Annotated in this window: 55 protein-coding genes, 1 tRNA gene and 2 riboswitches (2 of these 58 running past the window's edge); of the genes, 40 read left to right on the plus strand and 16 right to left on the minus strand. The window is 69.4% G+C overall.

Going from position 1 to position 55,734, the window contains the following annotated elements:
* The 5 genes from ACQEU1_RS36160 to ACQEU1_RS36180 form a co-directional block, all read left to right on the plus strand.
* Positions 1 to 1,382, plus strand: partial view of an ABC transporter permease gene (locus ACQEU1_RS36160; protein WP_433212213.1) — the 3' portion only. It extends 1,135 nt beyond the left edge of the window; the window shows 1,382 of its 2,517 coding nt (coding positions 1,136–2,517); its start codon lies beyond the left edge, outside the window; its stop codon occupies positions 1,380 to 1,382.
* Positions 1,383 to 1,889: 507 nt separating this feature from the next.
* Positions 1,890 to 3,152 (plus strand): ABC transporter substrate-binding protein, encoded by a 1,263-nt coding sequence (locus ACQEU1_RS36165; protein ID WP_433212216.1) that lies wholly within the window; start codon positions 1,890 to 1,892, stop codon positions 3,150 to 3,152.
* A 77-nt stretch (positions 3,153 to 3,229) separates the two neighbouring features.
* A complete protein-coding gene (locus tag ACQEU1_RS36170) occupies positions 3,230 to 4,129 on the plus strand; it encodes a carbohydrate ABC transporter permease (RefSeq protein ID WP_433216950.1) in 900 nt (299 codons plus the stop codon).
* Positions 4,130 to 4,133: 4 nt separating this feature from the next.
* Entirely contained in the window at positions 4,134 to 4,958 is an 825-nt protein-coding gene (locus tag ACQEU1_RS36175; RefSeq protein ID WP_382439932.1) for a carbohydrate ABC transporter permease, read from the plus strand.
* Complete coding sequence (locus tag ACQEU1_RS36180; RefSeq protein WP_433212221.1) at positions 4,955 to 6,373, plus strand: GH1 family beta-glucosidase; 1,419 nt, start codon at positions 4,955 to 4,957, stop codon at positions 6,371 to 6,373. The genes ACQEU1_RS36175 and ACQEU1_RS36180 overlap by 4 nt, the downstream gene beginning before the upstream one ends.
* Before the next feature lie 78 nt (positions 6,374 to 6,451).
* Here ACQEU1_RS36180 and ACQEU1_RS36185 read toward each other — a convergent pair whose 3' ends face one another.
* Positions 6,452 to 7,651, minus strand: a complete 1,200-nt coding sequence (locus tag ACQEU1_RS36185) for an esterase-like activity of phytase family protein (RefSeq protein ID WP_433212224.1) — start codon at positions 7,649 to 7,651, stop codon at positions 6,452 to 6,454.
* Between the two features lie 72 nt (positions 7,652 to 7,723).
* Between ACQEU1_RS36185 and ACQEU1_RS36190 the strand changes: the two genes are divergently transcribed.
* The 3 genes from ACQEU1_RS36190 to ACQEU1_RS36200 all read left to right on the plus strand — a co-directional run bounded on the left by ACQEU1_RS36190 (position 7,724) and on the right by ACQEU1_RS36200 (position 10,786).
* Positions 7,724 to 8,746, plus strand: a complete 1,023-nt coding sequence (locus tag ACQEU1_RS36190; RefSeq protein ID WP_433212227.1) for a GNAT family N-acetyltransferase — start codon at positions 7,724 to 7,726, stop codon at positions 8,744 to 8,746.
* Positions 8,747 to 8,820: 74 nt separating this feature from the next.
* Positions 8,821 to 9,849 (plus strand): LacI family DNA-binding transcriptional regulator, encoded by a 1,029-nt coding sequence (locus ACQEU1_RS36195; protein WP_433216953.1) that lies wholly within the window; start codon positions 8,821 to 8,823, stop codon positions 9,847 to 9,849.
* Positions 9,850 to 10,396: 547 nt separating this feature from the next.
* Positions 10,397 to 10,786, plus strand: a complete 390-nt coding sequence (locus ACQEU1_RS36200; RefSeq protein WP_433212230.1) for a hypothetical protein — start codon at positions 10,397 to 10,399, stop codon at positions 10,784 to 10,786.
* A gap of 122 nt (positions 10,787 to 10,908) precedes the next feature.
* Here the strand turns inward: ACQEU1_RS36200 and ACQEU1_RS36205 are convergent, their stop codons facing one another.
* Positions 10,909 to 11,259, minus strand: coding sequence for a hypothetical protein (locus tag ACQEU1_RS36205; RefSeq protein ID WP_382439938.1), 351 nt, complete (start codon positions 11,257 to 11,259; stop codon positions 10,909 to 10,911).
* A gap of 61 nt (positions 11,260 to 11,320) precedes the next feature.
* Between ACQEU1_RS36205 and ACQEU1_RS36210 the strand changes: the two genes are divergently transcribed.
* Positions 11,321 to 11,866 carry a DM13 domain-containing protein gene (locus ACQEU1_RS36210; RefSeq protein ID WP_433212233.1) on the plus strand — a complete coding sequence of 182 codons (546 nt, stop codon included), beginning with the start codon at positions 11,321 to 11,323 and terminating at the stop codon, positions 11,864 to 11,866.
* 213 nt (positions 11,867 to 12,079) lie between these two features.
* Positions 12,080 to 13,030, plus strand: coding sequence for an AraC family transcriptional regulator (locus tag ACQEU1_RS36215; protein ID WP_433212236.1), 951 nt, complete (start codon positions 12,080 to 12,082; stop codon positions 13,028 to 13,030).
* A 1-nt stretch (position 13,031) separates the two neighbouring features.
* Here the strand turns inward: ACQEU1_RS36215 and ACQEU1_RS36220 are convergent, their stop codons facing one another.
* From ACQEU1_RS36220 to ACQEU1_RS36235, 4 genes are read right to left on the minus strand one after another with little or no spacing between them, the layout of a single operon-like run.
* The gene (locus ACQEU1_RS36220; protein WP_433212239.1) at positions 13,032 to 13,157 is read right to left on the minus strand and encodes a hypothetical protein; all 126 of its coding nucleotides are present in this window, start codon (positions 13,155 to 13,157) and stop codon (positions 13,032 to 13,034) included.
* 59 nt (positions 13,158 to 13,216) lie between these two features.
* Positions 13,217 to 15,247: a 3-hydroxyacyl-CoA dehydrogenase NAD-binding domain-containing protein gene (locus ACQEU1_RS36225; protein ID WP_433212242.1), complete on the minus strand. Its 2,031-nt coding sequence runs from the start codon at positions 15,245 to 15,247 to the stop codon at positions 13,217 to 13,219.
* A gap of 3 nt (positions 15,248 to 15,250) precedes the next feature.
* On the minus strand, positions 15,251 to 16,453 hold the full coding sequence (locus ACQEU1_RS36230) for an acetyl-CoA C-acetyltransferase (protein ID WP_433212245.1): 1,203 nt from the start codon (positions 16,451 to 16,453) through the stop codon (positions 15,251 to 15,253).
* A 55-nt stretch (positions 16,454 to 16,508) separates the two neighbouring features.
* Entirely contained in the window at positions 16,509 to 16,943 is a 435-nt protein-coding gene (locus ACQEU1_RS36235; protein WP_433212248.1) for a GNAT family N-acetyltransferase, read from the minus strand.
* A 106-nt stretch (positions 16,944 to 17,049) separates the two neighbouring features.
* Here ACQEU1_RS36235 and ACQEU1_RS36240 point away from each other — a divergent pair, with 106 nt between their 5' ends.
* The 8 genes from ACQEU1_RS36240 (at position 17,050) to glyA (ending at position 24,148) form a co-directional block, all read left to right on the plus strand.
* The gene (locus ACQEU1_RS36240) at positions 17,050 to 18,186 is read left to right on the plus strand and encodes an acyl-CoA dehydrogenase family protein (protein WP_433212251.1); all 1,137 of its coding nucleotides are present in this window, start codon (positions 17,050 to 17,052) and stop codon (positions 18,184 to 18,186) included.
* Entirely contained in the window at positions 18,183 to 19,307 is a 1,125-nt protein-coding gene (locus ACQEU1_RS36245; RefSeq protein WP_433212254.1) for a CaiB/BaiF CoA transferase family protein, read from the plus strand. The genes ACQEU1_RS36240 and ACQEU1_RS36245 overlap by 4 nt, the downstream gene beginning before the upstream one ends.
* A gap of 337 nt (positions 19,308 to 19,644) precedes the next feature.
* Positions 19,645 to 19,824, plus strand: coding sequence for a hypothetical protein (locus ACQEU1_RS36250; RefSeq protein WP_266041674.1), 180 nt, complete (start codon positions 19,645 to 19,647; stop codon positions 19,822 to 19,824).
* A gap of 164 nt (positions 19,825 to 19,988) precedes the next feature.
* Positions 19,989 to 20,480: a transcriptional regulator gene (locus tag ACQEU1_RS36255; RefSeq protein WP_089917100.1), complete on the plus strand. Its 492-nt coding sequence runs from the start codon at positions 19,989 to 19,991 to the stop codon at positions 20,478 to 20,480.
* Positions 20,481 to 20,752: 272 nt separating this feature from the next.
* On the plus strand, positions 20,753 to 21,133 hold the full coding sequence (locus ACQEU1_RS36260; protein WP_433212259.1) for a hypothetical protein: 381 nt from the start codon (positions 20,753 to 20,755) through the stop codon (positions 21,131 to 21,133).
* Between the two features lie 14 nt (positions 21,134 to 21,147).
* Positions 21,148 to 21,450 carry a DUF3817 domain-containing protein gene (locus ACQEU1_RS36265; protein WP_363776122.1) on the plus strand — a complete coding sequence of 101 codons (303 nt, stop codon included), beginning with the start codon at positions 21,148 to 21,150 and terminating at the stop codon, positions 21,448 to 21,450.
* Between the two features lie 45 nt (positions 21,451 to 21,495).
* Positions 21,496 to 21,586: riboswitch (glycine riboswitch) on the plus strand.
* Position 21,587: 1 nt separating this feature from the next.
* A riboswitch (glycine riboswitch) is annotated at positions 21,588 to 21,675 on the plus strand.
* 99 nt (positions 21,676 to 21,774) lie between these two features.
* A complete protein-coding gene (gcvT, locus tag ACQEU1_RS36270; protein ID WP_433212262.1) occupies positions 21,775 to 22,869 on the plus strand; it encodes a glycine cleavage system aminomethyltransferase GcvT in 1,095 nt (364 codons plus the stop codon).
* Positions 22,870 to 22,882: 13 nt separating this feature from the next.
* The gene (gene glyA / locus ACQEU1_RS36275) at positions 22,883 to 24,148 is read left to right on the plus strand and encodes a serine hydroxymethyltransferase (RefSeq protein WP_433212265.1); all 1,266 of its coding nucleotides are present in this window, start codon (positions 22,883 to 22,885) and stop codon (positions 24,146 to 24,148) included.
* A gap of 167 nt (positions 24,149 to 24,315) precedes the next feature.
* On the opposite strand, the gene ACQEU1_RS36280 is transcribed toward glyA, so the two are convergent.
* Positions 24,316 to 24,984 (minus strand): COG4315 family predicted lipoprotein, encoded by a 669-nt coding sequence (locus tag ACQEU1_RS36280; protein ID WP_433212268.1) that lies wholly within the window; start codon positions 24,982 to 24,984, stop codon positions 24,316 to 24,318.
* 160 nt (positions 24,985 to 25,144) lie between these two features.
* Here ACQEU1_RS36280 and ACQEU1_RS36285 point away from each other — a divergent pair, with 160 nt between their 5' ends.
* From ACQEU1_RS36285 to ACQEU1_RS36295, 3 genes are all read left to right on the plus strand, one after another.
* Positions 25,145 to 26,371, plus strand: coding sequence for a class I SAM-dependent methyltransferase (locus ACQEU1_RS36285; protein ID WP_433216956.1), 1,227 nt, complete (start codon positions 25,145 to 25,147; stop codon positions 26,369 to 26,371).
* Positions 26,368 to 27,138: a DUF1295 domain-containing protein gene (locus ACQEU1_RS36290; protein ID WP_433212271.1), complete on the plus strand. Its 771-nt coding sequence runs from the start codon at positions 26,368 to 26,370 to the stop codon at positions 27,136 to 27,138. Before ACQEU1_RS36285 ends, ACQEU1_RS36290 begins: the two co-directional genes overlap by 4 nt.
* Positions 27,139 to 27,392: 254 nt before the next feature.
* Positions 27,393 to 29,441: a prolyl oligopeptidase family serine peptidase gene (locus ACQEU1_RS36295; RefSeq protein WP_433212274.1), complete on the plus strand. Its 2,049-nt coding sequence runs from the start codon at positions 27,393 to 27,395 to the stop codon at positions 29,439 to 29,441.
* A 49-nt stretch (positions 29,442 to 29,490) separates the two neighbouring features.
* Here ACQEU1_RS36295 and ACQEU1_RS36300 read toward each other — a convergent pair whose 3' ends face one another.
* The 4 genes from ACQEU1_RS36300 to ACQEU1_RS36315 all read right to left on the minus strand — a co-directional run bounded on the left by ACQEU1_RS36300 (position 29,491) and on the right by ACQEU1_RS36315 (position 33,224).
* Positions 29,491 to 30,306 (minus strand): spermidine synthase, encoded by an 816-nt coding sequence (locus ACQEU1_RS36300; RefSeq protein WP_433216959.1) that lies wholly within the window; start codon positions 30,304 to 30,306, stop codon positions 29,491 to 29,493.
* 29 nt (positions 30,307 to 30,335) lie between these two features.
* Entirely contained in the window at positions 30,336 to 30,731 is a 396-nt protein-coding gene (gene speD / locus ACQEU1_RS36305) for an adenosylmethionine decarboxylase (RefSeq protein ID WP_086665301.1), read from the minus strand.
* A gap of 34 nt (positions 30,732 to 30,765) precedes the next feature.
* Positions 30,766 to 31,932, minus strand: coding sequence for a type III PLP-dependent enzyme (locus ACQEU1_RS36310; RefSeq protein ID WP_433212279.1), 1,167 nt, complete (start codon positions 31,930 to 31,932; stop codon positions 30,766 to 30,768).
* A 107-nt stretch (positions 31,933 to 32,039) separates the two neighbouring features.
* A complete protein-coding gene (locus tag ACQEU1_RS36315; RefSeq protein ID WP_433212282.1) occupies positions 32,040 to 33,224 on the minus strand; it encodes a metallophosphoesterase in 1,185 nt (394 codons plus the stop codon).
* Positions 33,225 to 33,312: 88 nt separating this feature from the next.
* On the opposite strand from ACQEU1_RS36315, the gene ACQEU1_RS36320 reads away from it, so the two are divergent.
* The 3 genes from ACQEU1_RS36320 (at position 33,313) to pabB (ending at position 36,738) form a co-directional block, all read left to right on the plus strand.
* Positions 33,313 to 33,810: a SigE family RNA polymerase sigma factor gene (locus tag ACQEU1_RS36320; protein ID WP_433212285.1), complete on the plus strand. Its 498-nt coding sequence runs from the start codon at positions 33,313 to 33,315 to the stop codon at positions 33,808 to 33,810.
* Positions 33,807 to 34,658, plus strand: coding sequence for a hypothetical protein (locus ACQEU1_RS36325; RefSeq protein WP_433212288.1), 852 nt, complete (start codon positions 33,807 to 33,809; stop codon positions 34,656 to 34,658). The genes ACQEU1_RS36320 and ACQEU1_RS36325 overlap by 4 nt, the downstream gene beginning before the upstream one ends.
* A 94-nt stretch (positions 34,659 to 34,752) precedes the next feature.
* On the plus strand, positions 34,753 to 36,738 hold the full coding sequence (pabB, locus tag ACQEU1_RS36330; protein WP_433212291.1) for an aminodeoxychorismate synthase component I: 1,986 nt from the start codon (positions 34,753 to 34,755) through the stop codon (positions 36,736 to 36,738).
* Between the two features lie 111 nt (positions 36,739 to 36,849).
* Here pabB and ACQEU1_RS36335 read toward each other — a convergent pair whose 3' ends face one another.
* Positions 36,850 to 37,191, minus strand: coding sequence for a histone-like nucleoid-structuring protein Lsr2 (locus ACQEU1_RS36335; protein ID WP_053737894.1), 342 nt, complete (start codon positions 37,189 to 37,191; stop codon positions 36,850 to 36,852).
* A 325-nt stretch (positions 37,192 to 37,516) separates the two neighbouring features.
* On the opposite strand from ACQEU1_RS36335, the gene ACQEU1_RS36340 reads away from it, so the two are divergent.
* The 7 genes from ACQEU1_RS36340 to ACQEU1_RS36370 all read left to right on the plus strand — a co-directional run bounded on the left by ACQEU1_RS36340 (position 37,517) and on the right by ACQEU1_RS36370 (position 43,396).
* On the plus strand, positions 37,517 to 37,798 hold the full coding sequence (locus tag ACQEU1_RS36340) for a metal-sensitive transcriptional regulator (protein WP_090067635.1): 282 nt from the start codon (positions 37,517 to 37,519) through the stop codon (positions 37,796 to 37,798).
* A 52-nt stretch (positions 37,799 to 37,850) separates the two neighbouring features.
* Positions 37,851 to 37,924 (plus strand) — tRNA-Leu (locus ACQEU1_RS36345).
* A 272-nt stretch (positions 37,925 to 38,196) separates the two neighbouring features.
* Positions 38,197 to 39,765, plus strand: coding sequence for a LamG-like jellyroll fold domain-containing protein (locus ACQEU1_RS36350; RefSeq protein ID WP_433212296.1), 1,569 nt, complete (start codon positions 38,197 to 38,199; stop codon positions 39,763 to 39,765).
* Positions 39,766 to 39,878: 113 nt separating this feature from the next.
* Entirely contained in the window at positions 39,879 to 40,799 is a 921-nt protein-coding gene (locus ACQEU1_RS36355; RefSeq protein ID WP_433212299.1) for a cellulose binding domain-containing protein, read from the plus strand.
* Between the two features lie 76 nt (positions 40,800 to 40,875).
* The gene (locus ACQEU1_RS36360; protein WP_433212302.1) at positions 40,876 to 41,655 is read left to right on the plus strand and encodes a hypothetical protein; all 780 of its coding nucleotides are present in this window, start codon (positions 40,876 to 40,878) and stop codon (positions 41,653 to 41,655) included.
* Positions 41,652 to 42,557 carry a sugar kinase gene (locus ACQEU1_RS36365; protein WP_433212305.1) on the plus strand — a complete coding sequence of 302 codons (906 nt, stop codon included), beginning with the start codon at positions 41,652 to 41,654 and terminating at the stop codon, positions 42,555 to 42,557. Before ACQEU1_RS36360 ends, ACQEU1_RS36365 begins: the two co-directional genes overlap by 4 nt.
* Complete coding sequence (locus tag ACQEU1_RS36370) at positions 42,554 to 43,396, plus strand: SMP-30/gluconolactonase/LRE family protein (RefSeq protein WP_433212308.1); 843 nt, start codon at positions 42,554 to 42,556, stop codon at positions 43,394 to 43,396. The genes ACQEU1_RS36365 and ACQEU1_RS36370 overlap by 4 nt, the downstream gene beginning before the upstream one ends.
* Here the strand turns inward: ACQEU1_RS36370 and ACQEU1_RS36375 are convergent.
* Complete coding sequence (locus ACQEU1_RS36375) at positions 43,363 to 43,863, minus strand: hypothetical protein (protein ID WP_433212311.1); 501 nt, start codon at positions 43,861 to 43,863, stop codon at positions 43,363 to 43,365. The two genes, ACQEU1_RS36370 and ACQEU1_RS36375, sit on opposite strands and share 34 nt — an antisense overlap.
* 299 nt (positions 43,864 to 44,162) lie before the next feature.
* Entirely contained in the window at positions 44,163 to 45,371 is a 1,209-nt protein-coding gene (locus ACQEU1_RS36380) for an ROK family transcriptional regulator (RefSeq protein ID WP_433212314.1), read from the minus strand.
* 276 nt (positions 45,372 to 45,647) lie between these two features.
* On the opposite strand from ACQEU1_RS36380, the gene ACQEU1_RS36385 reads away from it, so the two are divergent.
* From ACQEU1_RS36385 to ACQEU1_RS36405, 5 genes are all read left to right on the plus strand, one after another.
* Entirely contained in the window at positions 45,648 to 45,785 is a 138-nt protein-coding gene (locus tag ACQEU1_RS36385) for a hypothetical protein (protein ID WP_433212317.1), read from the plus strand.
* Positions 45,760 to 47,418 (plus strand): asparagine synthase-related protein, encoded by a 1,659-nt coding sequence (locus tag ACQEU1_RS36390; RefSeq protein WP_433212319.1) that lies wholly within the window; start codon positions 45,760 to 45,762, stop codon positions 47,416 to 47,418. The genes ACQEU1_RS36385 and ACQEU1_RS36390 overlap by 26 nt, the downstream gene beginning before the upstream one ends.
* The gene (locus tag ACQEU1_RS36395) at positions 47,415 to 48,119 is read left to right on the plus strand and encodes a lasso peptide biosynthesis B2 protein (protein WP_433212322.1); all 705 of its coding nucleotides are present in this window, start codon (positions 47,415 to 47,417) and stop codon (positions 48,117 to 48,119) included. The genes ACQEU1_RS36390 and ACQEU1_RS36395 overlap by 4 nt, the downstream gene beginning before the upstream one ends.
* A 76-nt stretch (positions 48,120 to 48,195) precedes the next feature.
* Positions 48,196 to 48,810 (plus strand): ClpP family protease, encoded by a 615-nt coding sequence (locus ACQEU1_RS36400; RefSeq protein WP_433212325.1) that lies wholly within the window; start codon positions 48,196 to 48,198, stop codon positions 48,808 to 48,810.
* On the plus strand, positions 48,807 to 49,397 hold the full coding sequence (locus ACQEU1_RS36405; RefSeq protein ID WP_433212328.1) for a ClpP family protease: 591 nt from the start codon (positions 48,807 to 48,809) through the stop codon (positions 49,395 to 49,397). Before ACQEU1_RS36400 ends, ACQEU1_RS36405 begins: the two co-directional genes overlap by 4 nt.
* Positions 49,398 to 49,442: 45 nt before the next feature.
* Here the strand turns inward: ACQEU1_RS36405 and ACQEU1_RS36410 are convergent, their stop codons facing one another.
* Positions 49,443 to 49,808, minus strand: a complete 366-nt coding sequence (locus ACQEU1_RS36410; protein ID WP_433212331.1) for a helix-turn-helix domain-containing protein — start codon at positions 49,806 to 49,808, stop codon at positions 49,443 to 49,445.
* 141 nt (positions 49,809 to 49,949) lie between these two features.
* Between ACQEU1_RS36410 and ACQEU1_RS36415 the strand changes: the two genes are divergently transcribed.
* A complete protein-coding gene (locus ACQEU1_RS36415; protein WP_433212334.1) occupies positions 49,950 to 50,753 on the plus strand; it encodes a calcium-binding protein in 804 nt (267 codons plus the stop codon).
* A gap of 90 nt (positions 50,754 to 50,843) precedes the next feature.
* Positions 50,844 to 51,560, plus strand: a complete 717-nt coding sequence (locus ACQEU1_RS36420) for a hypothetical protein (protein WP_433212337.1) — start codon at positions 50,844 to 50,846, stop codon at positions 51,558 to 51,560.
* On the opposite strand, the gene ACQEU1_RS36425 is transcribed toward ACQEU1_RS36420, so the two are convergent.
* On the minus strand, positions 51,532 to 54,516 hold the full coding sequence (locus ACQEU1_RS36425; RefSeq protein WP_433212340.1) for a BTAD domain-containing putative transcriptional regulator: 2,985 nt from the start codon (positions 54,514 to 54,516) through the stop codon (positions 51,532 to 51,534). The two genes, ACQEU1_RS36420 and ACQEU1_RS36425, sit on opposite strands and share 29 nt — an antisense overlap.
* A 110-nt stretch (positions 54,517 to 54,626) precedes the next feature.
* Between ACQEU1_RS36425 and ACQEU1_RS36430 the strand changes: the two genes are divergently transcribed.
* Positions 54,627 to 55,415, plus strand: a complete 789-nt coding sequence (locus ACQEU1_RS36430; RefSeq protein ID WP_433212343.1) for an SDR family NAD(P)-dependent oxidoreductase — start codon at positions 54,627 to 54,629, stop codon at positions 55,413 to 55,415.
* Between the two features lie 10 nt (positions 55,416 to 55,425).
* A protein-coding gene (locus tag ACQEU1_RS36435) for a TetR/AcrR family transcriptional regulator (protein WP_433212346.1) crosses the window boundary here: on the plus strand, positions 55,426 to 55,734 show its 5' portion. 282 nt of this gene lie beyond the right edge of the window; only the first 309 of its 591 coding nucleotides appear in the window; its start codon is at positions 55,426 to 55,428; the stop codon falls past the right edge of the window.

Here is a 55,734-nt window from a genome sequence, read left to right on the forward strand (position 1 = left end):
GGGCCACGAAGGTCGCCCCGGTGGCCGCGCTGCGCTCGCAGCCGGACAGCTCGGACGACGTCGCCCGCACCGGCAAGATCCGGATCGCCGTCGCCGCGGTCATCGCGCTGCTCGGTGGCGCGGGTGTCTACTTCGGACTCCAGCAGGAGAAGGAAGAGCCCGCGATGTTCATCACCGGCGGTGCCGTGATGGTGTTGCTGCTCGCGGTCCTGCTGCTCGGCCCGCTCTACGTGCCGCTGGTGAACCGCCTGTTCGGCAAGGTCCTGCGGGGCGTGCCCGCCAAGCTGGCCTCGGCCAACGCGGGCCGCAACCCCAAACGCACGGCGGCGACCACGGCGGCGTTGATGATCGGCGTGACCATCGTCGCGATGGTGACCGTGGTGGCCGGCAGCGGCCGCGAGACCATGAGCAAGAAGGTCGACGAGCGGTTCCCGACCGACTACACGGTCAAGTCGAACGTCTACAGCCAGCCGTTGCCGAAGTCGTTCGTCGGCGAACTGGCCAAGGTGCGCAACGTCGAGAAGGTCGCGCCGCAGCTCAGCGCCTACGGCGAGTCGCCGAAGCTGCAGTACGCCGACGTCACCGGCTACCCGTCCGACGCGATCGGCTCGCTGGTGCGCCCGCAGACGTCCGAAGGCTCGTTGACCGGCATGAAGGACAACGAGATCGCCATGCGCGACAAGGAGGCCAAGGAAGCGGGCCTCGCCGTCGGCTCGGTCATCCCGATCAGCGGCAAGGACCTCAAGGTCGTCGCGCTGATCAAGGACAACAGCTACGGCACCGGCATCGTCACGCTGGCCACCGCCGAGTCGCTGCTGAAGGAGCCCGCGAAGGGCTACCAGAACATGCTGATCAAGCTGGCGCCCGGCACGGACATCACGCAGGCCCGCGCCGACCTCGAACGGGTCATCGCGACCTCGCCGGTGGCGGTGCTGAACTCCGCGGCCGAGATGAAGGCGGAGCTGAACGGCCAGATCGACCAGATCCTGCTCTTCATCTGGGCCCTGGTCGGCCTGGCGCTGATCATCGCCCTGTTCGGCATCGCGAACACGCTGACGCTGTCGGTGCTGGAACGCACCCGCGAGTCCGCACTGCTGCGGGCACTGGGCCTGACCAGGGGCCAGCTGCGGCAGATGCTGGTGGTCGAGTCGATCCTGATGGCCCTGATCGGCGCGGTCGTGGGCGTGCTGCTCGGCGCCGGGTTCGGGTGGCTGCTGGTCGAGGCGATCTCCAACCCGGAGTTCCAGATCAGCTTCTCCATCCCGTTCGGGCAGATCGGCATCATGCTCGGCCTGGCCGTGGTGGCCGCGATCGTCGCGGCGGCCCTGCCCGCCCGGCGCGCGGCGCGGAACTCCGTGGTCGCGGGCATGGCGGAGGCCTAGGGACACCCCGCCCGCCCCAGCCGTCGGGGGCCGCGGGCAGGCGGGTTCGGGAGTGCGGGAAACAGGGGCCCGCACGACCGGGGGATCGGTGGAGGTCCGGTGCTGTCGGGGCACCGGGCCTCCGCTGCGTTCGTGCCGGGCCGCGGTTCACAGGGGTGAACCACGAGCCCTACCCGGCTGCGAGCGGGCCCAATCGGGAGTTCGCGAAAAAACTTGGGGAGCGCGCGTCACTTTTGGCCCGCGACCCCCTCTACCTGGTGTGGAGGGACGACCGGAGCGAGGGCCCGGTCGTCCCTCCTCTTCGTGCCGGCGTCTCCGCCGCCGCTCCGAGCGCGCCACGAGTTCACCCATCCGAGACGCTCAGGAAATTTGGCAAAGGTTTTTGTTGCCTGCCTCCACAAAGTTACGGAACGATGTCGACCGCTTGACACCCGCGCATCTCCCGTCGAGTGTGAGAGCGCTCTCATCACAGTTAAGCGCCGCTCACGGCGTCGTCGAGGAGGACGGATGAGCAAGAGGCTGGTCGGCAGCGCTGCTGCGGCCATGGTGATGGTCATGGTCGCCGGTTGCGGCGGGGGTTCCCAGGCTGACGGCAAGATCGAGCTGTCGCTGGGCCTCTTCTCGGACTTCGGGTACGACAAGCTCATCGAGGAGTACCAGGCCTCGCACTCGAACATCAAGATCGAGCAGCGCAAGGTCAAGATGGAGCAGCACAACACCCAGCTCGCGACGCAGCTCGCGGGTGGCCGTGGTGCCGCGGACATCGTCGCCCTCGAGGAAGGCGTGGTCTCGCAGTTCCGCGCCTCCAAGGACAAGTTCGTGAACCTGGCGGAGTACGGCGCCAAGGACCTGAAGGACCAGTGGGCCGGGTGGAAGTGGAACCAGGGCACCGCCGACAACGGTGAGTTCGTGCTGGGGCTGGGCACGGACATGGGCAGCCTGGGTCTCTGCTACCGCCGCGACCTGTTCGAGGCGGCCAAGCTGCCGACGGACCGCGCCGAGGTCGCCAAGCTGTGGCCGACCTGGGCCGACTACGCGAAGGTCGCCGACCAGTTCTCGGCCGCGACGCCGAACGTGAAGTTCGTCGACACCGGCCGCAACGTCTACAAGGCGATCCTCGACCAGACCGAGGAGGGCTACTTCGCCAAGGACGACTCGTACATCGCGGAGAAGAACGACAAGGTCAAGACGGCGTTCGACACGGCCGCGGCGCTCGGCACCAAGCAGCAGACCGGTGCCCTGGAGCCGTTCAGCCAGGACTGGAACGTCGCGCTGAAGCAGGGTTCGTTCGCCACCACCACCTGCCCGGCCTGGGCGCTCGCGCTGATCAAGGCGGGTGCCGGCGACGCGGCGGCCGGGAAGTGGGACGTGACGACGGCGCCCGGCGGCGGCGGCAACTGGGGCGGCTCGTTCCTGGCCGTCCCGAAGCAGGGCAAGCACCCGAAGGAGGCCTACGAGCTCGCCAAGTGGCTCACGGCCCCCGAGCAGCAGAAGCGGATCTTCAAGGAGACGGGCAACCTGCCGTCGCAGCCGAAGGTCTACCAGGACGCCGAGGTGCAGGCGACCGTCAACGAGTACTTCAACAAGGCTCCGGTGGGCCAGATCTTCGCGACCTCGGCGGAGTCGCTGAAGCCGACCTACCGCGGCACCAAGGACTCGAAGGTCGGCCCGGTGTTCGGCACCGCGCTGACCCGCGTGGAGCAGGGCAAGCAGTCCGCGGCTGAGGCGTGGACGCAGGCCCTGAAGGAAGCGACGGACGCCGCCAAGTGACGGTGACACGTCCCGAGACCGAGGTGGCTCCGGCCGCCTCGGTCTCGCCTTCCACCGGGGAGCCGAAGCGCTTCCGGCTGAGCAACTGGGACGCCAAGTACACGCCGTACCTGATCATCGCGCCGTTCTTCCTGGTGTTCGGCGTCTTCGGGCTCTACCCGCTGATCTACACGGCGTGGGTGTCGCTGCACGACTGGCAGCTGATCGACGGCAACCTGGGGTTCGTCGGCCTGGACAACTACGTCACGTTGTTCGGCGACGCCAAGTTCTGGAACGCGCTGTTCAACACGCTCAGCCTGTTCGTGCTCTCCACGGTCCCGCAGCTGCTGGCCGCGCTCGGCCTCGCCGCGCTGCTGGACCGCGGCCTGCGCGGCAGTGCGTTCTGGCGTGCGGGCGTGCTGCTGCCCAACGTCATCTCGGTCGCCGCGGTGGCGCTGGTGTTCGCGCAGTTCTTCGGCCGCGACTTCGGCATCGTGAACTTCCTGCTGGGCCTCGTCGGCGTCGACCCGATCGACTGGCGCGCCGAGACGTGGGCCTCGCACCTCGCGGTGTCGACGATGGTCATGTGGCGCTGGACGGGCTACAACGCGCTGCTGTACCTGGCGGCCATGCAGTCCGTGCCGAAGGACATGTACGAGTCGGCCACTTTGGACGGTGCCGGGCGCTGGCGGATGTTCTGGTCGATCACCGTGCCGTCGATCCGGCCGACGATCCTGTTCACCGTCGTCACCTCGACGATCGGCGGTCTGCAGCTCTTCGCCGAACCGGCGCTGTTCGACCCCGGCTTCGCCGCCAACAACTCGACCGGCGGTTCCGACCGGCAGTTCCAGACGCTGGTGCTCTACATGTACGAGAAGGGCTTCCGGTTGTTCGACGCAGGCTACGCGGCCACCATCGCGTGGATGCTGTTCGTGGTCGTCCTGCTGGTCGCGATCGTCAACTTCACGCTGACGCGGCGCATCGCGGGCAAGGAGTGACCGCATGAAGAACGCCAAGGCAGGGCCTCTGCTCTACGGGTTCCTGGTCGCCGTGCTCGCCGCGTCGGTCTTCCCGCTGTACTACTCGTTCATCGTCGCGTCGAAGGACAACTCGGTCCTCGGCGAGAAGGTCCCGCCGCTGATCCCCGGCGGCAACCTGGTCGAGAACATCACCCGCGTCTTCGACACCGTCGACTTCTGGCTCGCCATGCAGAACTCGTTCATCGTGGCGGCGACGGTGGCGATCTCGAACGTCGTGCTGGGCACGCTCGCCGGGTTCGCGTTCGCGCGGCTGCGGTTCAAGGGCCGCGACTCGCTGTTCCTGGTCGTGCTCGGCACCGCGATGGTCCCGACGCAGCTCGGCGTGATCCCGCTGTACATGCTGATGTCCGACCTCGACTGGTACGGGACGCTGCAGGCGGTCATCGTGCCGGTGCTGATCGGGTCGTTCGCGGTGTTCTGGATGCGCCAGGCGTGCGAGGAAACCGTGCCGTACGAGCTGATCGAGGCCGCGCGCGTGGACGGCTGCTCGGTGCTGCGGACGTTCTGGCACGTCGGGTTCCCCGCCGTCCGGCCGCAGGCGGCCGTGCTCGGCATGTTCACGTTCATGACGGCGTGGAACGACTTCTTCTGGCCGTTGATCGTGCTGGACCCCAACGACAGCCCGACGGTGCAGGTCGCCCTGTCGACGCTCGCCAGCGGCTACTACACGGACTACTCGCTGATGCTCGCCGGCGCCTCCATCGCGGTGCTGCCGGTGATCGCGATCTTCGTCCTGTTGTCCCGTCAGATCGTGGGCGGGATCATGCAGGGCGCGGTGAAGGGATGACGGAATTGACGACCGACTCGGACGTCGAGGTCGGGCGCGAGGTGCTGACCTTCCCGCCGGACTTCCTGTGGGGGGCGGCCACCGCGGCGTTCCAGATCGAGGGCTCGACCACCGCGGACGGTCGCGGCGCCTCGATCTGGGACACGTTCGCGGCGACGCCCGGCAAGGTGCTCGCGGGCGACACGGGAGACCCGGCCTGCGACCACTACCGGCGGTACCAGTCCGATGTGGACCTGATGAAGTCGCTCGGGCTCGCCTCGTACCGGTTCTCCGTCGCGTGGCCACGGATCCAGCCGAGCGGCAGCGGCCGCGTCGAGGAGCGCGGGCTCGCGTTCTACGACCGGCTGGTGGACTCGTTGCTGGAGAAGGACATCCAGCCGCTCGCCACGCTCTACCACTGGGACCTGCCGCAGGTGCTGGAGGACTTCGGCGGCTGGCGCAACCGCGACACCGCCTACCGGTTCGCCGAGTACGCGGCGATCGTGCACGAACGGCTCGGCGACCGGGTGCAGGCCTGGACGACGCTGAACGAGCCGTGGGTGTCGGCGTTCCTGGGCTACGGCAACGGGATCCACGCGCCGGGCGTCACCGACGCGATGGCGTCCCTGGAGGCGGCGCACCACCTGCTGCTGGCCCACGGGCTCGCGACGCAGGCGTTGCGCGCGCAGGCACCCGAGTCGCACCGGCTGTCGATCGTGCTCAACTTCAGCACCGTCTGGGGTGACGACGCGGAGGCCGTCCGCAAGGTCGACGGCCTGCAGAACCGCATCCTGCTCGACCCGGTGCTCGGCCGCGGCTACCCGCTGGACGTCCTCCAGGACACCACCTGGCTGGGCGACTGGACGAACGTGGTGCGCGACGGGGACATGGAGACCATCGCGACCCCGATCGACTGGATCGGCGTCAACTACTACAACCCGACCCGGGTCGCGCCGACCGCGGACCCGGACTTCGTGCCGGCCGGGCCGCACGCGGGCCTGCGCGGGGTCGAGCTGCAGCCGCCCCAAGGCGAGCTGACCGGCTTCGGGTGGGAGCAGAACGCCGACGCGTTCACCGAGCTGCTGGTGCGCCTGTCGCGGGACACCGCCGGCGTGCCGCTGGTCGTGACGGAGAACGGCTCCGCGTTCCCGGACGTGATCGACCCCGCCGGGCGGGTGAACGACGTGCAGCGGACGAAGTACCTGGTGGACCACGTGCGCGCGGTGCACCGGGCGATCTCCGAGGGCGCCGACATCCGCGGCTACCTGGCGTGGTCGCTGCTCGACAACTTCGAGTGGGCGGCCGGGTACTCGCAGCGGTTCGGGATCGTGCACGTCGACTTCGAGACGCAGGAGCGGACGATCAAGGAGAGCGCGGTCGCCCTGTCCCGGATCATCGGGCAGAACGGGCTTCCCGCGCACGGCTACACCGTTTAGCCGACAGGACGGGCCGAGGGGGCCTTAAGCGCTCTCACCTGCGGATACTTCTGTCCACAGGTGAGAGCGCTCTCTTGTCTAGCGGCGGCCGAGCACGCGCGGGTCGGCGTGCAGGTTCTCGGCGAGCTTGATGGTGATGAACTCGTTGTTGTCCGGCTTGCCGGGGGTGCGGCCCGACGACGACGGGAAGTTGTTGTCGTTGAGGATCGCGATCGTGCGGTCGTCGAGGATGGTGACGTCCTCGATCGTGGTGAACGGGAAGCGGAACGGGTCGGCCTGACCACCGACGTGCCTGGGGTTGGCCAGGTTCAGCAGGTCCGCGACCAGCGTCTTGTCGAGCTTGCCGTCGCGGTTCCGGTCGCGCTTGTCGGCCAGGTACACGCGCTTGACCAGCGCGTCGGCACCCTGGGCGCCGTCGCGTTCGATGATCAGCAGGCGGTTGGCGTCGACCGCGATCGCGTCACCGATGGCGAAGTTCGGGTTCTCCAGCTGGTAGAGCCACTTCTTGCCGGTGTAGCGGTTCGAGGCGATGTCGAACTCGTTGAGGCGCAGCGTGCCCGGCTCGTCGCCGGCGACCGTGCCCTCCAGCAGGGTGTTGATCGTCTTGCCGTCCGGGGACAGCGTCATGCCCTCGAAACCCTTGCTGCTGCCGATGTTCGGGTTGCCCTCGGGGTTCTCCGGGGCGCGTACGCCGGGCAGCGCGACCGGCGCGGAGAGGAGACGACCCGCGCGGTCGAAGTGCAGCAGGTACGGGCCGAACTCGTCACCGATCCAGTAGGTGCCGTCCTTGCCGCGGGTGAACGACTCGACGTCGAGGTCCGCGCCCGTGAGCACGCGGTCGGCGCGCGTGAGCGGGGTCGTGATGTGGCCCCTGGGGTCGGTCAGCGTGATGCCGCCGAGCACGTCGACCTGGTTGGTGCCGAAGTCCGGCGCGACGCGGTGGATGCGCAGGTTGAAGTCGGCGCTGTTGGCCTTGGTGCCGTAGCCGTTGTCGGACAGCACGTCGAAGGTGCCGTCGCTGTTGCGCAGGACTCCGCTGAAACCCTGGACGGGCTGGTCGGCGAACGGCGGCGTGACGCCGTTGACCGGCGTGGTGCCGAGTGCCGCGCCGCTGGGCTCGCTGCCGGGGACGTAGGTCTCGGCGGGCAGCGACGCGAAGTTGGTCAGGGAGGCCTGCTTCTGCCCACCGTGACGGGCCGCTTCGGGAGCGGCGGCGGTCGGCGTGGCCAGCGCGGTGACGGTCAGCAGGGTGAGGCCTGCGGCCAGAGTTCTCCTCATGGCGAGACCCTATGTCGATCGTTTTACCCGTGGTTCCCGTCGTGGCAACAACTTGCGTGAACTCTTGACGTCATGACGACGACATGGCGCATGCGCTTCGAACTCAGCGACAGCCCCGGCGCGCTCGCGCGCGTCACCGTCCGCCTCGCCGCGGCCGACTGCAACGTGCTCGCGCTGCACGTGATGCCCGTGCCCGGTGGCGTGCTGGACGAGATCGTCGTGAGCGCGGGCGAGGGAGTGCTGCCCGCGGACCTCGTAGAGGCCGTGCGTGCCGAGGGCGCGCGCCGCGTCGGGATCACGCCCGCCGACGTGCGGGACCTGGTGGACGAGCCGACCGCTCTGCTGCGTGCGGCCCGGCTGGCGCTGACCGATCCGGGCTCCGTGTCGTCGGCGTTGCGGTCGGTGCTGCGCGCCGACTCGGTCGTCGCCGGTGAGGCGGGCGACGGTCAGGTCCAGTTGGGAGAGTGGGTCGTGCGGCGCGGCTGGGCGTCGTTCACGGATGTGGAACTCACGCGCGCGCAGGCGTTGATCGACCTCGTGACGTCGTCGGGGCCGGCGATGCGCCCGGTGCTGAGCGACGACGGTTTCGCTCTGGTGCTGCGCCCCGGTTCCGCCTCGGACGAGGACGCCGTCGCCTCGCTGCACTCCCGCTGTTCGATGAGGACGATGTTCAACCGCTACCACTCGGGCATGCGCACGGTTCCGCGCCGCTGGCTGCACCGCCTGCTGAGCCCGCCGCGCGGCACGACCGTGCTGGCGCAGTGCGGCGACCAGGTCGTGGCGCTGGGCCAACTCATCCACACCGGAACACCGGAGTGCGCCGAGATCTCCTTGTTGGTCGAGGACGCCTGGCAACGCCGTGGCGTGGGCGCGGCCCTGCTCAGCGCGTTGGCCTCGGACGCTCTGGCGGCCGGATTTTCGGAGCTCGTGGCGTGGTGCCTGCCCTCTGAGACGGCTCTGGTCCGCACCGCCGCCCGAGCCGGACTTCCAGCCACGACACGCCGGGAGGACGGTCTGCTCCGCGTTTCGATCAAGCCCCGCGGACAGGCCCGAACGGCACCGATCACCGCGGCCGCCGTGGAAAAATCACGATGAACAGCGCGGAAACCCTCCTCGGAGATCGCTTGGGGCTAAGCTCTTAGCGACTCAAAGGTTTTCATCGAGGAGTGGTGGTGCTCGTGTCCAACCACGCGCGTCCGACGTTGGAAGACGTTGCCGCGAGGGCAGGGGTCTCCCGAGCCACGGCGTCACGAGTGCTGAACGCGTCCCCGCGCGTGAGCCCGGAAGCGCTGGAGGCCGTCAACGCGGCCGTCACGGCCCTGGGCTACCAGCCGAACCGAGCAGCCAGGGCCCTGGTCACCCGCAGGACAGGCGCCGTGGCCGTGCTGTTCTCCGAGCCGGAGCCCAAGATCTTCGATGACCCGCACTTCGCGCGCCTGATCCGAGCCGGCGCCCGCGCGCTGGCCGACGTCGACGTGCAGATGGTGCTGATGCTCGTCCACTCGCCAGACGACCAGGCCCGCGCACACCGGTTCCTCGCCGGCGGCCACGTCGACGGTGCCCTGGTGTTCGCGCCGCACCGCAACGACGAGCTCGTGTCGATCGTGAAGAAGCTGCCGCTGCCCGTGGTGTACGCCGGCAAGCCGTGGGGCTCGCTGCGGGGCATGCACCTCGTGGACAACGACAACGAGGGCGGCGCGGTTCTGGCCACCGAGCACCTGAAGTCGCTCGGGCGCAAGAAGATCGTCCACGTTTCGGGTCCGTTGGACGAGTTGTCCGCTATCGACCGGTTGAACGGGTTCCGGTCCGCGTTGTCGTTGGACGACAAGGCCGTCGCCCGGGTCACCGAGGACGGCGGGTTCACCCGGGAGGGTGGGCGGAAGGCCATGTCGGCGTTGCTGTCGCGGGTGCCTGCGCTGGACGCGGTGTTCGTGGCCTCGGACCTGATGGCCGCCGGGGCGTTGGAGACGCTGGCCGAGGCCGGGCGGCGGGTGCCCCAGGACGTCGCCGTGGTCGGGTTCGACGATCACGTGGCCATCGCGGAGCACACCTCGCCGCCGTTGACCTCGGTGCGGCAGGACTCGGACGAGCAGGTCAAGGTGATGGTCGAGCACCTGATGAAGGTGCTGCGGGATGAGAACGTGAAGAAGAAGCAGCAGATGCTGCCTACCGTCCTGGTGCCGCGCGAGTCCGCCTGAGGTTTGCCCGGTTGCCCGGTTTGCGGTTGCTGAGGACGGTTCCTGTTCCAGCGGGGTTGGTCGCGTTCGGTTGGTCGGGCTGCGGTTGCGAGGGTGTTTGCGTGGGTCCTGCCGAAGTGCGAGGTGGCGATGGGGGCTTGACCTTGAGCCTCTGGCGGGATGCATTCGCGGCCTCAAAGCCGGGGATGAATGCGCCCCGGCCGGACCGGACAGGCGCCACGCCAGGTTTCACAGGTGGTCGGCTTGCGTTGACGGCTGTCCGGTTGGGAGCGCGCGCCTGGTTTGCGTGCGTGGTTGGGCTGCGTTGACGACTGCGGTTGACACCGCCTTGCGTCTCTCGCTGCCACCCGCCTTGCCTCGGCGTCCGCTCTCGCGGCCGCGTCGCCGTCCGCTCCGCCAGCAGTCCGCTCACTCCGCCGGTCTCGCGCGCTCCGGACTGTCGGATCCTCTCGGTACGTTGGGTCGCGGGGGAGCCGAAACCCGAGGGGACCCCTGCGTTCGCCTGCCTTGCGGCGCTAAGCCGCGCGGCTAGCCCAGGTTCTTGCAGGTGGGAGGCGGCAGCGGGTTCAGCGGGCTGCACGGCCAGCCGGACGACGACGGCGCGGTCGTCGTGGTCTGGGCCGGCGGGGGTGGCGGGGCCTCCGGGTTCGTGGCCGCCGGGGGTGGGGTGGTCTTCTTCGGCTGTTGCTGGGTGCTGGCCGGGGTGCTGCTCTCGCTCGACGACGAGGGAGCGCTGCTGCTCGGGGTGGAGCTGGTGGTGCTGCTCGGCTTGCTGTTCGCCGTCGAGCTCGTCCAGGTCGATGCCGGGGTTCTGCTTTGCGGGTCTTCGCCTGCCGCTCCGTGGATCGCCATGCCTACCAGCACACCGAGCAACGCTGACCCGAGCACAGCGGAACCACCTGCGGCCCACAGTGCGCGCACAGCGGTCCTCCTCTAAATGCTCACGGTTCGAAGTCGGGCGATCACGCTCCCGGCACAGTACCGGGTAGACCGGATGCAGGAGAACGCTCGCCCTGATGCCTTATCGGTTCCTTGATGGCCCCGGTTGAGTGATCGCTGTCACTGAACTGTTATCCGGGCCAGTACCAAACTGGCCCCGGAAAGGCCTGCCACCAGCACGGTTCCGGTCAGATGCCACGTCGGAGCGTCACCCGAGCAGGTGAACACCTCGGTGAAGCGTTCCGTGGAGCAGGTGACGAACGGGACCGATGACAAGGCGATGGACGCTGCCGCCACGCCGCCCAGCAGGGCGGAGCCGAACGTGCGCATGAGCGGGAACGCGGCGTTGACGGTGCCCACGGCCGCGATGGCGAAGAGGAGTGGGACGGGTCTGGGGAAGAGGCCGGTCAGCGCGCAGCCGACCATGAGGACGCCGAGCACGGCCTGGCCGATCCTCGCCTGTGTCGCCACGGCGAGGACCCTAACAACTCCGTAAGCTCTTTTCGGTCCGGTTTGGGCCAGTATTTTCGGTATGCGCCAGCGTCGTTTCCTGATTCCCGTCTCAGTTCTCGTGGTCGTCGCACTCGGGGTGGGGTTGTACCTCTTCCAGCCGTGGCGGCTGCTCACGGTTCGCGAAACGCACGAAGCGTTGCTCGTGCCGCCGGCGGCGACTCAGACCACTTCGCAAGCCGCTTCCCAAGCCTCCGCTCCGCCCTTCAGCGCACCCGCCGAAACGCCCGAGGAGGTCGCCGTGGGCGAGTGGCGTTCGCTCGAACACGCCACCACGGGTAAGGCGAGCCTCATCGCACTGCCGGGCGGCACGCATTCGGTCCAGTTCGCCGGACTCAACACCAGCGACGGCCCTGACCTGTACGTTTACCTGTCGCCGCACGCGTCGAGCTCGGCGGAGAAAACGTTCGGTCAGGGATTCACCAGCCTGGGCAAGCTGAAGGGAAATCGTGGCGACCAGGTGTACGAAATTCCCGCCGGAGTGGACGTGTCCACCATTCGGAGTGTCGTCATCTGGTGTCAGCGGTTCAGTGCCGGGTTCGCCGTCGCACCGTTGGAACAAGCCTGAAACATCGATACGAGATGCTGGTGAACAGGTATTGACTTTCCTGGTCTAGACCACATAGCGTCTGCGCCTACAACACAACATCGTCCCTTGCCGATGGGCGTGCGGAAGCCCCGTTGGCGAGGAGTACGGCTCACTGGTGGGCCACACCTGGCGGTGACGCGACTCCAACTCTCCCCGGAGCCGCGCCACCGCCGGTGGCGTTTACTGTGGGTCGTGCACTCCAGGACGGTGGCGATCCACTACGTGCGCGCGGCGCTGCGCGCGTGCCCGGAACCGTCCGCCGTGCTGCTCGGCGCGGGGATCCCGGCCAGCCTCCTCGCGGACGACCGGGCGCGCGTCACGCCCGCCCAGTACACGAAGTTCGTCCAGACGCTCTGGGAAGTCCTCGACGACGAGTTCATGGGCTTCGGGCCGCGACCGTCCAAACGGGGCACGTTCGCGATGATGTGCCTGCTCGCCGTGCACTGCCCCGACCTCGAGTCGGCGCTGCGCAGGGGACTCCAGTTCTACGCGCTCTTCGACCAGCCGCTGGACCTGGAGCTCGACGGCGGCCGCTTCACGCTCGACGTGCCCGGCGACCCCGACCACTTCCTCACCGAATCGCTGCTCGTGCTGTGGCACCGCTTCTCGTCGTGGCTCATCGGCCGCCGCATCCCGTTGCGCGGCGCGGAGTTCGGGTACGCCGAACCCGCGCACGCCGCCGAGTACCACCTGATCTTCGGCTGCCCGCTGCGGTTCGGGAGCACGCGGACCACCATCGAGTTCGACCCGAAGTTCCTGCGCATGCCGGTGGTGCAGGACGAGGCGGCGCTGCGGCGGTTCCTGCGGCACTCGCCCGCGGAACTGTTGTCGCGCAGGGACCACGGCGCGGACACGGCTGGCCACGTGCGCAGGCTGCTGGGCCGCGGCGTCACGGGGCTGGAGGCGGTGGCGCAGCAGCTGGGCGTCTCGGCGCCCACGCTCAGAAGAAGACTCGCCACCGAGGGGACGTCGTTCCGCGAGGTGCGCGAGCAGTTGCTGCGCGACCAGGCGGTCGCGTCGCTGGTGCGCGGCGGGGAGTCGGTGGAGGAACTGGCGCTGCGCCTCGGGTTCTCCGAGGCGAGCGCCTTCCACCGGGCCTTCAAGCGGTGGACCGGTTCGTCACCGGGCTCCTACCGGGCCTGACTCACCAGTCCCACGAGTCGGAGGCGATCGTGTCGGTGGTGGGCAGCAACGTGTCGATCGAGGCCGGGCCGGCCAACGCGAGCATCGCGGCCGCGGCGGACACCAGTGCGGTGAACAACTTCTTCATGCGACGAGCATGCGGCCGCCCGGAGGACGGCCGCAAGCACTTCAAAACGTCCCAAAACCTCAGAACTCGTCGCGCTCCCGCAGTGAAGCCGGCGGGCGGAACCGTTCGCCGTAGGTGTCGGCGAGGTAGTCCGCGCGCTCCACGAACGCCTGCACGCCGCAGGAGTTGATGAACTGCAACGTGCCCCCGCTCCACGGCGCGAACCCGAACCCGAAGATCGAGCCGATGTTCGCGTCCGCCACGGACGTCAGCACGCCCTCGTCCAGGCACCGCACGGTCTCCAGCGACTGCACGAACAGCAGCCGGTCCCGCACGTCCTGCTCGGACACACCGGCGTCGGCCTTCACGAACCGGGTCGTGAGCTCGGGCCACAGGAACTTCTTCGAGCCGTCCGAGGGGTACTCGTAGAACCCGGCGCCCGTCGACTTCCCGCTGCGCCCCAACGACACCAGCTCGCGGATCAGGTCGTACGCTGGGCTGTCGCCCACCAGCGACGGGTCGTCGGCCAGCGTCTGGTCGTGGATCTTCAGCTGCAACGACAGCGTCACCTCGTCCGAGACGGCCAGCGGGCCGACCGCCATGCCGGACTTCTTGGCGACGTTCTCGATCAACGCCGGCGCCACGCCCTCGGCCAGCATCGTGATCGCCTCGATCACGTACGTGCCGAACGTCCGCGAGGTGTAGAAGCCGCGCGAGTCGTTGACCACGATCGGCGTCTTCCCGATCTGCCGCACGTAGTCCAGCGCGCGCTGGAGGGTCTCCTCTGACGTCTTCTCACCGCGGATGATCTCCACGAGCCGCATCTTCGGCACCGGCGAGAAGAAGTGCAGGCCGATGAACCGCTCCGGCGCCGTCACCGCCGACGCCAGGCCGGTGATCGGCAGCGTCGAGGTGTTGGACGCGATCACGGCGTCTCCCAACGCCTTCGCCTCGGCGGCCGGCAGCACCTTGTTCTTCAGCTCGCGGTTCTCGAAGACGGCCTCGATGATCAGGTCGCAGCCCTCGAGGTCGTCGTCGGAGTCGGTCGGCGTGATGCCTTCCAGGCCCTGAGCGCCCTTCTGCGCGCCTTCGAGGCTGACGTCCTTCAGCACCACCTCGATGCCCGCCTTCGCGGACACCTCGGCGATTCCGGCGCCCATCATGCCCGCGCCCAGCACACCGAGCTTGGCAACGCGACGGCCTGTGGCCGACGCACGGCCGTTGACCTCGTTGAGGTTGAACCAGAACGCCGTGATCATGTTCTTGGAGACCTGACCGGAGGCCAGTTCCACGAAGTACCGGCCCTCGATCTTCAGCGCCGTGTCGAAGTCCACGTAGGCGCCCTCGACGGCCGTCGCCATGATCTTCTCCGGCGCCGGGTACACGCCGTGCGACTTCTTGCTCAGCACGGCCGGGGCGGCGGCGAGCAGCCCGTAGCTGTTGGGGTCACCGAACTTCAGGTCCGGCACGCCCGCGCCCTGCACGTCCCACGGCTGCTGCGGCGCCGGGTTCGCCTTGATCCACGCGACGGCCTCGGAGAGCAGCTCCTCGCGCGTCTCGACGACCTGGTGCACGATTCCGGCCTGCAGCGCGCGTTCCGGGCGGAGCTGCTTGCCCTCCATGAGCAACGGCAACGCCTTCTGCACGCCGAGCAGCCGCACCATGCGCGTGACGCCACCGCCGCCGGGCAGCAGGCCGAGTGTGGCCTCGGGCAGACCGACGCGGATGCCGTTGTCGTTCAGGACGATCCGGCGGTGCGAGGCCAGCGCGATCTCGAACCCGCCACCCAGCGCGGAGCCGTTGATCGCGGCCACGACCGGCTTGCCGAGCTTCTCCAGCCGGCGCAGCTGCGACTTGAGCTCCTCCACGCCCTCCAACGCCTGCGCGGCGTTCTCCGGCGTGATCGCGATGAGCACGTTCAGGTCGCCACCGGCGAAGAAGGTCTTCTTGGCGGACGTGATGATCACGCCGGTGATCTCGTCGCCCTCGAGCTTGGAGACCGCGTCGCCCATCAGGTCGCGGTACTCGTCGTTCATGACGTTGGCGGAGCCGGACATGTCCATCGTCAGCGTGACGATGCCGTCGGCGTCCTTGTCGTAGTGGAAAGGCATCCGTCAGACCCTCTCGATGATCGTCGCGATACCCATGCCGCCGCCCACGCACAACGTCGCGAGCCCGCGGCGCAGGTCCCGGCGCTCCAGCTCGTCGAGCAGCGTGCCGAGGATCATGCAGCCGGTGGCGCCGAGCGGGTGCCCCAGCGCGATCGCGCCGCCGTTGACGTTGACCTTGTCCTCCGGGATGTCCATGTCCCGCAGGAACTTCAGCACGACCGACGAGAACGCCTCGTTGACCTCGAACAGGTCGATGTCCTCGACCGAGAGCCCCGCCTTGTCCAGCGCCTTGCGGGCGGACGGCGCCGGGCCGGTCAGCATGATCGTCGGCTCGGTGCCCACGACCGCGACGGACACGATCCGGGCGCGCGGGGTCAGGCCGAGCGCCTTGCCCGCCGCCGCGGACCCGATCAGCATCGCGGCGGAGCCGTCGACGATCTGCGACGAGTTGCCCGGCGTGTGGACGTGCGAGATGCGTTCGACGGTGGGGTAGCGGTCGATCGCGACGGTGTCGTAGCCGAGGTCGCCGTGGAACTGGAAGCTCGGCTTGAGCCTGCCGAGGGACTCCACGGTGGACTCGGGACGGATCGTCTCGTCCTCCTTGAGCACCACCGTGCCGTTCTGGTCGACGACCGGCACGACGGACCGTTCGAACCAGCCGTTCTTCTGCGCCTCGAACGCGCGGGCGTGCGACCGGGCGGCCCACTCGTCGACGTCGGTGCGGGAGAAGCCCTCCAGCGTCGCGATCAGGTCGGCCGAGACGCCCTGCGGCACGAACGACAGGTCGAAGTTCGTGGCGGGGTCGATCGCCCACGCGCCACCGTCGGACCCCATCGGCACGCGCGACATCGACTCGACGCCGCCCGCGACCACCAGGTCCTCGAACCCGGACGCGACCTTGGCCGCGGCGAGGTTCACCGACTCGAGGCCGGACGCGCAGAAGCGGTTGAGCTGCACCCCGGCCGGGCGCTGGTCCCAGCCGGCGGCCAGCACGGCCGTGCGGGCGATGTCACCGCCCTGCTCACCGAGCGGAGACACCACGCCGAACACGACGTCGTCCACCGCGGAGGTGTCGAGGGAGTTTCGTTCGGACAGCGCGCGCAGCACACCGGCGGCCAGATCGACGGGCTTGACGCTGTGCAGCGACCCGCGCTTCCCCTTGCCGCGCGGCGTGCGCACCGCGTCGAAGATCAAGGCTTCGCTCATGACACCACGCTAGGCCCGGCCGGCAGAGCTGGCCATGACCGTGGAGGGTGACCGATTAGCTCACCCGGAACTCCATGTGCTCGGGCTCGTCGACGTCCACGAACCCCAGCCGCCGGTAGAGCCGCCGCGCGGGCAGGTTGTCGTCCCAGACGCGCAGCCGCACGACCTTCCAGCCCTCCTCGGCCGCCCACGTCAGCACGGTCCTGACCAGCGCTTCCCCGACGCCCCGGCCGCGGTGGGAGTCGCGCACCCACATCGAGTAGAGGTAGAGGCCCTCCGGCTTCGCGGTCGCGGCGACCAGGGCCACCGGCGCGGGGTCGAGCGCGACGAGCTTCAGGCCCTCCGCGGCCCGCTCCCGCCACTCGTCCTCGGTGTAGACCTGCTCACGGGCCAGCGTCGACCCGAACTCCTCGGGGTCGCTCGCCAGCGCGTCGAGGCGGATGTCACGCCAGAGCGCCCACTCGTCCGGCTCGACCTGGTGGATGTGCATACCGGTCAGTCTGGACGACCGGGGTGGGAATTTCGCTCAGTTTTCGGCGGCCGCACTGGCGCGGCGGTCATGGCGTGGACCACCGCCCGGTGGTTTCGTGGACCGCATGGCAGAGCGTCGATCGCGGTGGATGGACAGCGACCTGGACCAGTTGCGCCAGCTCGCGCGCACGTTCTTCGAGAAGGAGGTCACGCCGAACCTCGAACGCTTCGCCGAGCAGAAGCAGGTCGACCGCGACCTGTGGCGCAAGGCCGGCGACCTCGGGCTGCTGTGCCTGAGCATCCCCGAGGAGTACGGCGGTGGCGGCGGCACGTTCGCACACGAGGCCGTGTTGTTGGAGGAGCAGGCACGGGCGGGCGACAGCGCGTGGGGCAACAGCGTCCACAGCGGCATCGTCGCGCACTACCTCAACTCCTACGGCACCGAAGAGCAGAAGCTGCGCTGGTTGCCGAAGCTCGCCTCCGGCGAGTACGTCGGGGCGATCGCGATGACCGAACCCGGCGCGGGGTCGGACCTCCAGGGCATCCGGACGAAGGCGATCCGCGAGGGCGACGAGTACGTCATCAACGGCTCGAAGACTTTCATCACCAACGGCGTGCACGCGGACCTCGTCATCGTCGTCGCCAAGACCGACCCGGCGCAGGGCGCCACGGGCATCTCGCTGCTCGTCGTCGAGAACGACATCCGGCGCGGCCGCGTGCTCGACAAGGTCGGCATGAAGGGCCAGGACACCGCCGAGCTGTTCTTCGACGACGTGCGCGTGCCCGCTTCGAACCTCCTCGGCGGGCAGGAGGGCCTCGGGTTCGTCCAGCTCATGCAGCAGCTGCCGCAGGAACGGCTGATCATCGGCGTCTGCTGCATCGCGGGCATCGAGGCGGCCACCGAGCTGACGCTCAAGTACGTGAAGGAGCGCCAGGCGTTCGGCAAGGAGCTGATCAAGTTCCAGAACACCAGGTTCAAGCTCGCCGAGTGCGCCACCGAGGCGGCCGTGACCAGGGCGTTCATCGACGAGTGCATCGAGAAGCACCTGCGCGGCGAGCTCGACGTGCCGACCGCGGCGATGGCGAAGTGGTGGGCGAGCGACCGGCTGAGCAAGGTCGTCGACGAGTGCGTGCAGCTCTTCGGCGGCTACGGCTACATGAACGAATACCCGATCGCACGGGCGTGGTCCGACGCACGGGTGCAGCGCATCTACGGCGGGACGAACGAGATCATGAAGGAAATCATCGCGAGGTCCCTGTGAGCGGGCCTTTGGCAGGACTGCGGGTCGTCGAGCTGGCCGGGCTCGCGCCCGCGCCGTTCGGTGCCATGGTGCTCGCCGACCTGGGCGCGGACGTGGTCCAGGTGCACAAGCCGGGGAGCGTGCCGACGATCCCCGGCGACTTCCTCACCCGCTCGCGGCGTTCGATCGCCGTGGACACCCGCAAGCCCGAAGGGGCCGAGCTGGTGTTGCAGCTGGTCGAGCGCTCGGACGTGCTGATCGAGGGCTTCCGGCCGGGTGTGACCGAACGGCTGGGCATCGGGCCCGCGCAGGCCCTGGCCCGCAACCCGCGCCTTATATATGGACGCATGACCGGCTGGGGGCAGGACGGGCCCCTGGCCGACCGCGCCGGCCACGACATCAACTACATCGCCGTGGCGGGCGCGCTGGAGCCGCTGGGACGGGCAGGCGGGCCGCCGTCGTTCCCCGTCAACCTCCTCGGCGACTTCGGCGGGGGAGGGCTGCTGCTCGCGCTCGGCGTGCTGGCGGCGCTGTACGAGAGGGAACGCTCCGGGCGCGGCCAGGTCGTCGACGCGGCGATGGTCGACGGGGCCGCGCTGCTGACGACGTTCCTGCACGGCATGCGGGCAGCGGGCATGTGGAGCGGTGGCCGCGGCGAGAACATGCTCGACGGTGGAGTGCCGTTCTACGACGTCTACGAGGCCGCGGACGGGCGGTACGTGGCCATCGGCGCGCTGGAGGAGAAGTTCTACGCCGACCTGGTGCGCGTGCTGGGCCTGGAGGACGCTCCGTCGCGCAACGACCCGGCCAACTGGCCTGAGCTGCGGGAACGCATCGCGGCGGCGGTGAAGACCCGGCCGCGGGACGAGTGGGCGGACCTCGCGCGGCACACGGACGCGTGCCTGGCGCCGGTGCTCACCCCGGCCGAGGCGGTGCATCACCCGTACAACGCAGCCCGCGACACTTTCGTGGACGTGTCCGGTTCGTCGCATCCGGCGCCCGCGCCCCGGTTCGACCGCACTCCGGCGTCGGTTCCGACGGCACCTGTTTCTACCGGAACGAACACCGATGAAGTGCTTGCCGACATGGGTGTGGCGGCCGACCGAATTATGGAACTGCGGCGGTCTGGAGTAATTGGATGAATACTCGGGTGCGCATTAAAGACGCCACGAAGGCGTGACGGTGCGTGATGGGTCGTGTTCGGCATCCGGGTGAGGCCCGGTGCAACAGTCTCGCTTCCAAGCTGTGGGATCCGAGGGAGTCCGTGTTCACCTCGTGCCCAGGACATCGGCGCAGCTGAAGCCTGTCTTTAGCCGCCATTCGGGTGACGTTGGCCGCCGTGCAGGCGTGTGCCGCTGGCAGAACCAGGGGAGAGTTTGGCGTGGTCGTTGTTCATCGGCCGGGTGAATGAGGGACCATGACGGGTGACACGGGCGGTCCGCCGCCTGACCGGTGAACCACACGGACGGAGAGGTACCTGTGAACCTCAAGAAGGTGCTAGTGCTGGCGGGCGTCGCGCTGGTGCTGTTCCTCCTGATCACCCAGCCCGAGCAGTCCGCTTCTGCGGTCCAGCAGGTTCTCGGCTGGCTGCGTCAGGGCGCGGAGTCGATCATCACCTTCGTCAGGAGCCTCTTCGGGACGGCCACCCCGCTCAGCTAGTGACGGTCGGTGATCCTCGACCGTCAGCGTTGAGCCGGACGGGTGGAATGCGGCCAATCACGCACTGGTAACGGGTGTTCTGGGGATTCAGGGTCTGGCGATTGTCAGACCTACCGAATACCTTCCGCTGCAATGGCCGATCCCCGACCGACGAGGAGGCATTGATGGTCGAGGACTCCGGGGTCCACGAGCTGTTGCAGCAGTGGGCGGCTGAACGGTCTGATGACGCAGAGATGCAGGAGGTGAACCGGATCAAGAACGCGTGGCTCGCGGAGGCTCCCCCCTCGGCGCCCGGCATCCCCGTCCAGCGGGGCGGCAGGAGTGGGTCGCGTGGCTTGGTCAAGGTCGACTCGGCGGATCCGGCCTACGTGGCCGCGATGCGCAAGCGGGCGCCGGAGGCACCCGAGGCACTGCTCGCCGCCGCGGCGAGCTACTGGCAGCTCGTGGGCGACGTCGCCGAGGCCGAGCAGTGGTGGGACGCGGGCATCAGCCCGTTGGACCAGCGCGCGCTCGACTACCGCGCCGCCGGCCTCACGCCTGCCGACCTCGGAAGGCGCCTGGGACCGATGACGGTTCTCCAGCACCTCCGTCGTGGCTCCGCCGCGGCCTGGTGCGTTGCTCGTCTGCAGAGGCAGCGCCGGGACGGCGTGGCGTAAGTAGGAACGGGCTGTCGGAGGCGGCAGCCCTGTATCCACTTCGTCGAACTGGCACGCGGCTCGTGCGGGGCGCGCTCGCCGAACGTTCGTTCGCCATGTTTCTCAGCTGAGGGCCGAGGTCCTCACACCCCACGGGGTGGCCTCCTCTTCGCGGAGGCCTCGTCAGCGGTGTCGCGCGCTCGCGGAGCGCGCTCGCCGGAGCTGACATCGGAGTGTTTTCGCAGGGGGCGGCCCCCTGACCCCCGGAAGTGCTCCCAAGTAGTGTGGAGGTCGTGCGCGGCCTCCTTACTCCCCAGCGTGTGCTGATCGCGTTCGCCTGTCTGGCGGCGCTGATCGTCTGTTGCGGGCTCGCGTACTGGCAGTGGCAGCGCTTCGAGTCCGCCAGCGGCACGTTCCAGAACCTCGGGTACGTGCTCCAGTGGCCGCTGTTCGGCCTCTTCCCCCTCTTCATGGTCTGGCGGTTCCGCAAGCTCGCCCGCGAACGCCGTGACGAGGCTCTCTCACCCGAGCCGGTTGCACCCGCTCCGCGGCCGGAAAGTACGGTTGTCGCCGTCAAACCCGCGCCTGTCGAGCACTTCGACGATGACGAAGACGCGGAGCTCGCGGCCTACAACCGCATGCTCGCGGACCTCAACGCGCGGGACGGTCGTTGAGCGAAGGCGGGCAGATGAAGGGTGCGTTGACCCGGTTCAGGGTCATGGCTTACGTGGTCGGAGTCTTCCTGCTGCTCCTGGTCGTGGCGATGGTGCTCAAGTACGCCGCGGACATGGGTGGCGCGATGAAGGTCGTCGGCCCCGTGCACGGTTTCCTCTACGCCATCTACCTGGTGATTTCCGTCGACCTGGCGCTGAAGCTGCGCTGGTCCATCAAGGGCACGGCGCTGGTGCTGCTCGCCGGCACGATCCCGTTCCTGTCGTTCTGGGCGGAGCGCAAGGTGGTCGAGAAGACGGCGCAGGGCGTGCCGCTGTGACGTTTGGCCTGCTAGCGTCTGGGGCTACCAACTGAACACGGCCGTCGATGTCGCGCGGGAGAGCTCCCTTCGGTGGGAGCACCGTAGGAGCAACTCCTCCCCGGAATCTCTCAGGTACAGGTACCGCGCGACGCAGGCAACTCTGGAAAGCAGGCTCCCCGGGAGCCTCGCCCACGGTGCAAGCCACTCCGGTGGTGAAGCTCTCAGGCTCATGACAGAGGGGGAGGCTCGCTCAAGTGAGGAGTCTCCGATGGACCGTGTCATTCTTCTGATGCCTCAGCCGGCCGCGTCCGGCTCTTCGGCGCACCCTGGAGGAGCGTTCTGATGTCCCGCCTCACGCCTCTGAACGCCGAGCACGAGCAGCTCGGCGCGATGTTCACCGACTTCGCGGGCTGGCGGATGCCGCTGCGCTACTCGTCCGAGCTCGCGGAGCACCACGCCGTGCGCCAGACCGCCGGACTGTTCGACCTCACGCACATGGGTGAGATCGTGCTGACCGGACCGCAGGCCGGCGAGGCCCTCGACCACGCGCTGGTCGGGCACATCTCGGCGCTGGCCGTCGGCAAGGCCCGCTACACGATGATCACCCAGGCCGACGGCGGCGTGATCGACGACCTAATCGTCTACCGCCTCGGCGACGAGGAGTTCATGGTCGTCGCGAACGCCTCCAACGCTTCAGTGGTGGCTGAAGCACTGGTCGAGCGCGCGTCCGGGTTCGACACGGTCGTGACCGACAAGTCGACGGACTACGCGTTGATCGCGATCCAGGGCCCGAAGTCGGTCGAGATCCTGTCGGGCCTGACCGAGACGGACCTGTCGACCGTCAAGTACTACGCCTCCTACCCGTCGCAGGTCGCCGGCGTCGACGCGCTGCTCGCCCGCACCGGCTACACCGGCGAGGAGGGCTTCGAGCTGTTCGTCGCCCCCGCCGACGCTGGCGCCGTCTGGGCGGCGTTGCTGGAGGCCGGCGAGGCGCACGAGCTCAAGCCGTGCGGTCTCGGCTGCCGCGACACGCTGCGCCTCGAAGCCGGGATGCCGTTGTACGGCAACGAGCTCACCACGTCGCTGACGCCGTACCACGCCGGTCTCGGCCGCGTCGTGAAGCTCGACAAGCCCGGCGACTTCGTGGGCCGCGACGCGCTGACGAAGGTGTCGGAGTCCGATGTGGACTCGGTCCTGGTCGGGCTGAAGACCCCCGAGCGCCGGGCGCCTCGGCACGGCTACGCGGTCCTGAACGGCGACGACGTCGTGGGCGAAGTGACGTCGGGCGCGCTGTCCCCGACCCTCGGCTACTCCGTCGCCATGGCCTACGTGAACAAGGCCAGTGCCGAGCCCGGCACCCCACTGCTGGTCGACGTCCGCGGCAAGAAGCAGCCGGTCGAGGTCGTCGCACTTCCGTTCTACAAGCGCGCCAAGTAGGGAGATCTGCCAGATGTCCGACCAGTTCAACGCTTCCCTCGCGGAGTACGACCCCGAGGTGGCGCAGGCCGTGGCGGCCGAGCTGGCGCGCCAGCAGGGCACGCTCGAGATGATCGCCTCGGAGAACTTCACGCCCGTGTCGGTCCTGCAGGCCCAGGGCTCGGTGCTCACCAACAAGTACGCCGAGGGCTACCCCGGCCGTCGCTACTACGGCGGCTGCGAGCACGTGGACGTCGTCGAGCGCCTCGCCATCGAGCGGATCAAGTCGCTCTTCGGCGCGGGCTTCGCGAACGTCCAGCCGCACTCCGGCGCGCAGGCCAACGCGGCCGCCATGTTCGCGCTGCTCCAGCCCGGCGACACGATCCTGGGCCTCGACCTCGCGCACGGCGGCCACCTGACGCACGGCATGCGCATCAACTTCTCCGGCAAGCTCTACAACGTCGTGCCGTACCACGTCTCCGACGGTGACGGCCGCGTCGACATGGCCGAGGTCGAGCGCCTCGCCACCGAGCACCGCCCGAAGCTGATCGTCGCCGGCTGGTCCGCCTACCCGCGGCAGCTGGACTTCGCCGAGTTCCGCCGCATCGCGGACTCGGTCGAGGCCTACCTGATGGTCGACATGGCGCACTTCGCGGGCCTCGTCGCCGCTGGCCTGCACCCGTCGCCCGTGCCGCACGCGCACGTCACGACGACCACGACCCACAAGACCCTCGGCGGCCCGCGCGGTGGCGTGATCCTCTCCAACGAGGCCGACATCGCCAAGAAGATCAACTCGGCGGTGTTCCCCGGCCAGCAGGGCGGTCCGCTGGAGCACGTGATCGCGGCCAAGGCCGTGGCGTTCAAGCACGCCGCCTCGCCCGAGTTCGCCGACCGCCAGCGCCGCACGCTGGAGGGCGCGCGCATCCTGGCCGACCGCCTGTCCCAGGCCGACGTGGCCGCGGCGGGCGTGAAGGTCCTCACCGGCGGCACGGACGTCCACCTGGTCCTGGTCGACCTGGTGAACTCCGAGCTCGACGGCAAGCAGGCAGAGGACGTGCTGCACCAGATCGGCATCACGGTCAACCGCAACGCCGTGCCGAACGACCCGCGTCCGCCGATGGTGACGTCCGGTCTGCGGATCGGCACGCCGGCGCTCGCGACCCGCGGGTTCGGCGAGGTGGACTTCACCGAGGTCGCCGACGTGATCGCGGAGGCCCTCAAGCCGGGCGCCGCTATCGACGAGCTGCGTGCGCGCGTCGAGGTGCTGGCGGCGAAGCACCCGCTGTACTCCACGCTCTGATCTCGTCCACGAAGAAGGGGCGCCACCCGCGGTTCGGGTGGCGCCCCTTCTTCTTTTACCCCGGAGCGAAAACGACGGGAACCCCGGCCCCTTCCCCAGGGCCGGGGTATCACCGTGTCAGGGTGTGTGGTGTCTCAGATGGACCGTCCTAACGGGATGCTGTGGGGTTACGCCGCAGGTGCCGTCACGCCGGGCGGGAGGCACTCGACGTTGCGCTTGCCGTCGGGCTGGATCACGAACCACGTACCGCCGATGCCCTGGCCGGCCCACTTACCGGGAGCCGGGTCCTTCGAGTAGGTGTAGAGGGCCCAGCCGTCGATCGCGACCTGCTTCTTGCCGTCAGCGCGGGTGATCAGCGACACCAGCTTCGAGTCGACGCCTTCGAGCTGCGGAACGGTGTCCGACAGCACCGGCGGCCACGTCACGGCGCACTGGTCGTTGCAGTTGGACTTGCCTTCGGGCTTCGGGACGTCCTTGTCGAAGCGGTAGAGGGTCCGGCCGTCGCCGTCCTGGACCACGTTGCCCATCTTCTCGACGGCCTTGCCGACCAGCTTGATCGAGCTCACCGGCGGCGCTGCCGGGGGCTGCGCCTGTTGCTGCGCGGGAGCTTCCGGGGCCTGCTGCTGCACCTGAGTCTCGGGGGCCTGCGCGGGCTCCTGGAGTACCGGGGGCTGACCCACGTCGCCGTAGTCACCGAGGACGCCCAGGTCGGTTTCGGTCTGTGCCACCGGCTTGGAGTTGCTCGAGCCACTGCCCGTGGCGCTCCAGACACCCAGACCCAGCACAACTGCCAGTCCCGCGGCGAGCCCGATGGCGATGCGGTTACGTCGGATCACACTCATGTCCTCCTTGTCCATCTGTTCGCTCTATCGAGGCCATACGGCCGGGGTTGCGTCTCGGTTCAGAAACGAACCGAACCTCTTGCTGTCTCGAACGTCTGGCGGAGCCGGGTCACGCAGGAGGTGCAAGGTGGTCGTCGCTGGTCAGCTGGCGGGAATGGCCGAAAAGGTGCTGGGCGCGCCGTTGCCGATCGGAATTCGGGCGTGGGACGGGAGCGTGGCGGGCCCGCAGGACGGGACGGTCCTCGTGATCCGCTCCCGCGACGCGCTGCGGCGGCTCGTGTGGAGTCCGAACGAGCTGGGCCTCGCGCGCGCGTACGTGAGCGGGGAGCTCGACGTGGAGGGCGACCTCGCGGTCGGCCTCTCGCAGATCTGGGGTCTCGTGCGCCGGGGCGTGACGCGCCGTCCTCGGCTGTCGGAGGTCGCGAAGCTCGCGCTGCGGCTGAAGGTGCTCGGGCCCAACCCGGACGCGCCCCGCGAGGAGGCACGGCTGCGCGGCGCGTTGCACTCGAAGGGTCGTGACCGTGATGCCATTTCGCATCACTACGACCTGAGCAACGACTTCTACCAACTCGTGCTCGACCCGAGCATGGCGTACTCGTGCGCGTACTTCACGTCCGAGGACGAGTCGGTCGCCGACGCGCAGCACAACAAGCTCGACCTCGTCTGCCGCAAGCTCGGCCTGGAGCCGGGCATGCGCCTGCTCGACGTCGGCTGCGGCTGGGGTTCGATGATCATCCACGCGGCGAAGCACTACGGCGTGCACGCGACCGGCGTGACGATCTCCGCGCAGCAGCGCGCGCACATCCTGAAGCGCATCGAGGCCGAGGGCCTGACCGGCCGGGTCGAGGTGCGCCTGCAGGACTACCGCGAGGTGAGCGACGAGCCGTTCGACGCGATCTCCACCATCGAGATGGGCGAGCACGTCGGCGAGAGCAACTACCCGACGTACGCCGCGACCCTCTTCCGCTTGCTGAAGCCAGAGGGACGCCTGCTGCTGCAACAGATGTCGCGCGGCCACAACGCACCCGGCGGCGGCGCGTTCATCGAGTCGTACGTCGCCCCGGACATGCACATGCGCCCGGTGAGTGCCACGACGGGCTTCCTGGAGGCCGCCGGGCTGGAGATCCGTGATGTGCACGCACTGCGCGAGCACTACGTTTGGACCGTGCGCGCATGGGCTCAGACCTTGGAAGACCGCTGGGACGACGTCGTCGCGCTCGTGGGCGAGGGCCAGGCACGGGTCTGGCGCCTGTACCTCGCGGGCGGCGCGCTGACGTTCGAGGAGGGACGGATGGGCGTGGACCAGATCCTCGCGGTGCGGCGCAGCGAGAACGGCCGCAGCGGCATGCCGCGCGTCCGCCGTGAGCTGGTGGCCCGATGACCTACCTGATCACGCTGCTCGTCGTTCTCGTCCTGCTGAGCGGCCTGTTCCTCTACGCCGACGCCCGCAAGCGCTACGACCTCATCGACTCGGTGTGGGGCCCGGGCTTCGCCGTGATCGCCGTCGTGACGCTGCTGCTCGCGGACGGCGACCTGACCCGGCAGCTCGTCGTCACCGCGCTCACCGTCGTGTGGGGCGTGCGCCTGGGCGTGCACATCCACTCCCGCAACCGCGGCAAGGACGAGGACCCGCGCTACCAGGACATCCTGAGGCGTGCCAAGGGAAACCCGCGCCTGCGGATGTACCGGGTCTACCTGTTGCAGGCCGTTCTGATGTGGATCGTGTCCCTGCCGGTCCAGGTTGCGCAACAGCTCGACGCACCGTTCGGGGTGCTGGACGTCCTGGGCGTGGTGCTGTGGGTGGTCGGCTTCACGTTCGAGGCCGTGGGTGACTGGCAGCTCGCGCAGTTCCGCGCGGACCCGGCGAACAAGGGTTCCGTGATGGACCGCGGGTTGTGGCGGTACACCAGGCACCCGAACTACTTCGGCGACTCGGTCGTGTGGTGGGGCCTCTACCTGTTCGCGCTGCACTCGTGGCTGGGCGCGGCGACGATCATCGGCCCGCTGGTCATGACGTGGCTGCTCGCGAAGGGCAGCGGGAAGCCGTTGCTGGAGAAGGACATCGTGTCGCGGCGGCCTGGGTACGCGGACTACGTGCGGCGCACGAGCGGGTTCTTCCCGTTGCCGCCGAAGAGCAAGGTGGGCTGAGGGCGGGGTCTGGCTGAGCCGAGGCGTGGTGCTCTCGGCTCAGCCGGGATGCGCGCTGCCGGCCTGCGGGCGAGAGCCTCGGCCGGACGCGCGCTGCCCTGCGAGAGGCCACGCCACGCCTCCGCCGCGCCCACCTTGCCTCCGTCCGGCTCGCGGGCCTGCGTCGCTGCCCCGCCCCCTTCCCGCAGCTCGCGCCGCTCGGCGCGCTCTCCCGGCGCCCCGTGCCGCGCGGCTGCGCGGGTTAGTGTGGCCGGGTGGGCAACGACATCTCCTTCCCGCGCCAACAGGCGCGCACCCAGCGGTTCACCGTCGGCGCACCGAGGACGTTCTCGGTGTCGGCGGACGGCGGCCGTGTCTTCTTCCTGCGCCCGGCGACGGCCACGAGCCGTGCGAACGGGCTGTGGGAGCTGAACACCGCCACCGGCGTCGAGCGGCTGCTCGCCGACCCGGCGGCGCTGCTGTCCGACCCCGAGGACCTCCCGGCCGAGGAGAAGGCGCGACGGGAACGCACCCGCGAGTCCGGTGCGGGCATCGTCGGGTACGCCCTCTCGCGGGACGCCTCGGTGGCCTCGTTCGCGTTGTCGGGGCGGCTGTTCGTGGCCGATCTGACCGACGGCACCGCCAGGGAGCTGCCCACGCGGGGTGGTGTGATCGACCCGCGCGTCGACCCGACGGGGCGGCGTGTGGCGTACGTCACGCGCGGGACGCTCCGGGTCGTCGAGCTCGAGTCGGGCGAGGACTACGCGGTCGCGGTGCCGGACGGCGAGGACGTCACGTTCGGGCTGGCCGAGTTCATCGCGGCCGAGGAGATGTCGCGGTACCGCGGGTACTGGTGGGAGCCGAACGGCACGCGCCTCATCGCCGCGCGCGTGAACAACTCCGAGGTGCAGCGCTGGTTCATCGCGGACCCGGCCAACCCCGGCACGGCGGCCACCGAGATCGCCTACCCGGCGGCCGGCACGACCAACGCCGAGGTGTCGCTGCACGTGGTGTCGCTGGACGGCACGTTCGTGCCGGTGCTGGTCGACTTCGACTACCTCAACGACGTGCACTGGTCGTCCGGCGGTGCGCCGCTGATCGTCACGCAGACCCGTGACCAGCGCACTCGCCGCATCTACGCGCTGACGCCCGACACGGGCGCCGTCGCCGAGGTGGCCGTGGAGACCGACCCGGTGTGGCTCGAGGTCACCGACGGCGTCCCCGCCTGGACGCCGGACGGCAGGCTCGTGCGGATCGTCTGCGAGGGCGACGAGTACGCGCTCAAGGTCGGAGACGACGTGGTGACGTCCGGCCTGCAGGTGCGCCGGGTGCTCGACGTGCAGGACGACTCGATCCTGATCGCCGCCTCCGAGGACGACCCCACGCAGACGCACGTCTACGAGGTCGGCCAGAAGACCGAGCGACTGTCCAAAGCGGACGGTGTGAACTCGGCGATTCGAGGTGGCGGAACGGTTGTGCAGGTTTCGGCCACTTTGGACACTTACGGCAGCAGGGCGACGGTCGGCGACCACGTGATCGAGTCGTGGGCCGACACGCCGGTCATCAGGGCGCGGCCGAAGATGCTCGTCCTGGGCGAGCGGGAGCTCCGGGGCGCGCTGCTGCTGCCGAGCGACCACGTCCAGGGCACCAAGCTGCCCGTCCTGATGGACCCGTACGGCGGTCCGCACGCCCAGCGGGTGGTGTCGGCCCAGAACGCCTTCCTGGCGTCCCAGTGGCTCGCCGACCAGGGTTTCGCGGTTCTCGTGGTGGACGGCCGCGGCACGCCCGGCCGGGGGCTGAAGTGGGAGCGCGAGATCGCGTTCGACTTCGCCGGCGCCACCCTCGAGGACCAGGTCGACGCGCTCGAGGCGGCCGCGAAGACCGAACCCGACCTCGACCTCACCAGGGTCGCCATCCGCGGCTGGTCCTACGGCGGTTACCTGTCCGCGCTGGCCGTCCTGCGCCGCCCCGACGTCTTCCACGCGGGCATCGCGGGCGCCCCGGTGACCGACTGGCGCCTCTACGACACCCACTACACCGAGCGATACCTCGGCCACCCGGACGAGAAGCCCGAGGTCTACGACACCAACTCGCTCATCGACGACGCGGACAAGCTCTCCCGCCCGCTGATGATCGTTCACGGCCTGGCGGACGACAACGTCGTGGCCGCGCACACCCTGCGCCTGTCCAGCGCCCTGCTGGCCGCGGGCCGCCCGCACACCGTGCTGCCGCTCTCGGGCGTCACGCACATGACCCCGCAGGAGCAGGTGGCCGAGAACCTCCTGCTCCTCCAGGTCGACTTCCTCAAGAAGGCACTGGCCTGACGAGAACGGGGCGCTTCCCCGAGAGGAAGCGCCCCGTCCACAACGCGGATCAGGCCAGCGACTGCCGTACCCGGTACGGCGGAATGCTGTTGCCCACCAACGCCAGGTCGTCGATCGACTCCGGCTGGTAGCCGGCCGTCTTCAACCGCTCGACCATCAACGCGGCCGGGTCCTCGACGACGTCCGCGCGCCCGAACAGGTACGCCCACTCGTGCTCGTCGGAGCCGTAGTACGCGACCGTGTCGAACACCTCGTTGAACCGCTGCCAGGAGCGGATCAGCGTGGTGTTGCGCCACATCGTCTGGCAACCGGACTGGTTGACGACGACGCCACCGGGACGCAGCAGCGCCTTGCACATGCGCAGGAAGTCGGCGCCGTACAGGCGGTTGTGCTGCGCCTCCTCCTCGCGCTCGTCGGGCAGGTCCACCAGCACGATGTCGTACTTCTCCGACGTCGTGCGGATGTACTCGAACCCGTCGATGTACTGCACGCGGATCGGGCCGTCGCCCTTCTCGGCGAGAGCCAGCTCCTCGGGCGTGTAGCCGTACGGCAGGTGCTCCGCGCACAGCTTCACGGCCTGCTCGTCGATGTCGATGTGGTCGACGACCGACGCGCCGTGCTCGACGGCCATCTGGCACACGACACCCTCGGAGGAGCCGATGACCAGCACGCGCTCGACGGTGTCGGCCAGCAGCAGCGCCGGCACCATCAGGGCCTCGTGGTAGGTCAGCTGGCTGAACTCCGTCGACTGGCGGTCGTCGTCGCAGAACAACGACAACCCCTGGGCCGTACGGGCGATCACCAGGTGCTGGAAGTCGGTCTTGGTGTCGACCAGCACCTCGTCCACGCGCCAGTGGCGGGTCATGCCCTCGGCGAGCGGCTCGTTGATGACGTTCACGCGGCGTGCTCCTTGATGCCACGAGTGACGACATCCGTGCTCACATGAGCGGCGCCCAGGGCGTCAGCGAGTAGCTGGACGGCGAGTGCGGGTTTTGCACGTGTACCGCAGGTGAACACGTCGACGAACACCGACCCCACTTCGGGATAGGTGTGGATCGACGCATGGGATTCCGACAGCAGAGCCAGCACGGTGACTCCTTGAGGATCGAACTTCTTGGAGATCACCTCCAGCACGGTTGCGTCGGCCTGCGTGAGAACCTCACCAAGGGCGTGCTTGAGGAACTGCTCGTCATCGAGCAGATCGGCACTCACACCCGAGAGCTCTGCAAGTACGTGCTGTCCCGCGAACAAACCGACGGTCTCCTCGGTCTGACAGGGCGCTTCGGACATCAATCACTCCAAACTATGTGATGTGCAAACGGTCTTAGACGCAGTACGTGGCCAACGGCGGGAAGCCGTTGAAGCACACGGACGAATAGGAGGAGGTGTAGGCGCCCGCGTGGAGGATGTCCACGTGGTCACCGGCCACCAGGTCGAGCGGCAGGTCGTACCGGGTGTGCTGGTAGATCACGTCGTCCGCGTCGCACGTCGGACCGGCCAGCACGATCGGGCCCACCGGGCCGCCGTCGCGCGAGGTCCTCAGCGCGTACGCGATCGCCTCGCCCTCGGTCTCGGCGAGGCCCTGGTAGCGGCCGATGTCGATGTACACCCAGCGGCGTTCGTCCGAATAGGACTTCCGCGACACCAGGACGACCGACGAGCGGATCATCCCGGCCTCGGCGGAGATCGCCCGGCCGGGTTCGATCATCACCCTGGGGCGCACGGCGCCGAAGTGGCGCGCGACCGAGGCCTCGATGGCGGCGGCGAACGACTCCAGTGACGGCGTGGACTCCTGGTACACGGCGGGAAGCCCGCCGCCCAGGTTCACCGTGGACGTCTCGATGCCCTCCGCGCGCAGCTTCGCGGCGATCAGGGCGGCGTCGGCGATGCCGGAGTCCCAGCCCTGCACGGAGAGCTGCTGCGACCCCGCGTGGAACGCGACGCCGAGAGGAACGAGCCCCAACCCGTGCGCCAGCCGCAAGAGATCCGTCGCCATCTCCGGATCGCAACCGAACTTGTTGCCGAACGGGTAGGTGGAACCCTTGCCGTGGACGAGAATCCGCACCAGGACGGACGAACCGGGCGCGTGCGCCGCGACGAACCGCACGTCCTGCTCGCTGTCCGACACGAACATCCGCACCCCGCGCGAGTGCGCGTACGCGATGTCGGCGGCCTTCTTGATGGGGTTGCTGTAGGAGATCGACGACGGCGCGGCGCCGCGCGCCAGGCACAGGTCGATCTCCGCGGGGGACGCCACGTCGAAGTGCGAACCCTGCTCCACCAGCGTGCCGACCACGTCGGACTCGGGGTTGGACTTGACCGCGTAGAAGATGTCGACGGACGGCATCGCGGCGTGAATCGCCTGGTAGCGCGCGCGAATCGTCTCGAGGTCGATCACCAGACACGGTGTCGACGGGTTCTCCTGGTCCAGGAAACGCCGAATACGAGCCTCTGCCTCGTTGCGCCGGTCAACGGCGAAGCTCTCGGTCATTTCCCCAGGGTTCCCCCTTCATCCGCCCGTGTTCCGTACGCGGGCACGGCCGTCCACTCTACGGCCTGGACACCGAAAGTGCGCAATCCAGTCCGCCCGAGTGTGATTTACCCAGCAGAACGCAGCTCGATCATCGTGATGTCGGGCGGGGCGCCGACGCGCACCGGCGGACCCCAGAAACCCGCGCCACGACTGGTGTAGAGCCAGGTGTCGTCCACCTTCGACAACCCGGCGGTGCTGGGTTGCTGCAGCGGCACGAACAAGTTGAACGGCGCCATCTGTCCGCCGTGTGTATGACCGGACAACTGGAGGTCTACGCCGTGTGAAGAGGCGTCGGTGACCTGCACGGGTTGGTGCGACAGCAGGACGACCGGGTTGTTCCGGTCGCGTCCCGCGAGCGCCCGGCCGAAGTCCGGCCCGTCGTCGTAGGACTTCCCGGTCACGTCGTTCACACCCACGAGCTCGATGCCGCCGGCGACCGTCAAACCCTCGTTGCGCAACGGGTTCACGCCGAGACGTTCCAGTTCCGAGATCCACTGCTCGTGCCCGGAGAAGTACTCGTGGTTGCCGGTCACGAAGAAGCTGCCCTGCTTCGACACCAGGTCCCGCAACGGCGCCGCGGCCTCGCCCAGCTCGGCGACGGTGCCGTCGACCAGGTCGCCGACGATCGCGACGAGGTCCGCCTCCTGCTCGTTGATCATCCGCACGATCCGCTCGGTGTGCGAACGCCCGAGCAGCGGCCCGAGGTGGATGTCGCTCACCACGGCGATCCGGAACCCGGACAGCGCGGGCCGGAGCTTGTCCAGCTGCACCGGGACGTTCAGCAGCTGCGGGTCGCCGAGCGCCTGCGTCATGCCGTACCCGACGACACCGCCGGCGGCGACCCCGGAACCGATGGCGACCGACCGTGCGATGAACAGCCGCCGCGACGGGTCGGGCACGACCTCGACCGGTTCGACGGCCTCGGCACCGGCGCCGACGGGCACCGGCGCGGCGGCCGCGCGCCTGAGCAGGATCCGCCGCGGGATCTCCGCGATGCCGAGCGCGATCGCCAGGTAGAACAGCACCGCGAGCCAGATGAACCCGGGCCAGGCGAAGAACTTCCCGTACTCCGGCGGCACCCTGCGCGTGACGACGAGGGCGCTCATCAGCATCAGGAACATGCCGGCGACGGCGACCGCGCCGATGCGGCGGCCGAACGTGCGGGGACGCGTGGTGTCCACGACCAGCCGCCGCCACAGGTACAAATGGCCCAACGCGACGGGGACGCCGAGGAGCAAAAGGAAAATCACGACATCAGTATGCGTTTCCAGGACTCCGTGCAACCCGGCAGGCCCGTGGTGGCGTGACTAACCCGGCATCGCAGACAGGGGGAACCTGATGAGTGACCGGGACGCCGCGTTCCAGGAGTACTTCGCGGCCCGTTCCGACGTCATGCGCGGCACGGCATACCTGCTGTGCGGCGACTGGCATCGCGCGGAGGACCTCGTGCAGCAGGCCTTCACGAAGCTCTACCTGGCGTGGAGACGGGTCGAGCGGCACGAGGCGCTGGACGCCTACACCAGGCAGATCCTGGTGCGGACGTTCCTGTCCGAGCGGCGGCGCGGGTGGTTCCGGTTCGAGTCGGCGACCGACGACGTGGTGGACGTGGCCGCTCCGCCCGGCGTCTACCCCGAGGAGCGGATGGTGCTGCTGGAGGCGCTGGCGAAGGTGCCTCCGAAGCAACGCGCGTGCCTCGTCCTGCGGTACTGGGAGGACATGTCCGTCGAGCAGACGGCCGTGATCCTCAAGTGTTCGGAAGGAACGGTCAAGAGCCAGGCCGCGCGGGGGCTGCAGACGCTGCGCGGCCTGCTCTCACAGCAGGAGAGGGTTCGATGAACGAAGAGGACCTCAAGCGAGCTTTCCAGGAAGTGGTGGTGGCGAGCAGCCCGCCTCCCTCGATGGATCCGGGCATCGCGCTCGACAGGGCGCACAAGGCGCGGGCCAACCGGCGGGCGTCCGTCACGGGGGCGGTCGTCGCCGTGCTCGTCGTCGGAGTGGGCCTGGGGACGGCGTTCGCGCTGAACCCGCAGGGCACCAAGGAGTACATCACGGGGGCGGGGCCGAGCAGCAGTGCGAACGCCGGCATGCCCGACACCGAGTGGGAGGGCGAGTGGCCGGCCGGGCAGACCGATCGGACGGCCACCAACGGCCCGCAGGCCGACCGCGGCAAGCTGTTGCTGGAGCTCGCGAAGAGCTCCGTGCCGGCCGGGTACGACACCCCCGACCTGAAGTACAAGGAGCCGGGCTTCTCGATGGGCATGCTCCACGCCCAGGCCCAGATCGCGTCCAACAAGGGCGACAGCCCGGACGTCTGGGAGTACACGGCGTACGTGCCGGTGCGCAAGGGTGAGGGCGTCGGTCAGCTCACGGTGACCGTGACGACGCCGAACCCGAAGGACCCGGCCGACCCGTGCGCGCTGCTCACGCGGAACCTGGACGGGCAACCGCCCGTCTGCAAGCCCTACGAGGTGGAGGGCAAGCAGGTCGGGGTCATCTCTCCCGTGACCCCCGGCCAGCCCGCCGAGACGTGGGCGGCCTACCGCGCGGCCAACGGCTACACCGTCGTGGTCAGGCAGGCCGAGGACTACCGGTACAGCGGACACCCGAAGCTGGACCGGCAGCCTTTCTTCGCGCCGGAACTGGCGGCGCTCGCCGCCGACCCGAAGTTCCTGCTCGGCGGCTGAGTTTTCGAAAGTTCGACGAGGGCGGTCACGATTCGTGACCGCCCTCTCTCATTGGTTCTTCCGGGTGTTTTGCCAGGTAGAGTGCCGCCTCGGAATGCGGACACTGCTCATCGACAACTACGACTCGTTCACGTTCAACCTCTTTCAGCACCTCGCCGAGGTGAACGGAGCCGAGCCCGTGGTCGTCCACAACGACGACCTGCGCTTCCGGCTGTCCGAGCTGAGGTCGTTCGACAACGTGGTGATCTCGCCGGGACCCGGCCGGCCGGGAAATCCCGCCGACTTCGGCATCTGCCGCGCGGTGATCGACCACGCCGAGATCCCGTTGCTGGGCGTGTGCCTGGGACATCAAGGACTTTGCCTGTCGTACGGCGCTGTGGTGGGGCCTGCGCCCGTGCCACGGCATGGCATCGTTTCGCCGGTCACACACACGGGCGTCGATGTGTTCGCAGGACTTCCCTCACCGTTGAACGTCGTGCGTTACCACTCGCTGGCGGTCACGGAACTGCCGTCCACGCTGGAACCCGTCGCGTGGAGCGACGACTCCGTCCTGATGGGTGTGCGCGCTCTGGACAGACCCGCGTGGGGACTGCAGTTCCACCCGGAGTCGATCTGCACGGACATGGGCCGCGAGATGCTCGCGAACTTCGCCGCGCTCACCCCCACGCGGACCGCCGCCGTTCCGGAACCGGCGCAGGTTCGCCAGACGCCTCAGAAGCGCCCTGTGCACGTCCGGAAGCTCGCAGTGGCCGTGAACGCGGAAGAGGCGTTCGCGGCGCTCCACGGGGCTTCTGGGGCCGCGTTCTGGCTGGACAGCGGGACTCGGGGCAGGTTCTCGTTCCTCGGCGACGCCTCCGGCCCGCTCGCCCGCGTCGCGCAGTACTCCGTGGCGGACCAGGTGCTCACGCTCGACGGCGTTCCCGAGCCCTGCCCCTCGTTCTTCTCCTGGCTCGACGAGGACCTCGCGGGGTGGGCGGTCGAGCAGCCCGACGTGCCGTTCGACTTCGCGCTCGGCTGGGTCGGCTACCTCGGCTACGAGCTGAAGGCGGAGTGCGGCGGCGACTTCGCCCACCGCGCGGAACAGCCCGACGCGTCGTTCGTCTTCGCGGACCGCGCCGTCGTCCTCGACCACGACGACGATCGCGTCTATTTGCTGTCGCTGACCGATGACGAGTGGTTCGACGAGGTTTCCGCACTTCTGGTTCGTCTGTCGCCATTGACCGAACCTTCGAGGCCGGTCGTGTCCGAGGTGACGTTGCGGCATCCGCGCGCGCACTACCTGAAGCTGATCGCCGCCTGCCAGGAAGCGATCACCGCGGGGGAGACGTACGAGGTGTGCTTGACGAACATGATGTCGTGGCGTGCCTCGCTCGACCCGTGGGACACTTATCGGCTGCTTCGTGCCGCAAATCCCGTTCCGTTCGGGGCGTTGCTGCGTTTCGGTGACCTCTCCGTGCTCAGCACGTCACCCGAACGATTTATCCGGGTGGGCCGAGATGGCGTCGTGGAGTCATCGCCGATCAAGGGGACCCGCCCCCGCGGCGTTGATGAGGCGTCCGACGAGATGTTGCGCACAACGTTGGCGCGATCGGTCAAGGACCGCGCGGAGAACCTGATGATCGTGGACCTGGTCCGCAACGATCTCGGCACGTGCGCGGAAGTCGGTTCGGTCGAGGTGACGCGGTTGTTCGACGTCGAGAGCTACGCGACCGTACACCAATTGGTGAGCACCGTGCGGGCCAGACTTCGGCCGGACAGTTCTGCCGTCCGATGTGTTCGAGCAGCGTTTCCCGGTGGTTCCATGACCGGTGCGCCGAAGATCCGGACCATGCAGATCCTTGATGGGCTGGAAGCCGGTCCACGTGGGGTGTACTCGGGAGCGCTCGGATACTTCTCGCTCAACGGAGCCGCGGACTTCAGCATCGTCATCCGAACCCTGGTCACGAACACCGGCCAGGTGAGTTTCGGGGTGGGCGGAGCGGTCATCTCGCTGTCCGACCCTGACGAGGAATTCGAGGAGACAGCGGTCAAGGCCACTGCCGTGTCACGCCTGTTCGGAGCGCACTTTCCGGACAGCTGAACCAAGCGTTCCGGGGATAGTGTGAACGAACCGGGACGTGGTGGGATCAAGGGGTTAACACGTCGGCCGGCGGCCCGGCCGACGTGTGGAAACCTCGCGAGTTCTCGCAGGTCAGGAAGCGTGCGCTTCCTGGAACTGCACGACCAGGTTCTGCGGAATGCGACCGCGGTCCGAGATCTGGTGACCCTGTGCGCGAGCCCAGTCGCGAATGCGCTGCGCCTCCGCCTTGTCGGTCGCCTTCACCGTGGACTTGCCGGTGCCCTTGCGCTGCTTGCGGCCGCCCGCACGACGAGCCTTGGCGACGAAGTCCGCCAGCGACTCACGAAGCCGCTCCGCATTTCCCTTCGACAGGTCGATGGCGTACTCGACACCGTCAAGTGCGAAGGTCACGGTCTCGTCGGCTTCTCCGCCGTCGAGGTCGTCGATGAGTTGGACGACGGTCTGCTGTGCCACTGTTCCTCCGTTGGGTACTCACATAGCACGCGGATCCTCGACGTAACCACGTGCTTCGACAACACCATAGTCCACATGACGAAAAACGGCGAACCTTTCGCCGCTAAAATGTGACCCCAACCGCCCGGTCGGGGCATTTCCGGGGTAAACCACACGGGTGTTATGGGTCCAAAATGTGCAGCTAGTCGTCTCACTTCGGCCCGTTGCTGGGCTTGCCGGACGCTTCCCCATTCCCGCTGACGGAGCAGTGGTTGCACATAACGCACCGCCAACCCGTGCGGGTATCCTCGACATACCCGCACGGGGTAGGGAAGGTCAGGAGCCGATGCACGGGTACACCGCGGACAAGGACGCATACCTCAAGCGACTGCGCCGCATCGAGGGACAGATCCGCGGTCTCCAGCGCATGGTCGAGAACGACGAATACTGCATCGACGTCCTCACCCAGATCTCCGCGGCCACGAAGGCCCTGCAGGCGGTGTCGCTGGGGTTGCTCGACGAGCACCTCAAGCATTGTGTGGCCCAGGCGGCGGCGGAAGGCGGCGCGGTGGCCGAGGAGAAGCTCGCCGAGGCGTCCGCCGCGATCGGCAGGCTGGTCAAGTCGTAGGGTCCCCTGGGAGAAACCCGGTGGCGTGATCCGCTACAGTTCTCCCTGCTACGCCCCCGTAGCCCAATCGGCAGAGGCAGCGGACTCAAAATCCGTCCAGTGTGCGTTCGAGTCGCACCGGGGGCACGGACTTCGGGCGAGGTATGTCTGCGGAAAGCGCAGACCATGCCTCGCCCGTGGTGTTTTCTGGGGGCCGAGCCCCCAGACCCCCAGCCGGGCGCTGCGCCCCGGACCCCGCTTCGGGTCATCGCTTCGCTCGACCCCGCCCCGTGTAGGCCATTCCATTGTGGAATCGGGGAATCGCTGTTGCCTGGGTGGGATGTGCGTGTAAGGCTGCCGCTGCATTGACGTTCGTGTGTTGTCGGGGGGCGCGCGCGGATCATCTGGGGGATAAGGCTGTGAGACGTCTATTCGGCATTGGGCTGGGCTTGGCCCTGGTGGCGCAGGGGGTGTTGACCCCGGTGGCACTGGCGGCGCCGGACGCGCCGGTGGTCAGCTCCTCGGTTTACAAGACCTCCGGGTGTGATCCCGAGGGGTGTGGTGGCGTCGGGGTGGAGGACACGTTCGTCTTCTCCAGTTCCGTTGACGTCGTGAAGTTCCGGTGGGGGTTCACGGATCCGCCGTCGACCGAGGTCGCGGCGGGCGTGCCGGTGCGGTGGGCGCCGGAGACCGGTGGGCCCAAGATGTTGTACGTCGAGGCCTTCGACGGGGCGGGAGTGTCGACGCGGACCCTGTTCGAGTTCACCGTGAAGTCTCCTTCGCCTCAGGTCGCCGACTGGTTCGCCGGGGACGACCCGTCGTTCGACGGCACCGGCAACGGGCACGACCTGGCGTTGAGCGCTGTGGACACCGCGCGGGCCGGGCGCACGCTCGGCGGGGCCGGTGCGATCGGGTTCGACGGGGTGACGTCCAGTGCCACCACCGGCAAGGTGCTCGACACGACGCGCGGGCTCACGGTCAGCGCTTGGGTGCGGCTGGGTGACGGTGCCGTCGACCGGACCGTGGTGAGTCAGCAGGGGACCGTCGAGTCGGCGTTCCGGCTCGGGTTCGACGCCGGGACGCAGCGGTGGACGTTCGCCGTGGCGGAGAAGGACGCGGCCGGGTCGGCGCAGCGGACCGTGCGGTCCAAAGGCCTGGCACGTGTGGGTGTGTGGACTCACGTGGCCGGCACCTACGACGACGCGAGCGGCGAGGTCCGGCTTTACGTCGACGGCGTCGTGCAGGAGAACGTCCCGGTCGTCAAGAAGGGCTTCTCGGCTGACGGCGAGCTGTGGATCGGCAAGGCGCTGCGGGGCGGGACCGCCGCTGAGGCCTGGCAGGGCGACCTGATGCAGATGCTCGCCTGGAACCGGGCCATCACCGCACAGGAGGTGCGGCGGGTGGCGGTCGGTATCGAGGTCGGCGACTGGACGTTCAACGAGGGCAACGGAAAGACCGCCATCGACTCCTCGCCGTACGCGCGCGACCTGAGGCTGAACGGTGCGACGTGGGCGCCTGCGTACGCCGGCTTCGGACTCGGGTTCGGCGGAACCGGCTCGGCGAGCAGCGGCGAGGCCGTGCTGTGCACCGACCAGTCGTTCACGGTCGACGTGTGGGCGCGGCTCGACGCGGCCGGCCCGGCGGGAACCGTTGTGACGCAACGTGGTCCGTCCGGAGTGGACCCGTTCACGCTGCGGTACGACGGGGTGCGGTGGAGTGCGGAGATGCCGGACGCCGCGGTGAACCCGGCGAAGGTGTGGCGGGCCAAGGCGGACGCGGTCGCGGGCACGTGGACGCACCTGGTGGCGACGTACGACGCGAACGCGCGCACGTTGTCGTTGGAGGTCGGTTACCGGGACGCGGCTGAGGTGCAGAAGAGCACTGTGGCTCGGGTGAGCGGGTGGAACTCCGACGGCGTCCTGACCGTTGGGCAGGGGTTCGTCGGCGGCGTCGACGAGCTGGAGATCGTGCAGGGGCCACGACTGTAGGAGCCGAGTCGCTCACGTCCGCCGTTGATCAAGGCCGAACGGCGGATGTGAGCGGTGCTCGGGGACCGCTACGGTTCGTGCCGGAGTGCGTGAACGTGTGCGGGAGTCCCCTGGTGTTGCGGAAGTCCTTGTCCTTTCTCGTGGTTCTGCTGGCGTGCGCGTGCACGACCGAGAGCCCGTCGCGTCCGGTGTCGGCACCCGTGCAGCTGCAGGTGCCCACGCTGATCAACGACTCGCGCGGCGAGGTGTCCGCGACCGTGCGCGCCGTGGTCGACGGCCGCACCATCGAGCTGGAGAGCGGCGAACGCGTCCAGATCTCCCAGCTGGCCCAGCCGGCCGACTGCTGGGCGGCGGGTGCCCGCACGTTCGCCGAGAAGTGGTTGCTGGCCAAGCGGGTCCGGGTCAGTGCCATGACACCGGGCGAGGTCAACCTCCGCCTGGACGACGGCACCGACTACGCCCTGCTGGCCGTGAAGGAGGGCGTCCTCAGGGCGCAGGACGCCGCGGGCTCGCTGGCGGAAGCCGAACTGGCCGCCGCCCGCGACGACCGTGGCCTGTGGGGCGCGCCCTGCAACGGCATGGACGCGACGCCGTCCTCCTCCGCCACGACGACCAGCCCTTCCGTCCCGGCACGCCAGCCCGAGTCCTCCGCGCCGGTCGTGACCACCACCCAGGCACCCCCGGTGGTCGTGACGACCCAGCCGCCGCCCGCGCCCCCGTGCGCCGTGAGCTACCGCCTGGACAGCCAGTGGCAGGGCGGGTTCCAGGCCCAGGTGACCATCAGGAACACCGGCCGCACGGCCATCACCGGCTGGGCGCTCCGCTGGACCTTCGCCGACGGCCAGACCGTCCGCGACATGTGGAACGCCTCGGCGTCGCAGCGGGGCTCCGCGGTGACCGCCACCGCCGCCGGTCACAACCAGACCATCCAGCCCGGCGGCGAGGCCTCGCTGGGTTTCCTCGGTTCCGTCCGGGGCCGCAACACCCAGCCGGACACCTTCACCCTCAACGGCGCGACCTGCACCACGACCTGACAGTTGGCCCCACCGCCGTCCCGTGGCAAGATAAATTAGTAATTAACTGCTGATTTGATCTAGTCAGGGACGAACCGTGCAGGTCACCAGGGTTGTGCCGCTGTACGCCGAGGTCGACAACCGCCTCGGCGGCCGCTGGACCTCGCTCCGCACGGCCCACCGGGAGTGGCTCTGGCACCGTCCGGACCCCGCCCGCGCCGAGGTCGCACCGGGCGCCGCCTTCGTGGACGTGGGCGGCCTGGAGGAGTGCGTCCCCACCGTCCGGGGCCTGCCCGACCACGGCGACGCGTGGACCAGACCCTGGCGAGGAACACCGGCCGGGGCCCAGGTGGACTGTCCTGACTTCACCCTCACCCGGAGCCTCGGCTCCGATGCCGGCGCGGTCGTCGCAGACTACGAACTGCGCGCCACCCCCGGCTACCGCTTCGTGTGGGCCGCCCATGCCCTCCTCGACGTGAGCCCGTTTGCCCGTTTGGCCGCCCCGGCCGGCACTTCCGTGCTGATCACCGATCCGGTTCCCGCCCCGCACCTCTGGCCCGCCGGCCTCGACGCGCTCGGCCCCGACGACGGCACCGCGACCGGCGCGATCCTCGAACGTGGGCAGATCCGCGTGGTGGACGGAGATCAGCTGCTCGACCTCCACGTCGAGTGCGCCGATCAGCCGGTCTCGATCGCGTTGTGGCGCAACCTGAAGGGCTGGCCCGAAGGCGACCCGTACCGCAGCATCGGCGTGGAACCCATGCTCGGGCGCACCTTCGACCGCGCGGACACCCGTCGCCCGGTCGCGGTGGTGCCCGCCTCGGGATCGGTGCGCTGGCGGCTGACGATCACCGCTCTCGTGGAAGGAACCGCATGACCGACGTGCTCACCCTGGGCGAGACCATGGGAGCGTTCCGCGCCGCCGGTCCGTTCCGCCTGGGAGGGACCGCCGAGCTGACCGTCGCCGGTGCCGAGTCGAACGTGGCCATCGGTCTCGCGCGCCTCGGCCACGCCGTGCGCTGGACCGGGGTGACGGGCGCCGACGAGATCGGGTCGCTCGTCCGCCGCACGCTGCTGGCCGAGCAGGTGGACGTCCAGGCCGCCCGGATCACCCCGGACGCGTCGACCGGGCTGATCCTCTTCGAACCGCGCACCGCCGACATCACCAGGGTTCTCTACTACCGCAGGGGAAGCGCCGGGTCGCGACTGTCCGTTGAGGACGTCCGGCGAGCGTTCGACCTGGGTGTGCCGCGGATCGTGCACGTCACGGGCATCACGCCCGCGCTGAGCGAGTCCGCGCTCGCCGCCGTGACCGAGGCGATCGACCTCGGCAGGCAGGCCGGCAGCACCGTCAGCCTCGACGTCAACTTCCGCTCGAAGCTCTGGACCGCCGCGCAGGCCGCCGAGACCTTGAGGCCGCTGCTCGAGAACGTCGACGTGCTGATCGCGTCCGACGACGAGCTCCCGATCGCCGGCGACCACGAGGTTCCCGAGGTCGTGGTGAAGCACGGCGCGGACGGGGCGACCGTGCACGCGCAGAGCCGCTCGTGGTCGGCCGAGGCCCACCGCGTCACCGTCGCCGACACCACCGGCGCGGGCGACGCGTTCGTGGCGGGCTACCTCTCCGCGCGCCTCGACGGTCTCGAACCCGGCGACCGGGTGCGGCGCGGCAACGCCGTGGCCGCGTTCGCCGTCGCGACACCGGGCGACTGGCAGGGCCTGCCCACCCGCACCGACCTGGAACTGCTGGACCTGCAAGCGGGGAGCACCGTCCGATGACGCTGACGCAGTGGAACTTCGAGCGACTGGAGCTCGGCGAAGGCGCCCGCTGGATCAACGGCAGGCTGGTCGTCGTCGACCTGCTGGCCGGCCGCGTGCTGGAGACGCGCGGCGACGTTCCCGCGCCGTTCACCGAGATCGCGGCACTGCCCGTCCCGGTCGGCGCGGTGGCGCCCGTGCGCGGCGGCGACGACCTGATGGCCGCCTCCGGCACCGGCGCCGGTCTGCTGCACGGCCCGCGGCAGGAGTTCGCGGGCGAGGGCATGAGGGTCAACGACGCCGTGGCCGACCCGCACGGCCGTTTCTGGGTCACGACGATGGCGTACGACACCGAGCCGGGAACCGGTGCCCTGCACCGCCTGGGATCACCGTCACCCGTCCTCAAAGGACTGACGATCCCGAACGGCCCCGCGTTCTCCCCCGACGGCGAGTACCTCTACCTCGCCGACAGCGCCCGCGGCACCGTCCACCGCTTCGACGTGAGCCGCGACGGCGAGCTGGGAGCCCGCCGCGTCTTCCTGCACACCCCCAACCACACCCCGGACGGCATGACCACCGATGTGATCGGCAACGTCTGGATCGCCTTCTGGGGAGCGTCGGTGGTGCGCCGGTACCGCCCGGACGGCCGCCTGGACCGCGAGATCACCCTGCCCGCTCGCCAGCCGACGAGCGTCAGCCTGGGCGGTCCAGACCTGAGCCGCCTGTTCATCACCACCGCGAAGTACGGCCTGCGCAGGCCTTCCTTGCACGACGGCGCGTTGTTCGCCGTGGACGTGGACGTGCCGGGCCGCCCGGCGGACGAGGTTCACCCCGCCGAGTACCAGGGCGGCGCGGAGTAGGGCTTGGTCTCCGCGGCACAGAGCCACGCGGCCGCCGCGGATCCCTCCGCGCGCACCGCGATCGCCTGGTACCGCGTGGGATCCGCGAACCCGGAGGCGTGCCGGATCACGGTCTCGAACACCTGCGATGACACGGCGATGACGAGGTCCGCGTCGGTCCGGTAGAGGTGGGTGGTCAGGTCCGGTGCCGTGAGGAGCTGGGCCGCCGCGTCGATCGACGGCCCGGACAACCCGTCCGGCCCGACGACGACGGGTCCGACGTGCAGGGCCGCCCTGAGCTGGACGCGCAGGGGAGCCGCCTCGCGGTTGTACCGCCGCAGGCCGTCCGCGATGCGGGAGATCAGGCGGGCGACGATCGTGGCGGTGGAAACGCTCGGAGGAACGACGACGAGAACGCCGTCCGGCCGTTCGGCGTGCCGGCAGTTCCCCCAGGAGATGTCGGAGTCGGCGAACGCGTCGCGCAGCACCCTGTGCAGCGGAGCCCTCGCCGTACGGCGATCGCTCTCGGTGCCGCCGGGCCCTGCCGGAAACGCGATTTCGAGGAACAGGATGGAGTGGTTGGCGTGGTCCCATCGGCCTGTGGGTCGAGCGGACCTGTCCGGCGAGGCGGTCATGGTGGGCCCCCTTGCAATTCGGCTTGCTGACGTGAAGTGTGGCGCCATCACAAGGCTAAAATCGGTGTGAGATAACGACAACGAATTCTTTAGGAAATGCGTGATCGTGTGACGTGACCGATGATCACGTTGAATTCGAAGTCCCGCCTCGTTCAGTTCGGCGTGCGATCCACGTTGAGGGCGAACGCGAGGGCACCCTGGGCGCCTGCCTGGAGGCCGAGCTCGGACGCCTCGACCGTCATCGGTTCGACGTAGTTGAACATGCCGCCCAGCGCGTGCTGGCGCATCATCTCGGTCGCGGGTTCGATCAGGAGGTCGGCCGCCCTGCCGAGTTCGCCGCCGATGAAGACCTTCTCGGGATTGAGCAGGTTGCACGTCCGCGCGAGCGCCATCCCGATGCCGCGGCCCGCGTCCTGGAGCACGCGGCGGCACAGCAGATCGCCGCTCTTGGCCCGTTCCACCACGTTGGCGAGGCTCGTCGGCAGGTCGACGCGGTAGCCGACGTAGGCCCGGCGGACCTGTTCGACGAGGCGCGCACCACCGACGACGGTCTCCAGACAACCCCGGTTGCCGCACTGGCAGACGACGCCCTGCGGATCCATCACGAGGTGTCCGATCTCGCTGGCGAGACCGTGCCGGCCGCGGTAGATCAGGCCGCTGATGACCAGCCCGGCGCTGACACTGGTGGACGACTTCACGAAAAGCACGGTCTCGGCGTCGCGGCCTCCTCCGTAGAGGTACTCGCCGTACGCTGCGAAGTTCGCCTCGTTGTCCATGATCACCGGGACGCTCGGGAAGTGTTCCTGCAGGCGGGCGCCGGGATCCATCCCGCGTTCCCAGTCGAGCGCCCAGGCGACCTGCGAGATCGTGCCGGTCCGCGGTTCGACCGCGGCGGGGATGCCGAGGCCGATGGAGACGATGTCGGACTCGCCGAGCCCGGTGCGCCGCACGACCTCCTTGATGAGCTGCACGCACTCGCGGATCCACGCCTGGCTGCCGTGCTCGGCGCCGCGGCTGGAGCTGTCCGCCTCGACGCGGGGACTGTCCACGCGCCGGGCGGCGACGAAGATCGAGTCGTAGCTGACCTCGACGCCGATCGCCACGCCGCGCACGGACGTGAGGCTGACCTTCTTGCCGCGTTCGCTGTCGGTGCCGTCGACGACGACGAGGCCTTCGCGCTGGAGGTCCTGCACGATTCCGGAGACCGTCGCCTGGGACAGCTTGGTGAACCTGGCGAGCCTCACCTGGGTGGCGGGGGAGACCATGATCGCGCGGAGAACGCGTCTGCGGTTGTAGCCGCGATGGGCGTCCGAGGATTGACCCCAGATCAGGTCTCGGGCATGCCTGTCGCCGCTCGGCACCAGATGCCTCCCCACCCTCAGCTTCGAAATGAAGGTCCAGACAATCGTAGCGGCGTCCGGGGCATCAGACGGAAGCCGCCAAGTGTGCGGTTCGCACTCTGAGGGCCGCGATACGCGGCGTGACATTTCCGAAAATTGTTTCGTGTCGAGATGGAATCATTTGGGCGAACTGGCTTCTAGCTGGTTCATCTCGACTTGGGTACGCTGGATGGTTGGCCTGTGCCTGCCGGGGGTACGCTCTCCGCCTTGTCTCACCTCGATGAAGGCGTGTGTTCGGTGAACGAAGACTCCATCCGCCCCGCGGCTGACCTGGACTACGAACCTCCGGTGCTGTCCGACCTGGGATCGGTGTACGACATCACCTTCGGGAGCAGCAACAGTGCCGGCGATGCCTCCGGTCAGGGTTACGCGTAGCGTTTCGGGCGCTGCCTCGTCCGGTTCACTCGATGTTTTCGGCCAATGTCTTGCCGAAGACTCCGTTCTCGCGCGCGCTCTGGAAACGGGCGACCACCATTCGGTGACAAACCAGATCGGCTGCTATTCGGCGATCCTGCGGCGGCCGGGCGAGACGACGTTGTTCGCTGATCCGGTGGGGCAGTTCCCGCTTTACTACGACCGGTCCGGGCGGTTCGCCGCCCAGGCCGGTGACCTCGGCACCGAACTCGACCGCGTCTACCTGGCGACACGGCTGGCGTGCCTCGACGGTGCCGGTCTCTTCGAGAACCGCAGCTTCGTCGAGGGTGTCCGGCGGGTCCGGCCCGGCCACGCGCTGGAGATCAGGGACGGTGTGCCGGCCGAACGCCCGCACGCGCCGTTGCGGGTCGATCCCTCGCTGACCACGGCGGACGCGGCCCGGATGCTGCGCGACGCCCTGGTGGCCGCGGTGCGGGCGAGGGCCGGGTCCGCGAGGCGGTTGACGGCGGACTTCAGCGGTGGGCTGGACTCCACGTCGCTGGCCTACCTGGCGCTGGACGACGTCGGCGAGCTGCCGGTGTTCACGCACTACCACCGGGACTCGCCGATCACCGACGACCTGGACCGGGTCCGGTCGTACGTCGCCTCGGAACGGCGGTTCGCGCCGGTGGAGATCGCGCTGCCGGACGACAGCCTCCCGTACCAGGACCTGGTGTCGCTGGGAGAGGAACCGCACCCGGCGTCGATCGCCTGCGGCCCTGCGCGTTTCCGGTTCGCCGCCGCGGCGGGGCTGGGTGCCGGCGTCCACCTCATGGGGGACGGCGGTGACGCGGTGCTGTGGGCTCCCGGCGCGTACTTCATCGACCTGGCGCGGCGGGGCGACCTGACGACGCTCTGGCGGCACTGCTTCGCGTGGGCGCGGTTGCGGCACCGGTCTCCGTTGACCGTGTTCCGGCGTGCCGTCGTCATGGCGGGGCTGGGACGCCGGCGGGCGTTGCTGCGGCTCGCCGACACGCTCGAACGCGGGCGTCCGGCCGGGGATCCCGCCTGGGAGGTCTCGGTGATCGCGCGCTGGGACGTGCCGCAGGTGGACTGGCTGGCGCCGTCCGCGCGCGAGTCGCTGGCCGCGCAGGCGCGGTCGGTGGCGGCGCAGGAGTCCGATGTGGACGCCGGTGAGTCCGTTGTGCTCAGTCAGCTGCGGTCGCACGGGCTGACGCAGCGGGTGCACCGGGAGGTCGGTGAGCTGGCGGGGATCGACGTGCACGCGCCGTTCCTCGACACCGCCGTGGTGCGGGCGGCGATCGCGGTGCCCGCCTTCCGGCGTGCGGACCCGGCGGTGGCAAAACCGTTGTTGCGCAAGGCGTTGGACGGACTCGTGCCGGACCGCGTGCTGGCACGGGAGACGAAGGGCGACTACACCCGCGAGGCGTACGCCGGACTGCGGCGTGCTGCCCCGGTGTTGCGGAAGTACCTGAACGACTCGGCGGCCGCCGAACTGGAGCTGATCGACCCGGTGCCCGTCCGGGCGGCGCTGGAGGACGCGGTCAACGGGCGGCGCGTGCCGTGGGGCGCGCTCAACCAGGTGCTGGCCGTCGAGGTGTGGCTGCGCGAGAGGGAAGTGGCTGCGACATGACGCGTTTCGTGGTTCCCGGCTCGGTGCACGTGACGGCGGAGAACGACGGAGGTCTGATCCTGCTGAACGTGGCGACGGGGCAGTGGCACAGGCTGAACCGGACGGGCAACGAGCTCCTCGCGGTGATCCGCGAGCACGGTGTCGACCTCGGTGCCGAGCGCTTCGCCGACCGCTATCCGGGCGTGCCGCGCGCGGAGATCCGGCAGCACGCGGAGAGCTGCGTGTCCGGGCTGGTCGAACGCGGTCTGCTGGAACCGGAGAACCCCGTGCGGGGCAGCGGTGGCGTGCCGATCGCGCTGGGATCCCGCGGACCGGCGGCGCTGCGGCCGACGCTGGTGGCGCTGTTCGCGTTGCCGATGGCGTTGGTGCTGCTGAGGTTGCCGTTCCGCCGGACCGTGAAGGTCTTCAAGCTGGTGAAGCGCGTGCGGGCGCGACGGGACGCGACCGGTTCCCAGGCCCTGCAAGCGCTTGCGGCCGCCAAGCGGGTCAGCCGGTTCCACCCCGGCCGGGTGGCGTGCCTGGAGCTCTCGCTGACCGCCGCCCTCACCGCCGCCCTGCGCGGCGGCGAGGTGCTGTGGTGTCTCGGGGTGGCGAGTGATCCCCAGTCGTTCCACGCCTGGATCGAGACGGACGGGGAACCGGTGACCGACCTGTTCGACGATCCGATTCCGCCTACCTACCGGCGCGTGCTGGCGGTCTGAGAGCGCTGCTGTGGGCTGATCTGCCGTCAGCAGAGAAAGAGGCGGAGCGGCCGCGCTGTTCGGCATCGTCGGTGTCATGACCAACACCGAGAAGCTCTTCAGCCAGGGGCTGCGAGAACGGTTCTTCGCCCAGCGCGTGCTGATTCTCGACGGCGCGCTCGACGACGACAACGGCACGGTGCTCGCGACCCAGATGCTGTCGCTCGCGAGCGAGGACCCCCAGCAGGACATCGCGTTGTGGATCCACTCGCCGGGTGGGTCGGTGCCGTCGATGCTGGCCATCCGCGACGTCATGCGGCTCGTGCCGTGCGACGTGGCGACGCTCGCCATCGGGCTGGCGTGCAGCGCGGGTCAGTTCCTGCTGTCGGCCGGTACGCAGGGCAAGCGGTTCGCGTTGCCGCACGCGCGGATCCTGATGCACCAGGGCAGTGCGGGCATCGGCGGGTCCGCCGTGGAGGTGGAGGTGCAGGCCGACGACCTGCGCCACACCAGGGACACCGTGCTCGGGCTGATCGCCGAGGACACCGGGCAGCCGTTCGAGCGGATCTTCACGGACTCGTTGCACGACAGGTGGTTCACCACCGAGCAGGCGATGGAGTACGGCTTCATCGACCACGTGGTGAGGGACCTCGGGCAGGTCGTCCCCGTCCGCAAGCACAAGCTCGGCCTTCACTCGGGAGTCGTCGCATGAGCACCTACACCATCCCCAACGTCATCACCCGTGACGCCCGCGGCGAGCGCGTCATGGACGTCTACTCGCACCTGCTGTCCGAACGCATCGTCTACCTCGGCACCGGCATCGACTCGGGCGTCGCGAACGCGCTGATCGCCCAGCTGTTCCACCTGGAGGCCGACAACCCGGACCTGGAGATCAACCTCTACATCAACTGCGAGGGCGGCGACCCCTCGGCGATGCTCGCCCTCTACGACACCATGCGCTACATCAAGGCCCCGGTGGCCACGACGTGCGTGGGCCAGGCCGTGGCGGCGGGCGCGGTGTTGCTCGCGGCCGGGGCGGAAGGGCGGCGTTCGGTGCTGCCGCACTCCAGGGTCGTGCTGCACCAGCCGGCGGCGCAGGGCAGGGGCACCATCCCGGACCTGATCCTCGCGGCGGACGAGGTCGTGCGCGTGCGCACCCAGCTGGAGGCCATCCTGGCGCGCCACACGGGTCGCACGGTCGAGGAGCTGCGCCACGACACGGACCGCGACCGGGTGTTCGACGCGCCGGGCGCGGTCGAGTACGGCCTGGTGGACCGCGTGCTGGACCAACGCCCGTGACCGGCGCGTTCAGGGCCGCCGCCTGGCCGGTCGGCGGCCCGCGCGCTACGCGGCCAGCAAGGCGCCGACCATCGCCACCGGGCCGGAAGGCCGGCCCACCGGGCGCGAGGTGTGGAACTGGTTTCCTCCGACCACGCCGCCCGCCCGCAGGTTGCGCACCTGCCCGGCGATGCCGATCAGCAGGTCCGCCAGGTCGATCCCCAGCGCCCCGGCCACCGCCGCGATCATCTCGCTCGACGGCTCCTTGCGGCCGCGCTCGATCTCCGACAGGTACTGCACCGAGATGCCGGCCCGATCGGCCACGTCGACGAGGCGTTCGCCGAGGTCCTCCCGCGTCTCGCGCAGCTTGCGGCCCAGGGCCTCCCGCCACAGGGGTTCCGGGGTGCGCTTGAAGTCCAGGATCTCCGCCATGTCGCCATGGTGACAGCACCCCGGCCGCCCCCAGCCGCCGTTCTGCTACCAGCAGAAAGACCGCCCTAAATCCACTCGAAGGTGACCTGAAGAGCGCTGAGCAGGCTGTTCCCCGCAAGCCAAGCCGACCAAGGGGAGAACATGAGACTGCTCATCGGTCTGGGCGCCGCCGCCCTCGCCGCGATCGCGATGCCCGCCGTCGCGCACGCCGCGCCGCACACCACCGTGTACGTGCAGAACAAGGTGCTGATCGTCGAGGCGGAGCCCGGCAAGACGAACAACATCACCGTCGGCCTCGACCCGGTGCTGCACCGCCTCACGGTCACCGACTCCGGCGACCTCATCGCGGTCGGCGCGGGCTGCTCGCTCGGCGGCGCCAACGCCAACTGCACGTACGAGTCGGGCGCGACGAAGCTCATCACGTCGATCCAGATCCGGGCGAACGACCTCAACGACCGCGTCAACATCGCCTACGACAACACCAACGCCGACGCGATGCCGGCCCACGTGTACGGCGAGGCGGGCAACGACGTCATCGAGACCCGCGCCAGGGGCACGATCAGCGGTGGCGACGGCGTGGACGTGCTGCGGCCCAAGCGCGGTGGCGTGAACGTGTACGGCGGCGCGGGCGTGGACCGGGTCGACTACAGCACCGGCAGCTCGCTGCACCCGAACTCGGGTGTGTCGGTCACGATCGGGTCCGGCACCGACGACGGCTACGACACCTTGGCGCTCAAGGACTACGTGGCGGGCGACGTCGAGAACCTGACCGGCACGAACTTCGTCGACCACCTCGTCGGCAACGGGCTCGCCAACAGCATCTCCGCGTTGAACGGCAACGACCTCATCTGGGGCGCCGCCGGCAACGACACGCTCAACGGCGGTCTCGGCGTGGACACCTGCCTCGACGCCGAGGCGGGCGACGTCCTGGTCAGCTGCCCCTGACCTTAAGGCGGCTTTAATCGAGCGCGGCATCCTTCAGGTCCGCGGGCCCCCAACGGCCCGCGGACCTGAAGGGGGATGGACGTGAAGGTGATGAGCACGGCCCTGCTCGTGCTGAGCGTGGTCACGAGCCCGGTGGACGACGACCCGGTGGCCGTGCAGGCCACCAGCCCGGCGTCGTCGGCGGCCAAGACGGTCCAGGTCAGCTGCCCGGCGGGCACGAAGGTCGTCGGCACCGGCGGCGCGGTCACCGGCGAGCGCACGACGATCACGCGCCTGAAGCCCGCAGCCGACCTCACGAGCGTCGAGGTCACCGCGGTCGAGCACGGCGCGGGCACCGGCCAGCAATGGACGGTCACGGTACGCGCGACCTGCGCGCCCGGCGACTTCACGCTGGTGTCCAAGAGCGGCGACAAGTTCGCCGAGGCGTCCTGTTCCGGCAATAGGAAAACCCTTGGCGTCGCAGGCGAAACCACCGGCCACTTCACCAAGATGGCGCCCAAGAACAACCTCAAGAGCGCCCTCGTCGAGTCGACGGGCGACGTCACGGCCTACGCGATCTGCGGCACGAGGCCAGGTCTCACGCTGCGCGGCGGCACCACGAGCGTCGTCGTCACCAAGACGGCGGCGAAGTCCGTTGCGTGCCAGGGCAACGAGCAGGTGATCAGCGCCGGCGGTGCGGTCGGTGGCGCGATCATCGAGGACGTCACGACGAACGGGCCCGGCGCGACCGTCACCGGTGAGGGCGCGGACGCGCAGGGCCAGGCCATCCGCTGGTCGATCACGCCCTACGTCGTGTGCTCTCCCTGAGCACGCCGGGGAACGGGCGCGGGTCGACGTCGATCTCCCGCATCCGCGTGACGTAGGTCTGGTAGCTCCTCCGAGCCTCGCCGTGACTCCCTGCCGCGGCGAGGACGCGCACCAGCATCAGGTGCGCCGGCTCGTCGTACGGGTCGCGTTCGAGCACGCGCAGGCAGTACCTGCCGGCCAGCGCGTGCTCCCCACCCGACTCGGCCCGTGCGGCGAGCACCGCCACCACCTGCAGGTAGATCAACCGCGCCTCCTCGCGCAGCCGCGCCGCCCAGTCCTCGTACGGGTCCTCCTCCAGGAAGTCCCCGTGGTATGCGGACTCCGCGGCCGCCAGCAACGACCGCGCCTCCGACGATTCCCTTGCGGCAGCAGCGAGTCCGGCCCGTGCGTCGGCCAGGAACGCGACGACGTCGACGGGCAGCACGTCCGGGTCGAGCCGGACCGCGTCGCCCTCGGCCACGATCCCCGTACCGGCCCGCAGCACGCTCCGCGCCGTCGACAACGCCACCGCCAGCCGGTTCGCGACCTTCTCCGGTTCCTCGTCCGGCCACAGCAGGTTTCCCAGCGCCTCGCGGGTGATCGGCCGGCCGCGCCGCGCGATGAGGATCTTCACCAGGTCCCTGGCCTTGCGCGACTGCCACGCGGCGGGCGGCAGCGGTTCGCCGTCGCGCAGCACCCGGAACCCTCCCAGCGTCTGGATGAACAACGCGGGCCTGCTCGCCCGGCGGCACGTCTCGGCCACGGCCGCCGCGGCCTCGGCGAGCACCCGCGCACCCAGGTCCGCGGCCTGCCGGCGGGCCTCCAGCGCCAGGTGTTCCCCTGCCGCGCCACCGATCAGGGCCGCCTGCGCCGTCAGCACGCCGACCTCGCCGAGCGGGTTGCCGATCTCCCGCCACAACGTCAGCGCCTGGTCCAGCAACGCGGGGTCGCGTTCGAGCTCGCCGCGCAGCCGCAACGACCGCGCGAACCCCGCCCGGTCACCGCGCCGGGTCGCGATCTCCGCCGCCTCCTGGCACAGGTCCTTCGCCTCGTCGAGCCGCGCCAGCACCAGCAACGCCGCCACGCTCTCGCCGAGGTCCAGCGCCGTGCGGGCGTGCGCCCGAGCAGCGTCGGGATCGTCCACCGCGTTCAGCTCGGCCAGTCCGACGTGCGCGAGCACCAGGTGCGGCACGGTGTTCTTGGCCGACGCGAGCCGCAACGCCTCCTGCAACGCGAACCCCGCCAGCGCCCGGTCCCCGCGCAACCGGTGCACCTCGCCCAGGTACACGAGCGGTGCCGCCGCGAGCCAGCTCCCGGCGGCGTCGAAGACCTTTTGCGCCGCGTGGAAATCGGCTGCCGCCTCGTCCAGTCGTCCCAGCCCGAGCAACGCCTCGCCGCGGTTGTGCAGCCCGATCGCCCGGTAGGTGGCGAACCCGGTGACGTCCGCGAGCGGCAGCATCTCCTCGATCTCCCGCAACGCCGCCCGGTGCTCACCCGCCTCGACGTGGTGCGACGCGCGGTTCGACCGGATCCGGATCACGCCGAGCACGTCCCCGGCCTTCTGCGCGTGGTCCAGAGCCAGGTCGTAGTGTTCCGTCAGCGCGTCGCGCTTCCCTTGTGCCGCGGCGACCATCGCCAGCACGGTGTGCGCGGTGCCCGTGCCCGCGTCGTTCGTGGCGGTCTTCAACGCGGCGGAAGCCTTGGCAGCGGCCGACTCCAGATCTCCCAACGCCCAGTGCGCGCTCGCCGCCGTGCTCAGCACCATCGACTCCGCCGCCGGATCGGAGCCGTCCGGCAGGTACCCGTCGCAGATCTTCAACGCGTCCTGCGGACCACCGCGCAGGTGCTGGATCCACGCCATCCGCCAGGCGAGCTCGGCGGTGAGGCCATCAGCCGTGGCCTGGGTGAACCGGTCCGCCGCCGGCAACCACTCCCCGCGCAACTGGTGCGCCACGCCTTCGAGCTGCCACACCTCGGCCGTGCGTTCCGCTTCCGGTACGAGACGAGTCGCGGCCAGCACGGCGTCCGCGCCACGAGTCCGCAGCACGTCGCCGAGCAACGCCGTGACGCCAGGCCAATCTTCCAATGCGGCAAGGGAATCCACCGCACGCACGTACTCGCCGCGGGACACGAACCAGCGCGCGGCGTCGGCGTGGACTCCGGCGGCCGGTTCCAGGAACTCGCGCGCCAGCGGCACGAGCGCGAACCACCCCGGTTCCGCCCGGACGTGCTCCACGAACAACCCGCGCCGGGCCAGGTCCGGCAGGATCACCGGCGCCCGCTCGTGCCCCAGACACGTCAGCAGGTCGATCGTGAACCGGTCGAACGCGGCCGCCGTCCGCAGCAGCTCGCGGGTGGCCGGCGGCTCGCGCCCCACCACCTCGTCCACCAGGTCGCCGAGCTCCTCGACCGTCCCTGTCTCCGCGACCAGCCGCACCGCGATCGGCCACCCGCCGGTCACGTCCTGCACGTCGTGCCCCGCGACCGCCACCGTCTCCTCCGCCGTGAACGCGAGCTGTGCCGCGCTGATCTCCGTCAGGTCCCCGTCGACCTTCAGGCGCCGCAACGAGAACGGCGCGGGCGCGCGCCCGGACAGCACGAGCCGCGCGCTCGGCGGCACCTGCAGGCAGAGCGCCTCCAGCAGCTGAGCGGCCGAATCTCCTTGCCGCAGCACGTGAACGTCGTCCAGCACGACCAGCACGTCCGGCGGCCAGGCGTCGGCCAGCAACGCCGCCAGGGCGTGCGCGCGCCCGGCATCGTCCTCTCCGGACACCGACGGCACGCTCGTCCAGCCCGCCGCGAGCGCGGCGGCCATCGGTTGCAGCAGCCGGTGGCCTTCCTGGCAGGTGTGCCACACGACCGGGCGGTCGGTGTGCGCCTGCGTCAGCAGCGTCGTCTTGCCGTACCCGGCGGGGGCGACGAGCGTCGTGAGCCTCGTCGCGCAGAGCAGCCCCTCGAGCCGGGGCCGCCGGATCACCGTTGTCCTCCCACGCCCCAAGATCGTGCCTGCCGGGGCAACGTTACCGATGAATTCAGGCAGAAATGGACAGGTTGGCAGTGACTGCCAATCTGGCGTACGCTGTCGGCATGGGAGTCGACTTCGGGAAGCAGACGGTGCTGGTCACCGGGGCGAGTTCGGGCATTGGCGCGGAGTTCGCGCGGCGGCTGGCGGCACGCGGATCGAGCCTCGTGCTGGTCGCGCGACGCAAGGACAGACTGGAAGAACTGGCCGCGGAGCTGCGTGCGAAACACGGCGTGACCGCGCACGTCGTGGCCGCGGACCTCGCGCAACCGGGCGTCGGCGCACGCCTGGCGGACGAGACCGCCGGGTTCGGCGTCACGAGCCTGATCAACAACGCCGGGTTCGCGAACTTCGGGGCGTTCCACGAGGAGGACCCGGAACGGCTGCGGCAGGAGGTCGCGGTCGACGTCAACGCGGTCGTCGAGATCAGCAGGGCGTTCATCGAACCGTTGCGCGCCAACGGTCACGGCTTCCTGATCAACCTGGCGAGCATGGCCGCGTACCAGGCGACGCCGTGGTCGTCGGTCTACGGCGCGACGAAGGCGTTCGTGGTGAGCTTCACCGAAGGGCTGTGGGTCGAGGCCCAGGGCACGGGCCTGCGCGTCATGGTGCTCTCACCCGGCGCCACGCGCACCGAGTTCTTCGAGGTCGCCGGCGAGGAGATGGCGGGAGGACAGCGGATGCAGACCGCGGGTGACGTCGTCACGACGGCGCTCAAAGCGCTGGACCGCCGGGTCACGCCCGTCGGCGTCATCTCGGGCCGGACGAACCGCCTGATGGCGTTCGCCGGACGGCACTTCGCGTCGCGCGCGATGGGTGCGAGGCTCGTCGGGCGGATGGTGCGGCAGAGCTAAGGTAGGTCGCATGGAGAAGTCGGCGTCGCTGTGGGAGCGGTCGCGTCAGGCCGCGGTCGCCGAGATCGTCGAGACGGCGCTGGCCCTGTTCGAGGAGCAGGGCTACGAGGCGACGACCATGGCCCAGGTCGCGAGCAAGGCCGGGGTGTCGCAGCGGTCGCTGTTCCGCTACTTCGGCACCAAGGAGGACCTGGTCTGCAGCGACCAGGACGCGCTGGGCGACCTGCTGGTCAACGCGGTCGCGTCCCAGCCGGCCGAGATGTCCGCCTGGGACGCCCTGAGGGCGGGGTTCACCACGATGCTCACCGCCTCGAACCAC

Origin of the sequence: Lentzea sp. CA-135723 (genome assembly GCF_050936595.1) — a bacterium.
Classification (GTDB): domain Bacteria; phylum Actinomycetota; class Actinomycetes; order Mycobacteriales; family Pseudonocardiaceae; genus Lentzea.

Bases quoted from the DNA above. Each gene is read 5' to 3' on its own strand.
- ACQEU1_RS36165 (WP_433212216.1), top strand. From the start codon at position 1,890: ATGAGCAAGAGGCTGGTCGGCAGCGCTGCTGCGGCCATGGTGATGGTC.
- ACQEU1_RS36175 (WP_382439932.1), top strand. From the start codon at position 4,134: ATGAAGAACGCCAAGGCAGGGCCTCTGCTCTACGGGTTCCTGGTCGCC.
- ACQEU1_RS36180 (WP_433212221.1), top strand. From the start codon at position 4,955: ATGACGGAATTGACGACCGACTCGGACGTCGAGGTCGGGCGCGAGGTG.
- ACQEU1_RS36185 (WP_433212224.1), bottom strand. From the start codon at position 7,651: ATGAGGAGAACTCTGGCCGCAGGCCTCACCCTGCTGACCGTCACCGCG.
- ACQEU1_RS36190 (WP_433212227.1), top strand. From the start codon at position 7,724: ATGACGACGACATGGCGCATGCGCTTCGAACTCAGCGACAGCCCCGGC.
- ACQEU1_RS36210 (WP_433212233.1), top strand. From the start codon at position 11,321: ATGCGCCAGCGTCGTTTCCTGATTCCCGTCTCAGTTCTCGTGGTCGTC.
- ACQEU1_RS36220 (WP_433212239.1), bottom strand. From the start codon at position 13,157: ATGAAGAAGTTGTTCACCGCACTGGTGTCCGCCGCGGCCGCGATGCTC.
- ACQEU1_RS36225 (WP_433212242.1), bottom strand. From the start codon at position 15,247: ATGCCTTTCCACTACGACAAGGACGCCGACGGCATCGTCACGCTGACG.
- ACQEU1_RS36230 (WP_433212245.1), bottom strand. From the start codon at position 16,453: ATGAGCGAAGCCTTGATCTTCGACGCGGTGCGCACGCCGCGCGGCAAG.
- ACQEU1_RS36235 (WP_433212248.1), bottom strand. From the start codon at position 16,943: ATGCACATCCACCAGGTCGAGCCGGACGAGTGGGCGCTCTGGCGTGAC.
- ACQEU1_RS36240 (WP_433212251.1), top strand. From the start codon at position 17,050: ATGGCAGAGCGTCGATCGCGGTGGATGGACAGCGACCTGGACCAGTTG.
- ACQEU1_RS36255 (WP_089917100.1), top strand. From the start codon at position 19,989: ATGGTCGAGGACTCCGGGGTCCACGAGCTGTTGCAGCAGTGGGCGGCT.
- ACQEU1_RS36265 (WP_363776122.1), top strand. From the start codon at position 21,148: ATGAAGGGTGCGTTGACCCGGTTCAGGGTCATGGCTTACGTGGTCGGA.
- gcvT (WP_433212262.1), top strand. From the start codon at position 21,775: ATGTCCCGCCTCACGCCTCTGAACGCCGAGCACGAGCAGCTCGGCGCG.
- glyA (WP_433212265.1), top strand. From the start codon at position 22,883: ATGTCCGACCAGTTCAACGCTTCCCTCGCGGAGTACGACCCCGAGGTG.
- ACQEU1_RS36285 (WP_433216956.1), top strand. From the start codon at position 25,145: ATGGCCGAAAAGGTGCTGGGCGCGCCGTTGCCGATCGGAATTCGGGCG.
- ACQEU1_RS36290 (WP_433212271.1), top strand. From the start codon at position 26,368: ATGACCTACCTGATCACGCTGCTCGTCGTTCTCGTCCTGCTGAGCGGC.
- ACQEU1_RS36300 (WP_433216959.1), bottom strand. From the start codon at position 30,306: ATGACCCGCCACTGGCGCGTGGACGAGGTGCTGGTCGACACCAAGACC.
- speD (WP_086665301.1), bottom strand. From the start codon at position 30,731: ATGTCCGAAGCGCCCTGTCAGACCGAGGAGACCGTCGGTTTGTTCGCG.
- ACQEU1_RS36310 (WP_433212279.1), bottom strand. From the start codon at position 31,932: ATGACCGAGAGCTTCGCCGTTGACCGGCGCAACGAGGCAGAGGCTCGT.
- ACQEU1_RS36320 (WP_433212285.1), top strand. From the start codon at position 33,313: ATGAGTGACCGGGACGCCGCGTTCCAGGAGTACTTCGCGGCCCGTTCC.
- ACQEU1_RS36325 (WP_433212288.1), top strand. From the start codon at position 33,807: ATGAACGAAGAGGACCTCAAGCGAGCTTTCCAGGAAGTGGTGGTGGCG.
- pabB (WP_433212291.1), top strand. From the start codon at position 34,753: ATGCGGACACTGCTCATCGACAACTACGACTCGTTCACGTTCAACCTC.
- ACQEU1_RS36340 (WP_090067635.1), top strand. From the start codon at position 37,517: ATGCACGGGTACACCGCGGACAAGGACGCATACCTCAAGCGACTGCGC.
- ACQEU1_RS36365 (WP_433212305.1), top strand. From the start codon at position 41,652: ATGACCGACGTGCTCACCCTGGGCGAGACCATGGGAGCGTTCCGCGCC.
- ACQEU1_RS36370 (WP_433212308.1), top strand. From the start codon at position 42,554: ATGACGCTGACGCAGTGGAACTTCGAGCGACTGGAGCTCGGCGAAGGC.
- ACQEU1_RS36390 (WP_433212319.1), top strand. From the start codon at position 45,760: ATGCCTCCGGTCAGGGTTACGCGTAGCGTTTCGGGCGCTGCCTCGTCC.
- ACQEU1_RS36395 (WP_433212322.1), top strand. From the start codon at position 47,415: ATGACGCGTTTCGTGGTTCCCGGCTCGGTGCACGTGACGGCGGAGAAC.
- ACQEU1_RS36400 (WP_433212325.1), top strand. From the start codon at position 48,196: ATGACCAACACCGAGAAGCTCTTCAGCCAGGGGCTGCGAGAACGGTTC.
- ACQEU1_RS36405 (WP_433212328.1), top strand. From the start codon at position 48,807: ATGAGCACCTACACCATCCCCAACGTCATCACCCGTGACGCCCGCGGC.
- ACQEU1_RS36410 (WP_433212331.1), bottom strand. From the start codon at position 49,808: ATGGCGGAGATCCTGGACTTCAAGCGCACCCCGGAACCCCTGTGGCGG.
- ACQEU1_RS36415 (WP_433212334.1), top strand. From the start codon at position 49,950: ATGAGACTGCTCATCGGTCTGGGCGCCGCCGCCCTCGCCGCGATCGCG.
- ACQEU1_RS36420 (WP_433212337.1), top strand. From the start codon at position 50,844: ATGAGCACGGCCCTGCTCGTGCTGAGCGTGGTCACGAGCCCGGTGGAC.
- ACQEU1_RS36430 (WP_433212343.1), top strand. From the start codon at position 54,627: ATGGGAGTCGACTTCGGGAAGCAGACGGTGCTGGTCACCGGGGCGAGT.